The organism is Pseudarthrobacter sp. CC12 (genome assembly GCF_039907755.1).
Lineage (GTDB): Bacteria > Actinomycetota > Actinomycetes > Actinomycetales > Micrococcaceae > Arthrobacter > Arthrobacter niigatensis.
This window is the reverse complement of sequence record NZ_JARDJH010000003.1, coordinates 1-55,564: the sequence shown is the minus strand read 5'-3', so window position 1 is coordinate 55,564 and position 55,564 is coordinate 1. Positions and strand designations below refer to the sequence as shown.

56 protein-coding genes (1 of these 56 cut by a window edge) are annotated in these 55,564 nt (G+C 66.6%); 21 read left to right on the top strand and 35 right to left on the bottom strand.

Going from position 1 to position 55,564, the window contains the following annotated elements:
- Nucleotides 1–393, top strand: the 3' portion of a protein-coding gene (locus PV772_RS03270) for a trimeric intracellular cation channel family protein (RefSeq protein ID WP_141159652.1). The gene continues 261 nt to the left of window position 1, outside the view; 393 of the gene's 654 nt are visible here — the last part of the coding sequence; the start codon falls outside the window, past its left edge; it ends in the stop codon at nt 391–393.
- A 51-nt stretch (nt 394–444) separates the two neighbouring features.
- Complete coding sequence (locus PV772_RS03265; RefSeq protein WP_141159651.1) at nt 445–873, top strand: hypothetical protein; 429 nt, start codon at nt 445–447, stop codon at nt 871–873.
- Between the two features lie 120 nt (nt 874–993).
- Here the strand turns inward: PV772_RS03265 and PV772_RS03260 are convergent, their stop codons facing one another.
- The 4 genes from PV772_RS03260 to PV772_RS03245 form a co-directional block, all read right to left on the bottom strand.
- Nucleotides 994–1,815 (bottom strand): type IV toxin-antitoxin system AbiEi family antitoxin domain-containing protein, encoded by an 822-nt coding sequence (locus tag PV772_RS03260; protein WP_347885342.1) that lies wholly within the window; start codon nt 1,813–1,815, stop codon nt 994–996.
- A gap of 424 nt (nt 1,816–2,239) precedes the next feature.
- Nucleotides 2,240–3,340, bottom strand: coding sequence for a polyprenyl synthetase family protein (locus tag PV772_RS03255; protein WP_141159649.1), 1,101 nt, complete (start codon nt 3,338–3,340; stop codon nt 2,240–2,242).
- On the bottom strand, nt 3,337–4,668 hold the full coding sequence (locus tag PV772_RS03250) for a geranylgeranyl reductase family protein (RefSeq protein ID WP_347885341.1): 1,332 nt from the start codon (nt 4,666–4,668) through the stop codon (nt 3,337–3,339). Before PV772_RS03250 ends, PV772_RS03255 begins: the two co-directional genes overlap by 4 nt.
- Before the next feature lie 3 nt (nt 4,669–4,671).
- Nucleotides 4,672–5,448 carry a demethylmenaquinone methyltransferase gene (locus tag PV772_RS03245; protein WP_246839898.1) on the bottom strand — a complete coding sequence of 259 codons (777 nt, stop codon included), beginning with the start codon at nt 5,446–5,448 and terminating at the stop codon, nt 4,672–4,674.
- 114 nt (nt 5,449–5,562) lie between these two features.
- On the opposite strand from PV772_RS03245, the gene PV772_RS03240 reads away from it, so the two are divergent.
- The 4 genes from PV772_RS03240 to PV772_RS03225 all read left to right on the top strand — a co-directional run bounded on the left by PV772_RS03240 (nt 5,563) and on the right by PV772_RS03225 (nt 9,872).
- A complete protein-coding gene (locus PV772_RS03240) occupies nt 5,563–6,963 on the top strand; it encodes an isochorismate synthase (protein WP_347885340.1) in 1,401 nt (466 codons plus the stop codon).
- Between the two features lie 187 nt (nt 6,964–7,150).
- Nucleotides 7,151–8,104: an ABC transporter substrate-binding protein gene (locus PV772_RS03235; protein WP_347885339.1), complete on the top strand. Its 954-nt coding sequence runs from the start codon at nt 7,151–7,153 to the stop codon at nt 8,102–8,104.
- A gap of 35 nt (nt 8,105–8,139) precedes the next feature.
- A complete protein-coding gene (locus PV772_RS03230; protein ID WP_141159644.1) occupies nt 8,140–9,099 on the top strand; it encodes an amino acid ABC transporter permease in 960 nt (319 codons plus the stop codon).
- Complete coding sequence (locus PV772_RS03225; RefSeq protein ID WP_141182203.1) at nt 9,096–9,872, top strand: amino acid ABC transporter ATP-binding protein; 777 nt, start codon at nt 9,096–9,098, stop codon at nt 9,870–9,872. Before PV772_RS03230 ends, PV772_RS03225 begins: the two co-directional genes overlap by 4 nt.
- A 99-nt stretch (nt 9,873–9,971) precedes the next feature.
- Here PV772_RS03225 and menD read toward each other — a convergent pair whose 3' ends face one another.
- The gene (gene menD / locus PV772_RS03220) at nt 9,972–11,723 is read right to left on the bottom strand and encodes a 2-succinyl-5-enolpyruvyl-6-hydroxy-3-cyclohexene-1-carboxylic-acid synthase (RefSeq protein WP_347885464.1); all 1,752 of its coding nucleotides are present in this window, start codon (nt 11,721–11,723) and stop codon (nt 9,972–9,974) included.
- Between the two features lie 313 nt (nt 11,724–12,036).
- Here menD and PV772_RS03215 point away from each other — a divergent pair, with 313 nt between their 5' ends.
- Nucleotides 12,037–13,125 (top strand): LacI family DNA-binding transcriptional regulator, encoded by a 1,089-nt coding sequence (locus tag PV772_RS03215; RefSeq protein ID WP_347885338.1) that lies wholly within the window; start codon nt 12,037–12,039, stop codon nt 13,123–13,125.
- Between the two features lie 42 nt (nt 13,126–13,167).
- Here the strand turns inward: PV772_RS03215 and PV772_RS03210 are convergent, their stop codons facing one another.
- The 5 genes from PV772_RS03210 to PV772_RS03190 form a co-directional block, all read right to left on the bottom strand.
- On the bottom strand, nt 13,168–14,562 hold the full coding sequence (locus PV772_RS03210) for a glycoside hydrolase family 32 protein (protein ID WP_347885337.1): 1,395 nt from the start codon (nt 14,560–14,562) through the stop codon (nt 13,168–13,170).
- A gap of 32 nt (nt 14,563–14,594) precedes the next feature.
- Nucleotides 14,595–15,497 (bottom strand): carbohydrate ABC transporter permease, encoded by a 903-nt coding sequence (locus tag PV772_RS03205; protein ID WP_141159639.1) that lies wholly within the window; start codon nt 15,495–15,497, stop codon nt 14,595–14,597.
- 8 nt (nt 15,498–15,505) lie between these two features.
- Complete coding sequence (locus tag PV772_RS03200; protein WP_347885336.1) at nt 15,506–16,507, bottom strand: sugar ABC transporter permease; 1,002 nt, start codon at nt 16,505–16,507, stop codon at nt 15,506–15,508.
- Nucleotides 16,504–17,925, bottom strand: coding sequence for an extracellular solute-binding protein (locus tag PV772_RS03195; protein ID WP_347885335.1), 1,422 nt, complete (start codon nt 17,923–17,925; stop codon nt 16,504–16,506). The genes PV772_RS03200 and PV772_RS03195 overlap by 4 nt, the downstream gene beginning before the upstream one ends.
- A gap of 233 nt (nt 17,926–18,158) precedes the next feature.
- Nucleotides 18,159–20,225: a PhoX family phosphatase gene (locus PV772_RS03190; RefSeq protein ID WP_347885334.1), complete on the bottom strand. Its 2,067-nt coding sequence runs from the start codon at nt 20,223–20,225 to the stop codon at nt 18,159–18,161.
- 304 nt (nt 20,226–20,529) lie between these two features.
- Here PV772_RS03190 and PV772_RS03185 point away from each other — a divergent pair, with 304 nt between their 5' ends.
- Entirely contained in the window at nt 20,530–21,702 is a 1,173-nt protein-coding gene (locus tag PV772_RS03185) for a serine hydrolase domain-containing protein (protein WP_347885333.1), read from the top strand.
- 34 nt (nt 21,703–21,736) lie between these two features.
- Here the strand turns inward: PV772_RS03185 and PV772_RS03180 are convergent, their stop codons facing one another.
- From PV772_RS03180 to PV772_RS03155, 6 genes are all read right to left on the bottom strand, one after another.
- Nucleotides 21,737–21,976 carry a hypothetical protein gene (locus PV772_RS03180; RefSeq protein WP_347885332.1) on the bottom strand — a complete coding sequence of 80 codons (240 nt, stop codon included), beginning with the start codon at nt 21,974–21,976 and terminating at the stop codon, nt 21,737–21,739.
- Between the two features lie 201 nt (nt 21,977–22,177).
- The gene (locus tag PV772_RS03175; protein ID WP_347885331.1) at nt 22,178–23,218 is read right to left on the bottom strand and encodes an o-succinylbenzoate synthase; all 1,041 of its coding nucleotides are present in this window, start codon (nt 23,216–23,218) and stop codon (nt 22,178–22,180) included.
- Nucleotides 23,219–23,249: 31 nt separating this feature from the next.
- Complete coding sequence (gene corA, locus PV772_RS03170; RefSeq protein ID WP_141159633.1) at nt 23,250–24,266, bottom strand: magnesium/cobalt transporter CorA; 1,017 nt, start codon at nt 24,264–24,266, stop codon at nt 23,250–23,252.
- Nucleotides 24,263–24,790: a MarR family transcriptional regulator gene (locus PV772_RS03165; RefSeq protein ID WP_347885330.1), complete on the bottom strand. Its 528-nt coding sequence runs from the start codon at nt 24,788–24,790 to the stop codon at nt 24,263–24,265. The genes corA and PV772_RS03165 overlap by 4 nt, the downstream gene beginning before the upstream one ends.
- Nucleotides 24,787–26,409, bottom strand: coding sequence for an ABC transporter permease subunit (locus tag PV772_RS03160; protein ID WP_347885329.1), 1,623 nt, complete (start codon nt 26,407–26,409; stop codon nt 24,787–24,789). The genes PV772_RS03165 and PV772_RS03160 overlap by 4 nt, the downstream gene beginning before the upstream one ends.
- A 1-nt stretch (nt 26,410) precedes the next feature.
- Entirely contained in the window at nt 26,411–27,400 is a 990-nt protein-coding gene (locus tag PV772_RS03155; RefSeq protein ID WP_347885328.1) for an ABC transporter ATP-binding protein, read from the bottom strand.
- A 53-nt stretch (nt 27,401–27,453) separates the two neighbouring features.
- Here PV772_RS03155 and PV772_RS03150 point away from each other — a divergent pair, with 53 nt between their 5' ends.
- Nucleotides 27,454–28,638, top strand: a complete 1,185-nt coding sequence (locus tag PV772_RS03150; protein WP_347885327.1) for an MFS transporter — start codon at nt 27,454–27,456, stop codon at nt 28,636–28,638.
- Between the two features lie 36 nt (nt 28,639–28,674).
- Nucleotides 28,675–29,580, top strand: coding sequence for a phosphatase PAP2 family protein (locus tag PV772_RS03145; RefSeq protein WP_347885326.1), 906 nt, complete (start codon nt 28,675–28,677; stop codon nt 29,578–29,580).
- A gap of 194 nt (nt 29,581–29,774) precedes the next feature.
- Here PV772_RS03145 and PV772_RS03140 read toward each other — a convergent pair whose 3' ends face one another.
- The 6 genes from PV772_RS03140 to PV772_RS03115 all read right to left on the bottom strand — a co-directional run bounded on the left by PV772_RS03140 (nt 29,775) and on the right by PV772_RS03115 (nt 33,569).
- Complete coding sequence (locus PV772_RS03140; protein ID WP_347885325.1) at nt 29,775–30,149, bottom strand: VOC family protein; 375 nt, start codon at nt 30,147–30,149, stop codon at nt 29,775–29,777.
- Nucleotides 30,150–30,426: 277 nt separating this feature from the next.
- Entirely contained in the window at nt 30,427–30,915 is a 489-nt protein-coding gene (locus PV772_RS03135; protein ID WP_347885324.1) for a hypothetical protein, read from the bottom strand.
- On the bottom strand, nt 30,916–31,545 hold the full coding sequence (locus PV772_RS03130) for a signal peptidase I (RefSeq protein ID WP_347885323.1): 630 nt from the start codon (nt 31,543–31,545) through the stop codon (nt 30,916–30,918).
- Nucleotides 31,535–32,146: a hypothetical protein gene (locus PV772_RS03125; RefSeq protein ID WP_141159624.1), complete on the bottom strand. Its 612-nt coding sequence runs from the start codon at nt 32,144–32,146 to the stop codon at nt 31,535–31,537. Before PV772_RS03125 ends, PV772_RS03130 begins: the two co-directional genes overlap by 11 nt.
- A gap of 72 nt (nt 32,147–32,218) precedes the next feature.
- Nucleotides 32,219–32,770 (bottom strand): alternate-type signal peptide domain-containing protein, encoded by a 552-nt coding sequence (locus PV772_RS03120; RefSeq protein ID WP_347885322.1) that lies wholly within the window; start codon nt 32,768–32,770, stop codon nt 32,219–32,221.
- 193 nt (nt 32,771–32,963) lie between these two features.
- The gene (locus PV772_RS03115; protein ID WP_210411379.1) at nt 32,964–33,569 is read right to left on the bottom strand and encodes a TetR/AcrR family transcriptional regulator; all 606 of its coding nucleotides are present in this window, start codon (nt 33,567–33,569) and stop codon (nt 32,964–32,966) included.
- Nucleotides 33,570–33,637: 68 nt separating this feature from the next.
- Between PV772_RS03115 and PV772_RS03110 the strand changes: the two genes are divergently transcribed.
- Nucleotides 33,638–34,000: a cytoplasmic protein gene (locus PV772_RS03110; RefSeq protein ID WP_210411377.1), complete on the top strand. Its 363-nt coding sequence runs from the start codon at nt 33,638–33,640 to the stop codon at nt 33,998–34,000.
- Here the strand turns inward: PV772_RS03110 and PV772_RS03105 are convergent.
- Entirely contained in the window at nt 33,912–34,676 is a 765-nt protein-coding gene (locus PV772_RS03105) for a TetR/AcrR family transcriptional regulator (RefSeq protein ID WP_347885321.1), read from the bottom strand. The two genes, PV772_RS03110 and PV772_RS03105, sit on opposite strands and share 89 nt — an antisense overlap.
- A 133-nt stretch (nt 34,677–34,809) precedes the next feature.
- Between PV772_RS03105 and PV772_RS03100 the strand changes: the two genes are divergently transcribed.
- Nucleotides 34,810–35,940, top strand: coding sequence for an FAD-dependent oxidoreductase (locus tag PV772_RS03100; protein ID WP_347885320.1), 1,131 nt, complete (start codon nt 34,810–34,812; stop codon nt 35,938–35,940).
- Here PV772_RS03100 and PV772_RS03095 read toward each other — a convergent pair.
- From PV772_RS03095 to PV772_RS03080, 4 genes are all read right to left on the bottom strand, one after another.
- Nucleotides 35,909–36,610 (bottom strand): alpha/beta hydrolase, encoded by a 702-nt coding sequence (locus PV772_RS03095; RefSeq protein ID WP_141159619.1) that lies wholly within the window; start codon nt 36,608–36,610, stop codon nt 35,909–35,911. The genes PV772_RS03100 and PV772_RS03095 overlap by 32 nt on opposite strands.
- A 119-nt stretch (nt 36,611–36,729) precedes the next feature.
- The gene (locus tag PV772_RS03090) at nt 36,730–37,947 is read right to left on the bottom strand and encodes an MFS transporter (protein WP_347885319.1); all 1,218 of its coding nucleotides are present in this window, start codon (nt 37,945–37,947) and stop codon (nt 36,730–36,732) included.
- Nucleotides 37,948–38,046: 99 nt separating this feature from the next.
- The gene (locus tag PV772_RS03085; protein WP_347885318.1) at nt 38,047–38,478 is read right to left on the bottom strand and encodes a hypothetical protein; all 432 of its coding nucleotides are present in this window, start codon (nt 38,476–38,478) and stop codon (nt 38,047–38,049) included.
- A gap of 244 nt (nt 38,479–38,722) precedes the next feature.
- Entirely contained in the window at nt 38,723–39,268 is a 546-nt protein-coding gene (locus PV772_RS03080; protein WP_347885317.1) for a PAS and ANTAR domain-containing protein, read from the bottom strand.
- Between the two features lie 77 nt (nt 39,269–39,345).
- Here PV772_RS03080 and PV772_RS03075 point away from each other — a divergent pair, with 77 nt between their 5' ends.
- Complete coding sequence (locus PV772_RS03075; protein WP_141159616.1) at nt 39,346–39,687, top strand: hypothetical protein; 342 nt, start codon at nt 39,346–39,348, stop codon at nt 39,685–39,687.
- 48 nt (nt 39,688–39,735) lie between these two features.
- On the opposite strand, the gene trxB is transcribed toward PV772_RS03075, so the two are convergent.
- A complete protein-coding gene (gene trxB, locus PV772_RS03070; RefSeq protein WP_141159615.1) occupies nt 39,736–40,713 on the bottom strand; it encodes a thioredoxin-disulfide reductase in 978 nt (325 codons plus the stop codon).
- A gap of 204 nt (nt 40,714–40,917) precedes the next feature.
- Here trxB and PV772_RS03065 point away from each other — a divergent pair, with 204 nt between their 5' ends.
- Entirely contained in the window at nt 40,918–41,241 is a 324-nt protein-coding gene (locus PV772_RS03065; RefSeq protein WP_141182225.1) for a hypothetical protein, read from the top strand.
- A 152-nt stretch (nt 41,242–41,393) separates the two neighbouring features.
- Here the strand turns inward: PV772_RS03065 and PV772_RS03060 are convergent, their stop codons facing one another.
- Nucleotides 41,394–41,888, bottom strand: a complete 495-nt coding sequence (locus tag PV772_RS03060; RefSeq protein ID WP_347885316.1) for a hypothetical protein — start codon at nt 41,886–41,888, stop codon at nt 41,394–41,396.
- A 63-nt stretch (nt 41,889–41,951) separates the two neighbouring features.
- Complete coding sequence (locus PV772_RS03055) at nt 41,952–42,470, bottom strand: MarR family transcriptional regulator (protein ID WP_347885315.1); 519 nt, start codon at nt 42,468–42,470, stop codon at nt 41,952–41,954.
- A 223-nt stretch (nt 42,471–42,693) separates the two neighbouring features.
- Between PV772_RS03055 and PV772_RS03050 the strand changes: the two genes are divergently transcribed.
- The gene (locus tag PV772_RS03050) at nt 42,694–43,446 is read left to right on the top strand and encodes an ANTAR domain-containing protein (protein ID WP_347885314.1); all 753 of its coding nucleotides are present in this window, start codon (nt 42,694–42,696) and stop codon (nt 43,444–43,446) included.
- Between the two features lie 297 nt (nt 43,447–43,743).
- Entirely contained in the window at nt 43,744–43,890 is a 147-nt protein-coding gene (locus PV772_RS03045) for a hypothetical protein (protein WP_168223169.1), read from the top strand.
- On the opposite strand, the gene PV772_RS03040 is transcribed toward PV772_RS03045, so the two are convergent.
- The gene (locus PV772_RS03040) at nt 43,887–45,173 is read right to left on the bottom strand and encodes an MFS transporter (RefSeq protein WP_347885313.1); all 1,287 of its coding nucleotides are present in this window, start codon (nt 45,171–45,173) and stop codon (nt 43,887–43,889) included. The genes PV772_RS03045 and PV772_RS03040 overlap by 4 nt on opposite strands.
- Nucleotides 45,157–46,464, bottom strand: coding sequence for a putative lipid II flippase FtsW (gene ftsW, locus PV772_RS03035; RefSeq protein ID WP_347885312.1), 1,308 nt, complete (start codon nt 46,462–46,464; stop codon nt 45,157–45,159). The genes PV772_RS03040 and ftsW overlap by 17 nt, the downstream gene beginning before the upstream one ends.
- A gap of 202 nt (nt 46,465–46,666) precedes the next feature.
- On the opposite strand from ftsW, the gene PV772_RS03030 reads away from it, so the two are divergent.
- The 3 genes from PV772_RS03030 to PV772_RS03020 all read left to right on the top strand — a co-directional run bounded on the left by PV772_RS03030 (nt 46,667) and on the right by PV772_RS03020 (nt 49,401).
- Nucleotides 46,667–48,202, top strand: coding sequence for an LCP family protein (locus PV772_RS03030; protein ID WP_347885311.1), 1,536 nt, complete (start codon nt 46,667–46,669; stop codon nt 48,200–48,202).
- A 126-nt stretch (nt 48,203–48,328) separates the two neighbouring features.
- Nucleotides 48,329–48,655 (top strand): winged helix-turn-helix domain-containing protein, encoded by a 327-nt coding sequence (locus PV772_RS03025; protein ID WP_347885310.1) that lies wholly within the window; start codon nt 48,329–48,331, stop codon nt 48,653–48,655.
- Between the two features lie 38 nt (nt 48,656–48,693).
- The gene (locus PV772_RS03020; RefSeq protein ID WP_347885463.1) at nt 48,694–49,401 is read left to right on the top strand and encodes a cation transporter; all 708 of its coding nucleotides are present in this window, start codon (nt 48,694–48,696) and stop codon (nt 49,399–49,401) included.
- Nucleotides 49,402–49,433: 32 nt separating this feature from the next.
- Here the strand turns inward: PV772_RS03020 and PV772_RS03015 are convergent, their stop codons facing one another.
- Nucleotides 49,434–50,639 (bottom strand): acyltransferase, encoded by a 1,206-nt coding sequence (locus tag PV772_RS03015; protein WP_347885309.1) that lies wholly within the window; start codon nt 50,637–50,639, stop codon nt 49,434–49,436.
- Nucleotides 50,640–50,744: 105 nt separating this feature from the next.
- On the opposite strand from PV772_RS03015, the gene PV772_RS03010 reads away from it, so the two are divergent.
- On the top strand, nt 50,745–51,482 hold the full coding sequence (locus tag PV772_RS03010; protein ID WP_347885308.1) for a GAF and ANTAR domain-containing protein: 738 nt from the start codon (nt 50,745–50,747) through the stop codon (nt 51,480–51,482).
- Between the two features lie 326 nt (nt 51,483–51,808).
- Here the strand turns inward: PV772_RS03010 and PV772_RS03005 are convergent, their stop codons facing one another.
- Nucleotides 51,809–53,260, bottom strand: coding sequence for an FAD-dependent monooxygenase (locus PV772_RS03005; protein WP_347885307.1), 1,452 nt, complete (start codon nt 53,258–53,260; stop codon nt 51,809–51,811).
- 215 nt (nt 53,261–53,475) lie between these two features.
- Nucleotides 53,476–53,655 (bottom strand): hypothetical protein, encoded by a 180-nt coding sequence (locus PV772_RS03000; RefSeq protein ID WP_347885306.1) that lies wholly within the window; start codon nt 53,653–53,655, stop codon nt 53,476–53,478.
- 591 nt (nt 53,656–54,246) lie between these two features.
- On the opposite strand from PV772_RS03000, the gene PV772_RS02995 reads away from it, so the two are divergent.
- A complete protein-coding gene (locus tag PV772_RS02995; RefSeq protein ID WP_347885305.1) occupies nt 54,247–55,161 on the top strand; it encodes a hypothetical protein in 915 nt (304 codons plus the stop codon).
- Nucleotides 55,162–55,564: the final 403 nt, after the last annotated feature.

The following is a 55,564-nucleotide window of genomic DNA, read 5'->3' as shown; positions in this document are numbered from 1 at the left end:
CAGCGCTACACGTCGCTGCTGACGCTGTTCGACGCTGCCGGCCTGGCACTCTTCTGCATGACAGGGACGGTCAAGGCCCTCGCCACCGGCCTCAACCCGGTAGCTTCGGTTCTGCTCGGGGTGACGACGGCCGTGGGCGGCGGTTTGCTCCGCGACATCACCGCCAATGAGGTTCCGGAGCTTTTCAACCCCAAGGACATCTACGCGTTGCCTGCATTTGTGGGTGCCTCATGCACTGCCGTGCTGTGGGTGCTGGGCGTGTTCAACGTCCTGACCGCCGCCGGCATCGCGGCATTGGTTTTCACGTTCCGCGTCCTGGCCTGGCGGCGCTCCTGGCAGGCGCCGCTGGCGGTTCGCGGGTGGCACCGCCGGCCAACCGATTCGGGGCTGTGACGTTGGTTTCCATGTCATTTTGGGAGCCCTTGGATTGGCTAGGATATGAGCATGACTGACATGTTCCTCGAGAAGTTCCGTGCGCTTGTTCCGAAGTACCTCGAGGATGAATGGCAGGAAGCCGACGGCCTGACTCCCGAGGAGCTGGACAAGGCCCTGGCCGACCACCAGTTTGAGATTCCCCTGGTCCTGCGGGAGTTTTACCTGGCCCTTGGCGGCTGCGAGGACCTGATGGAGGCATACCACTACTTCTGGGACCCCGAAGAGCTCGAGGTCGACGACGAAGGCTTCCTCATGTTCCTCGAGGACGAAGAGGAAGCGTTCACCTGGGGCTTCCGCGTAGGCGACCTCAGCATCCCGGACCCCATCGTGTACCGCCGCAATAACGCCCGCGGCCAGTGGAAGTCCGAGGAAGGCACCTTCTCCGAGTTCGTCTTCGACATGTTCGAGTGGGCGTTCGAGGACGAAGAGGAAGAGTAAACCTCCCCGCCCCTGGGCTGGGCGCCCTCGCTGAATTTCCCCACCTTTGCAGGGTGTCGACGGCGTGTTCCCCGGTTCTGCCCGCGAGTCCCCGGCTTTGCGATTGACAGCCGGGGAATTTCAGCGGATTACCCTGCCCCTAAGCACCTGCCAAACCTCGGTAACCACTTTTTCGGGGTTGTAGACGACGTCGGCGTATCCGTACCGCAGGACGGCATAGCCAGTGAGGATACTGGCGTTATTCCGCAAGCGGTCCTTCTTGACTTGCCGCGGCTCCAGGTGGCTGCGGCCGTCGATCTCCACGATCAGGAATCCCTCGAGGAGGAAATCCACGAGGCCGATCCCTGGCAAGTCGACCTGGGTCTGGGTGTAAATTCCTGCAGCACGAAAGAGGAGGCGGGCCACAACCTCAATGGCCGAGTCAGCCGTGCCGTCAACCAGATCCAGCACCTTCCGGGCAGCTCCGTTCCGGTTTCCGGGCAGGCGCTGGCGCAAGTAGGGCAACGTAGTCACGCCCTGCCGCACCGCACTCTCCACCATTACCGCCGCTTCGACCTCCGGCAGGCAGCGCAACCCGTGAATGAGTATGTCCGTGATGCTTGCGACGGGCTCCGCGGTTCTGTGCGGAACCAGCGATTCGCGGTGCACCACAGTGTTTTGTGGTCCGACGTGCCGGCATAACAGGTGGACTTGATCCGGCTGGTGCAGCAACCAGAGCCCTTGGCGGGTAGCGCCCGACGCGCAGGTCAGCAGTCCATTACCAAGGACTGCAGTCACAAGGTCGGAGGGTGCGCCCGGCAGGGCCAACACTCCATGCCGGAGACGGCAAGCTTCACCTGAAGCGGCCGCATTGCGGATCTCCCGGTCTGAAAATCCAGCTCTCAGGATCGTTTGCGTGCGGGCCACAGAGCCGGCATTCTCCAAAAATCGGCGAAGGTCCATGCAGCCAGCACAGCGGATTGTCGCTTCCGCCAGAAGGCACGAGGCGGGCCATGTGCATAACGACCGCGGCCGGGATTTCCCGGGTTCGAGGAACCCACGGGGCGCGCCGCCGCAACATGCCGATGCTGGTCTACCTCCGCCGCTGAAACGCGGGCAGACCCAGCGGCAAAACTTTTTTGACAGATGCAGTTACACAGGACTTGCGTACTGTGACAAACCTGTCATAAGCTATTCACGGATCCGCTAAACGCCTCCGGCGGGTCTGATGCGAACGGAAAGATAGCCCCGGTTCACAGCAGCTTCGGTTGTTGCGGGCCGGGGCTATCCCGTTAAGCCCTGCTGCCACGGCCGGGCCGGCACACGAAGAAGCCCGGCACCTCGCGGCTGGATCATCCAGAGGTACCGGGCTCCTAACGAACAGTAATCAGCTGGCGCGGTCCACCACGGCCAGCGCGAAGTTGGACAGCGACTCCTTGACCACGCCCTCGGGCAGCGGAGCAAGGGCTTCGATGGCTTCCTTGGCCCACTGCCGTGCCACCACCCAGGACTCCGCGGTAACAGGGTGCTCCCGCAGCCCTGCAACGGCGGCGGCAAGGGCCTCGTCCGAGGACAGGTCGCCGTCAATCAGCTTCAGAAGGTCGACGGCGGACTGGTCACCATCAGTGGCAGCCTTGCGGAGGAGCAGCACCGGCAGGGTGGGTACCCCTTCGCGCAGGTCGGTTCCCGGAGACTTGCCGGACTTGACCTTGACGCCCGTCACGTCAATGACGTCATCCGCGAGCTGGAAGGCAACGCCCACCTTCTCGCCGTACTCCACCAGCACGTCCTCGTATGCCTCGTCGGCGCCGGAGAAAATGGCACCGAACTGGCCGGACGCAGCCACCAGCGAGCCGGTCTTGTCCGCGATCACGGACAGGTAATGCTCCACCGGATCCTCGTCGGGCCGCGGGCCCACGGTCTCGTGCAGCTGGCCCAGGCACAGCCGCTCGAACGTGCGGGCCTGGATGCCCAGCGCGCGGCCTCCTAGCTCGGACACCAGGATGGATGCCCGCGCGAAGATCAGGTCGCCGGTCAGGACCGCGACGGAGTTGCCCCAGACTTCGTGGGCCGTAGGAGCGCCGCGGCGGAAGGGGGCGGAATCCATGACGTCGTCGTGGTACAGGGTGGCCAGGTGCGTCAGCTCAACCACGACGGCGGCCTGGACCACGGCGGGCAGCGATGCGTCGCCGAGGTGGGCACAGAGCAGGGTCAGCAGGGGCCGGATCCGCTTGCCGCCGGCTTCCACCAGGTGCCGCGACGTCGCGTCGGCCAGCGGGTCTGAGTTGGCGATGGCTTCGCGGAGCTTCTTCTCCACCTTGGCGAGGTTGTTGGTGATGGCCGGGCCCAGCTCGGCGTCCCCCGCGATGGCCGCAAAGCCTGCAGGCAGCTGGAGGCCCGTGGCGATGGCGGTGGTGTTGAGGCTGGGTTCTGAGTCCGGCAGGCCGTGCCCGGCGTGCGTCCAGCTGTGGTCTGCGGAGTTGGTCACGGGTTAACCCTAACTTTTTGTTGCGGATACCGCTGGTTCGGAGCTGACGGGGTATTGGATGTGGCCGGAACCAGTGATTCCAGGACGCGGATCACCCGGTCCTCGAAGCCCTTCGCGGAGGGGTCCGTGAGGTTCGCAAGCAGCCGGACCACGAACCGCATCAGCACCGGAACAGGCATGCCGGTCCGGAGGGCAAGCTTCATGACGGCGGGCTTTCCGATCAGCGCGGCGAAGGCCCTGCCGAGGGTGAAGTGCGAGCCCCACTGGCCGCGCACGTAGTCCGCGTACCGCGAAAGGTGCGCATCGGCGTCGTACGCTCCGCCCGAAGCAGCCGTGCGTGAAGAGGCGTCGATGATGAACTCGGCGGCGAACCGGGCGGACTCCATGGCGTAGGAGATGCCCTCGCCGTTGAACGGGGACACCATGCCGCCGGCGTCGCCCAGGAGCAGGAGTCCCGGCGAGTAGTGCGGGGTGCGGTTGAAGCCCATGGGCAGGGCCGCGCCGCGGATTTCGCCCACCTGGTTCTCCGGGGTGAAGCCCCAGTCAGCAGGCATCCCGGCGGTCCATTCGCGCAGGACCTGCTTGTAGTCGAGCTTGCCGAATTCCTTGGAGGAGTTCAGGATGCCCAGGCCAACATTGGAGGTGCCGTCGCCGACGCCGAACACCCAGCCGTAGCCGGGGAGCAGTTTTCCGTCGCGGCCGGGGAGTTCCAGCCAGCCCTCCATCCAGTCATCATCGGTGCGCGGGGAGGTGAAATAGGTGCGCACGGCGACGCCCAGCGGGCGGTCGTCGCGCTTTTGGATGCCCAGGGAGACGGCGGTGCGGGTGGAGTTTCCGTCGGCGGCGAGGACGACGTCGGCAGTGAACTCGCGCGTCTCCCCCGTCTTGCGCCCGGACTCGTCCAGGAGCGCTGCGCGGACACCGGTCACGCGGCCGTCCTCGGAGCGCAGTGCCTCGGTGACGCTGTGCCGCTCCAGCAGCCTTGCCCCCGCGGACTCTGCATGCCGGGCCAGTTCCTCGTCAAAGCCAAGCCGGGTCCGGATCAGCCCGTACTGCGGGAAGTCGGACACCTCGGGCCAGGGCAGCTCGATGGTACGGCCGCCGGCGATCAGGCGCAGCCCCTTGTTCCGGCGCCAACCGTCGTTCTCCGGGTGCGGCAGGCCGAGCTTCTGGATCTCGCGGACGGCGCGGGGCGTCAGCCCGTCACCACAAACCTTCTCCCGCGGAAACGCCGTCTTTTCCAGGACCGTGACGTCAAGGCCGGCCTTGGCAAGGTAGTACGCGGCGGTGGATCCGGCCGGACCCGCGCCGACAATCAGTACCTTCACAGGTCAGCGGACGGTGTTGCGGCGCAGCTTGGCCACCGGGCCCTTGTGCGCGGCGATGGCGGCAGCAGCGCCGTCGGGCGAGGAATTGGCCGGCTTGAACGCGCGGTGCACCGCCACGATGCCGCCGGTGAGGTTGCGGTAGGTGACCTTTTCCCAGCCGCATTCCTGCAGCCATGCGGCCAGATGGTCCTGGTCCGGCCAGGCGCGGATGGATTCGGCGAGGTAGACGTACGCGTCCGGGTTGGAGGCGACCTTGACGGCGATGGCCGGCAGGGCGCGCATCAGGTATTCGGTGTACATGGTGCGCCACAGCGGAACCACCGGCTGCGAGAACTCGGCGATGACCAGGCGGCCGCCGGGCTTGGTGACGCGCAGCATCTCGGCCAGCGCCTTCTTCGGTTCGTTCACGTTCCGCAGGCCGAAGGAGATGGTGGTGGCGTCGAAGGTGTTGTCGGCAAACGGCAGGTTGGTGGCGTCACCGGCAATGAAGTCGATGTCCGGGCGGCGGCGCTTGCCCACCTTGAGCATGCCCAGGGAGAAATCGCAGGCCACTACGTCTATTCCGGCGTCGGCATACGGTTCGCTGGAGGTACCGGTTCCGGCCGCGAGGTCCAGGACCCGCTGGCCCTTGGAGACTTCCATCGCGTCCACCACGATCTTCCGCCAGCGGCGGGTCTGTCCCATGGAGAGGACATCGTTGACGACGTCGTACTTCGGGGCGACGTCGTCAAACATCGTGGCTACTTCGTCCGGACGCTTATCCAAGGATGCTCGGTTCACCATGACATTGTCTCAAATGTTCCTGACGGTGCTGACCAGCCCCGCCGCGCTCCTCCGGAGGGTGTCCCGGCGCCGGAAAGGCCGCGGCTTACGCGAGAGTAGTGTTGTCTCATCATGACGAGCACGTTCCGCACCCTGACAGTCCCCCTGGATGGCAAAGCATTCCCCGGGGGACTGCCGTCGTTTCTGGTCAGGGACGATGTCCTGTGCTGGACCCGCCGGGAAGCCGGGCTGGCAGGCTTCGGCGAGATTGCGCGCTTCACTGCCACCGGGCCGGACCGGTTCCTTGAAGCGGACATCTGGTGGCGGCACCTGGTCCTGGAGGCCGAGGTGTCGGACGCTGTCGAGTTGCCAGGCACCGGACCCGTCGCTTTCGGCTCTTTCGCTTTCTCCAAGACTTCGGCCCACGAGTCCCGGCTGATCGTGCCGGAGATCGTGGTGGGCGTGCGGGACAACCAGGCATGGCTTACCCAGTTGACGTTCGAGGGCGGCCCGCTTACCGAAGTGACAGCCCTCGCCGCGCTGGACCGCTGGCTGGGCGGCGGTCCGTCCGCTGCGCCGGCGACGGAAGGCACGACGCCGGCAGGAGACTCAGCCGGGGACGCTTCCGGCGGTGACGTGCCCGGCCAGGTGGGCGGCGCCGTCGTCCGCCCCCTCCCGCTGGCGGCCGGCGCAACGCTGCACACGGGTTCCCTTAGCGAGGAAGCCTGGATGGAGGCCGTGGCCGCCGGTGTTGCCGAAATCCGCACAGGCGCCCTGGAAAAGCTGGTGCTGGCCCGCGACGTCGTGGCAACTATTCCTTCCGGCGTACATGCCGCCGATGTACTGCGCGAGCTCGCCGCCAGATACCGCGAATGCTGGACCTATGGCGTGGACGGCCTGGTGGGGGCCACACCCGAGATGCTGATCCAGGTGGAGGGACGCACCGCCCAGGCCCGCGTGCTGGCCGGCACCCTGGACCGCCGCGACGCGCACGGCGAGGACGGCCCGCCAATGGACTACGCCACACGCGTCCTGGCTGGTTCCGAAAAGCAACGGCATGAGCATGAGATCGCCATCCAGTCGCTGACCAGGCAGCTGGCGCCGTTCTCCGAGGCGATGAACGCCCACGACGAACCCTTCATCCTGGAGCTGCCCAACGTGTGGCACCTGGCCTCCGACGTGAAGGCCGAGCTCACCGAGGTGGAAGGCCACGTGCCCACCTGCCTGGCCCTGATCAATGCGCTGCACCCCACCGCTGCTGTCTGCGGGACCCCCACGCTGGTTGCCGGGGAACTGATCCGCAAGCTGGAGCACCTGGACCGCGGGCCGTACGCCGGTCCGGTGGGCTGGCTGGATGCGGCCGGCAACGGCGAGTGGGGCATCGCCCTGCGCGGCGCGGTCATCGAGTCCCCCGAAACCGTGCGGCTGTATGCCGGCTGCGGGATCGTTGACGGCTCGCAGCCGGAGGCCGAACTGGCCGAGACGTGGGCCAAGTTCCGGCCGATGCTGGAGTCCCTGGGCATCGGCAGCTGACATTTTCCGCCCCCGAGCGGACAGGGAGTCTGGGATGACAGACGGCTCCTGCCCTGGAAGGCTTGATTTTGTCACCGCTACAGTTATCCAATAGTGAAACTTAGTTGCGTGTGACGTACCTCTCTTGTTGAGCGTTACACTATAAGCCGCGTTAGTACCTCATAGCCCCTGCAACAAAAGGTAAGAAATGCAGACTCCCCGTACCCTCCTGGGCACCTCCAAGCTGACCGCCGCCACTATGATCGCCATCAGCGCCCTGGCTCTCTCAGCATGCACCAACGCCTCGGAAACGGGTCCCTCGAGCGCGGCCACCTCCTCGGGCAGCGCCAGCGCCAGCTTTGATCCCACCACCGTCAAGAAGGACGACGCCCTGGCCGCCATGGTCCCGGACGCCATCAAGTCCAAGGGCACCATCACGGTTGGCTCCGACACCAGCTACGCCCCGGCCGAGTTCCTCGGTTCGGACGGCCAGACACCTGTCGGCTACGACGTGGACATCGCCAAGGCCATCGGCGCCACCCTCGGCCTCAAGGTCCAGGTCCAGACCGCGGAGTTCACCGGCATCCTTCCGGCCCTCGGCCCCAAGTACGATCTGGGCATCTCATCGTTCACCATCAACCCGGAGCGCCTGGGCGCCGTGAACATGGTCAGCTACTTCAACGCAGGGACCGCCTGGGCCGTGAAGAAGGGCAACCCCAGCAAGTTCTCCCTGGACGACGTGTGCGGCAAGTCCATCGGTGTGCAGACCGGCACCGTCCAGGAAGATCCGGACCTGGCCGACCGCAACAAGAAGTGCGTGGCTGACGGCAAGAAGCCCATTGACATCGTCACCCTGAAGAACCAGACCGATGTCACCACCCGCCTGGTGAACGGCAGCATCGATGCGATGGCTGCGGACTCCCCCATCATCGGCTACGCGCTGACCCAGACCAACGGCCAGCTGGAGAAGCTGGGCGACGTCTACGATTCCGCTCCGCAGGGCATCGCCGTGGCCAAGGCCGATACCGCCTGGGCAGAGGTCATCCAGAAGACCGTCACCAAGCTGATGCAAGACGGCTCCTACAAGAAGATCCTGGACGGCTGGGGCAACTCCGAAGGTGCCATCACCAAGTCCGAGGTCAACCCGGCGGTTAAGTCTTGAGTTTTCGCGTTACCGACGACAAGTCAGGTGCGCACATGGACGGCCAGCATAAGGACGACGCACCGGTACTGAACAAAGCGGTGCCGGTGCGGCACCCGGGCCGCTGGATCAGCGCTTTCATCATCCTGGCGCTGGTCGTTCTGTTCCTGCAGAGCCTGTTTACCAACCCCAACTTCCGCTGGGATGTGGTGGGCACCTACATCCTGGACGTCAAGGTGGTCCAGGGCGTGGGCTGGACGCTTCTGCTGACGGTCACTTCCATGGTCCTGGCCATCGTCCTGGCCATCCTGCTGGCGTTCATGCGCCAGTCCGACAATCCCGTATTCCGCTGGTCCAGCTGGGTGTGGGTGTGGTTCTTCCGTGGAACACCCGTCTACACCCAGCTGGTGCTGTGGGGCCTGATTTCGGTTCTGTACCCCAAGATCAGCGCGGGCGTGCCGTTCGGACCCGAGCTCTTCAGCCTGGACACCGCGGCAGTCATCAACGCCACCGTGGCAGCCATCCTGGGCCTTGGCCTGAACGAATCGGCCTACCTCGCGGAAATTTTCCGCGCCGGCCTGAAGTCCGTTGACCGCGGCCAAATGGAGGCGGCCGAGGCATTGGGCATGGGCAAGACAAAGATCATGTGGCGGATCATCCTGCCGCAGGCCATGCGCGTCATTGTTCCGCCCACGGGCAACGAAACCATCGGCATGCTGAAGACCACCTCGCTGGTCCTGGCCGTGCCGTTCACCCTGGACCTCACCTTCGCCACCAACGCCCTGGCCAACCGGACCTACCTTCCGGTTCCGTTGCTGATCGTGGCCGCCATTTGGTACCTGGTGATCACCAGCATCCTGATGGTGGGCCAGCACTACATTGAGGCGTACTACGGCAAGGGCGTCGACAATCTCGCGCCGGCGGGCAAGCCGGTGGCCAAGTCGGCCCGCGTGGCCTTGAGCCAGGACGGCGGACGGTCGATGGAAACGGACTTCCCCGAGGAGAGTGCACGATGACCGTCACAGCAGAAAAGCCGCTGGTCAAGATCGAGGGCCTCCACAAGTACTACGGGCACCACCATGTGCTCCGGGGCATCGACATGACCGTCAACCAGGGCGAAGTTTCGGTGGTGATCGGGCCCTCGGGTTCCGGCAAGTCCACCATGCTGCGCTGCGTGAACCTCCTTGAGAGCATCAGCGCCGGGCGGATTTCCGTAGGTGGCCAGCTGATTGGCTACCGTGAGGTCAACGGCAAGCTCCACGACCTCAAGACCAAGGAAATCGCCGCCCAGCGCCGCGAAATCGGCATGGTGTTCCAGCGGTTCAACCTGTTCCCGCACAAGACCGCGCTGCAGAACGTCATGGAAGCGCCGGTGCATGTCAAGGGCCAGTCCAAGGCTGCCGCCCAGAAGCGTGCGCTTGAGCTGCTGGACCGGGTGGGGCTGGCGGACCGCTCAGGCCACTACCCGTCGCAGCTCTCGGGCGGCCAGCAGCAGCGCGTTGCCATCGCCCGGGCCCTGGCCATGGACCCGGAACTCATGTTGTTCGACGAGCCCACCTCGGCGCTGGACCCGGAGCTGGTGGGCGATGTCCTGAACGTGATGAAGGACCTGGCCAAGTCCGGCATGACCATGATCGTGGTGACCCACGAGATCGGCTTCGCCCGCGAGGTGGGCGACACGCTGACCTTCATGGACGGCGGTGTGGTGGTGGAATCGGGCGATCCCCGCGAGATCATCGCCAACCCGCAGCACGCGCGCACCAAGGAGTTCCTGGGCCGCGTGCTCTGACTCAGTTCCTCACTTCCGACGCGCAAATGCCCTGTCGCTACCGGTATTCCGGCAGCGGCAGGGCATTTCCGTGCCACAGCGGATTGTGCGCGTCGAAAGCTACTGCCCCGCCAGCACAGCCTCAACGGCGGCGGAGACTGCTTCCTTGATCCGGGCGTGGAGCTCCCGCAGCGCCCGGCGGTCCGTGCGGACCTCCACGATGCTGCGCCCCTGCACTGGCCGGTCCAGCGCCTCGGCGAGTCCCGCCGTCGTACTCACCAGGGAATGCCCGACGCCGTACGCTGCGGCGAGTGCCGCGATGTCCACGGAGTGCGGGGTGCCGAAGAGGCGCTCTACGGCGTCTCCATAGCGGCCGGCCTCCTCCACTCCCCCGTGCTCGAGCAAGCTGAAGATGGCGCCGCCGGAATCGTTCAGGACCACGATCCGCAGGTCCGGCTGTTCTTCACCGGCGCCAAGGAGGAGCCCGCCCACGTCGTGCAGGAAGGTCACGTCGCCCAGCAGGACGGTGGTCTGCTGCCGTCCGCCGAGGGCGATGCCGGTGGCGGTGGAGATGGTGCCGTCGATGCCTGCCAGGCCCCGGTTGGCGTACACGGTGGCGGCTGGATCCGCGCCGGGAAGTCCGGCGAGGTCAACGTCGCGGATGCCGTTGGAGGAACCGAGCAGCAGCTGGCCGCGTGAGTGTTTCCAGACCAGCGCGGCCACGGACGGCCCGGTAGCGGCGGCCTCCGCGGACACCACCCGGTCCAGCGCGTGCTGCGCGGCCGATCCAGCCAGGAGCCACGTGTCCAGCCAATCGGAGGCACCGCGGCCGGCGAACGCGGCGAGGTCCGCGAGGTTCTCCAGTGGGAGCTCGGTGCGCCGTCCCGGCTCGTACCAGGCCACCGGGACGGGCTGGTACAGGGCGGATTCGACGTCGGCACTGGCCAGCAGCGCCGCCACGGGACGGGACAGCGTGGGCCGGCCGAACAGCACCACGCGCTCGACAGGCTGCGCGGAACCGGCCCGGAAATGTTCCAGCAGCAGCCGGTACGGGCCTACGGCGTTGGGCCCAAAGCGGGAGTTGGAGGAGGGCTCTGCGAGCAGCGGCAGGTTGTGGGCGCGGGCGAATGCTTCGGCAACCGGACCGGCGTCGTGCCCTGCGAGCACCACCGTTCGCCGCTCCGGCAGGGTGTCCGGGGCCGGCGGCAGGTTCATGACCAGCGGCTCGGATCCTACCCGATAACGCTGCCGCTCAACGGCCCCGGGGAGCCCCTCGTCAGGGGCGGGAACCAGCGGGTCGCGGAACGCGAGGTTGAGCTGGACCGGGCCCGGCGGAAAGTCCGGGAATGCGCCAGTTGCCGCTGAGAGTCCGGTCTGGATGGCCCGCTTGGGGTTGCTGCCGGCCCGAACGTCGGCGGCGAACCGGACGTGCTCGCCAAAGAGGTCCGGCTGCACGGTGGTCTGGTTGGCTCCGGTTCCGCGGAGCTCATCCGGCCGGTCTGCCGACAGGACAATCAGCGGGACGGCGGCGTGGTTGGCTTCCATCACGGCGGGCATCAGGTTTCCAACGGCGGTCCCGGACGTGGTGAGGACGGCCGCGGGCGAGCCGCTGGAAAGGGCCAGGCCAAGTGCGGTGAAGCCTGCCGAGCGCTCATCGATCCGGACCAGCAGGTCCACCCGGCCCGCGGCAGAGGCTTCGGCGAGGGCGTATGCCATGGGGGCCGACCGCGAACCCGGCGATACCACCACGTGCCGCACGCCGCCGTCGAGCAGGACGTCGACGGCGATCCTCGCCGCAGCGAGCGCGCTTAGCTCAGCGTCGGGGGCGTCAGGGCTGCCCAGCCCAGGGGTGTCCGGGGCTGGTTCGTTCAACGAAGTCACCAAACCAGTCTGCCACCCTCCAACGCCCCATCACCTCCTGCCCCAATCCACCACACGCCCCATCACCTCCTGCCCCAATCCACCACACGCCCCATCACCTCCTGCCCCAATCCACCACACGCCCCATCACCTCCTGCCTTCATAGGCCCGAAAGGTGATGGGGCGTTCCCAAAAAGGGGGCGGGAGGTGATGGGGCGTTGCCGAAAAGGGGGCGGGAGGTGATGGGGCGTTGGAGCGAGCGGAAGCTCACACGAGTTAGGTACACTGCACCCAAGCAACAGACCCCAGCACCCGAAGGACGCCAATGAAGCGCAAGGCCACCGCCCTCGACGTCGCCAAGCTGGCAGGCGTTTCGCGCAGTGCCGTGTCGCTGGTACTGAACGGCCGCGGCGACGGAAACGTGGCGCTCGAAAGCCAGCAGCGGATCCGGGAGGCAGCAGCGGCGCTCAACTACTCCCCCAACAAAATCGCCCTGAGCCTGCGCAACCAGCAGTCGCGCATCATCGGAATCGTGTCCGACCAGGTGGTCACCAGCCCGTTCGACGGCAACATCATTGCCGGCGCGGATGCGGTGGCCCGGGAACATGGCTTCGTGACGGTGGTCATGGATACCGAACTGGACGAGTCCCGCGACGAGAGCGCCGTGGAAACCCTGCTGGACCGCCAGGTGGACGGCCTCATGTACGTGACCGTGGGGCTGCGGCCGCTGCACGTGCCCGCAAACATGGCGCGTGTCCCGTCGATCCTTGCCAACTGCTTCGATGACCGGCCGGAGGCAGGGCTTCCGGCCGTGATTCCTGACGAAGTGCGCGGCGGACGGGAAGCCGCGGAGCACGTAATGTCCCTGGGCCACCGGGACATCGCGTTCCTCGCCGGCGATTCCCTGACCCCCGCGGCGCCCCGCCGGATCGAGGGTTTCCGCGACGCCTTCAGCGGCGCGGGGATGCCTGTCACCCAGGACCGCGTCATCCAGGTGGGCTGGGACATCGACGCCGGCTTCCATGGCGCCATGCAGCTCCTCGAAGGGGTGGAACCGGCCGCCCGGCCCACCGCCATCCTGTGCGCCAACGACCGCCTGGCCATCGGAGTGGTGCTGGCCTGCTACCGCCTGGGCCTGAGCGTCCCGCAGGACGTGTCCGTGATGGGATACGACGACGAATTCCGCATCGCCAAGGCCATGGTTCCGGCACTGAGCACCATGGCCCTGCCGCTCCGGGAAATGGGGGCGGCAGCCATGGCGTCGCTGCTCGCCGAGGTGGGGTCGGCGCCCGAAGGAACGTCCGACGACGGCGGCCCGGCTGCGGCGGCCGTCTCCGGCGCCGCGCGGGAGACGTTGGTCCCTTGCCGGCTGGTGGTCAGGGAGTCCACCGGCCCGGTCCCGGCCGGACGCTGAACGCGGCGCCGGCCGGGACCCACCGGACGGGTTCGGAGCGGGCTACGCGGGCCTGGCCAGGCTCCACACGTCCGCAGTCGCCCCAGCGGGAAGGCTCAGTTGCCACTCCTCCCCCGCTGCCGGGTAGGCACGCAGTGTGGTGGCCACCGAGCCTGTACGGTACACCTCCACCAGGGAGGCGTCCACGAACACCCGCAGTTCTTCCCCTGCGTCGACGCTGCCGCTGAAGACCACGTGCCGGCTTCCGTTCCCCACCAGGAGCAGTTCCACCAGGCCCTCTGCGCCTGCCCTCACCACAGCCTCGGCGAAGGCTGGCAACGACACCGTCCCGGATGCCCGGCCGGTGCGCAGCTCTCCGCGGTAGGCATCCACTTCCGGGGCGGGGCTGACCGCAAGGGAACCGTCCACTATCGTAAGCTCGCGCGGGAAGGTCAGGACCCCCGCCCACCCGGCGGCGTCGATCTCTTCCTGGCTGCGGCCGCGGCGCCCGTCCCGCCCCGGACCTTCGTTGGCCCAGCCCCACAACAGGGCCCGGTTCTCCAGGGACACCACTTGCGGGGCGTAGAAGTCGCGGCCCAGGTCGGACTTTCCGCCGGTCCGCGGCGTGAACACGGGCAGCCCTGTGGCAGGGTCTTCGGACAGCGATCCGATCAGGTGGCCCACCCCGTTGGCGTGTTCGTGGGAGTCGCCGGCGAGCCAGAGCGAGAACATCATCAGCCAGGTGCCCCCGCCAGGGGCGCCGGTGTCGGGCACCTGCACCAGCTGCGGGCATTCCCAGATCTCGGCCGGGGTGAATGTGCCGGCCACCGGGTTCTCGGAGGTCAGCCAGATGCCCTGGTACTTCCAGTCGGACAAATCATCCACGGTATAGAGCAGCAGCGCGGCGTGCCCGTTGGCCAGTCCGGCGCCCTGCATCGCGTAGCGCCTGCCGTTGAAGCGGAAAATGAAGGGGTCCCGCACTGCGATGACCAGTCCGTCGGCTGGCATGGTGGCGGCAACGTGGCCTGCCTGCTCCCAGCTGACAAGGTCCTCCGAGCCGCGGGCGATGACCACCTGGGAGTGGCCCCCGTCGCTGCGGACGCCGGAGTACGCAGCGGTGGGAACACCGTCGTCGTTTGTCACCACCCCTGTCCAGCAGCCGTACTCGTCCGGACCGCCGTCCTGCGGGCGGAGCGCCACCGGGTGCTCCTCCCAGCGGACCAGGTCCGCCGAGCTCACGTGTCCCCAGGCGATCCTGTGGTGCCGGGCCGAGTCCGGGTTGTACTGGAAGAACACGTGGTACCGGCCGTTGATGAAGCTGATGCCATTGGGATCGTTGATCCAGCCCTGCGCGGGGCGCGGGTGGAAACGGGGGAAAGCGGGATCGGGGTGGGCGGCGGCTGCGTCGTCGAAGGTGACGGTGCCGGGGTGGACGGCAGCGAGGTCCGGGGAGGTCATGGAACGGCCTTTCGGGCTTGAGGGAGGGAGGTTTACTTGCCGGTTCCGGCCGTGAGGCCGTCCTGCAGGGCGCGTTGGCCGAAGATAAAGACCACCAGCGCGGGAATCATGGACAGGACCACGCCCGCCAGGACCACCGAGATGCTTCCGGTGCCCAGGTTGCCCTGCAGTGAGACCAGGCCCAGCGGAAGGGTGAAGTTCTGTTCGGAAATGGTGAGGATCAGCGGGCGGAAGAACTCGTTCCAGTGGAAGTTGAATGCCAGGATTCCCACGATCGCCATGCCGGGCATCGCCAGCGGGGCGTACACGGAACGGAATGTCCGCCACGGGCTGGCGCCGTCGATCGAGGCGGCTTCGGCTAGTTCGGCCGGCAGCCCCATGAAGTACTGGCGCATCAGGAACGTGCCGAACGCCGTCGGGATGGCCGGCAGGATCAGAGCGAGCAGGGTATCGGACAGGCCCATGCCGCGGATCAGCATGAAGACGGGGACGATCGTCACCTGTACGGGCACCATCATTGTGGCCAGCACGATCGAGAACAGCGCCCCGCGCCCGCGGAATTTCAGGTGCGCGAACGCGTAGCCGGCCAAGGCGGCGGAGACCATCTGGCCTACCGCGATCACGCCGGTGACCAGGGCGCTGTTGAGGACCAGCAGGAAAATATTCAGCTGCTTGAACACTTCCCCGTAGGAGGTGAAATCCGGGTTCCAGGGTATGAACGACGGCGGCAGCTTGAAGGATTCCGACGGCGACCGCAGCGACGTGGACAGGGTCCAGAGCACCGGACCGAGCGTCAGCGCGGCGGCGAGCAGCAGCAGGAGGATCCGGACGGCGAAGCTCCAATTGAACTTCTTCCGGTTGGGCGTGGTGACGGGGAGGCCTTCGGAGAGCCGGGGGGAATGTCCGGCCAGGCCGTGGTCAGTTGTGGTTGTCATGGCTGGCCTCACTGGTAGAAGACGAATCGTTTGCTGAGCCGGAATTGCGCGGCCGTGATGGCCATGATGATCAGCGTGAGCAGCACGCCGATGGCGGACGCCTGGCCGAATTCGAGCCGCTGGAAGGCTGATTCGAAAATCACCATGACGGCGGTGCGGGTGGAGTCACCGGGGCCGCCTCGGGTCAGGACGTAGGGCTGGTCGAAGACCTGCAGGGCGCTGATGATGGCCATGACCGAGGCGACCAGGGTGGTGGGGCTCAGCAGCGGCAGCGTCACGTGGAGGTGCTTGCGCCAGCCGGTGGCGCCGTCAATCGCGGCTGCCTCGTATGTCTCGACCGGAATGGAGGCCAGTCCGCCGATGAACAGGAGGAAGCTGAAGCCGAAGTTCTGCCAGACGTACACCAGGATCACGACGGCGGCCGATCCGCCGGGGGTGGTCAGCCAGGGCACGGCGGGGATGCCCACCAGGGACAGGAACCAGTTGACCACGCCGAACTGTTCGTTGAAGAGGTACCGCATGAAGATGGACACCGAGGCGGCGGACAGGATCAGCGGAAAGAAGAACGCGGACCGGAAGAACACCCGCAGCCATGCCGGCATCTTCTCCTGCACCATGACCGCCAGTGCCAGGGCGAGTCCCAGCTGGAGTGCCACGGCCACCACCACGAACACGATGGTATTCAGGAAGGAAACCCGCACGGTGGGGTCCTGGACCACTTCCGAGAAGTTGTCGAAGCCCACGAAGGTTGGTGCCGAAATGATGTCCCAGCGGAAGAAGGCCAGGACAACCGAGGCCACGATGGGGATCAAAGTGAAGAGGCCCATGCCCAGGATGGTGGGTGCCAGGAAGATCCAGGCCAGCCAGCGCTGGTTGTGCCTGGCTGCGCTGCGGCCGCCGGTGGTGCTGACACCGCCGGTGCCGCTGGTGCCGGACGTGCGGGCCGTCGTCGTACTTGCCCGGCCGGCCGCCCGCTTGGGCCGTTCCCGGGGCGGGGTGGTGGTGCTCATGACTGCCTCCTCAGGGCAAGTTCAAGGTCGCGCTGCATGGATGCGAGGGCCTGCTTGAGCTGCTGCTCGTCCCCGCTGACGGCAAGGGAAACGTTCTTCATCAGGGCCGTTTCGACGGCGGCCTGCTGGGGCGGGGCCGGGATGGGGCCCGTGGTGGGGAACCGGTCCAGGGTGTCGTAGAAGACCTTCCAGTGGGCGGGACCCTTGCCGGCGTACAGCTGCTCGTTGACCATGGAACGGCGCGCCGGAGTGGTGATCGGGTTGGGGAAGATCAGTTCCATGGCCTCGCGGCTGGAGCTGAACTTGATCCATTCCCAGGCGGCGTCCTTGTCCTTGGCGGTCTTCATGATCGCGTAGCCGGCGGTGCCGAACTGGTGGCGCTGGGTCTTCCAGCGCGGGAAGAACTGGACGTCAAAGTCGTTGGCGCCCATGCCGGCTTCATGAAGTCCCTGCACCCAGTAGCCGCCGGCGGGAGTGGTGCCGATCCGGTTGGAGGCGAACAGGCCCACCAGGGAACTGCCGCCGCCTTCTTCCGGCCGGACGCCCAGGCCGTCTTTGACCAGGCCCCGGAGGTAGTCGAAGGACTCAAACACGCGGTCGTCGTTGGCGTTCGGTTCCAGCCACTGGTACCCGCCGGAGCGGAGGCTCCGGGAGGGATCGTTGGCGTAGAAGCCGTCCCACAGCCAGTCGCCGCCCGCGGACCTGGTTTCCTTGAGGAAGCTGGTGTCGTTGGCGTAAAGCCACGGCACCACCCCGCCGAAGAGCCGGTTGGTCCAGTAGTAGGGCGTGAAGTCAGAGGTCCGGGCCTTGCGCATCGCTGCGAGGCTGTTGCGGAAATCCATGTGGGTCCAGTCGTCCGCGGGCCGGTCCAGGCCTGCCTGCGCGAAGGCGGCGGTGTTGTAGTACATGTTGGCCGCGTTCCAGTCCATGGGGAGCTGGTACAGGCTGCCCTTGTACATGAAGGCTTCCACCAGGCTGGGGTGGACGTCCTCGAAGAACTCGCGCATGTCCACGGCGTCGCGGCGGATGTACTCGTCCAGCGGGTGGGCAAGCTTTTCGGCGAACAGCTGGGCGCCCTCGGTTGCCACGTACACCACGTCCGGCGGGGTTCCGGCGGCCACCATGGTGAGGATCTTGGTGAAGAAGTCTTTCCAGTCAACGGCCTGGATGGCCTGGACCTTGACCCGGATGTCCGGGTGGATGCGGGTGAATGCGTCGATGGCACGCTGGCGGGCGGCGGCGTCCGCGGCGGTGCCCATGATGGCGATGCTGAGGCTGTTGTCTCCGCGGCCCGGTATGTCCGTTCCGGAGAGCCGCGGCCACGACGCCACAGTTGCTCCGATGATTCCCGCGCCGAGGGCACCCAAGGCAGTACGGCGGGTGATGTCCCGCAGCTGCCCGTCTATGGCTCCGGTCATATCCTTTTCCTTCCTAACACGTGTTAGGAACTGTAAATGACCGACCTAACACGTGTCAAGCATCACATCAAGACGGCATCGTACTGCCCTTCCCTTAAACCCGGAACGCCCCATCACCTCCTGCCCCTAAAGCCGAAACGCCCCATCACCTCCTGCCGCAGCGGGCCGAAAGGTGATGGGGCGTCCGGGAAAAAGCGCCGAAAGGTGATGGCGCGTCCGTGGTGGGCAGACGGTTAGCCGCGGAACACCTGGACCACTGAGGGACGGGGCGCGCGCACCTGGCCGGGGGCCGGCGTCGTGCCTGCCGGGACGTAGTCCGGGAAGAAGGAGTGCGGCGCCTCGAAAGTGCCTTCCTCGCCCGGGTGCTGCACGGAAACGAACACGGTGCGCTCGTCGTCGTGGATGACCGGGCCGCAGGTTTCGGCGTCGCGGGGAACGGAAAGGAACTGCTCCACCTTGCCGCGCTCGGCGCCGTCCAGGGTGACCTTGAAGAGGCCGTCGTTGTAGCCAATGCCGGAGGGGGCGCCGTCGGTGGAAATCCAGAGGTTACCCACGGAGTCGAAAGCCACGTTGTCCGGGCAGGAGATGGGCGAGACCTTGTCCGCCGGGTAGCCGGAGAAGTAGGTGACATCGCCCTGCGCCGGATCGCCGCAGACCATCAGGAGGGTCCAGTTGAACAGGGTGGAGGTCTGGTCACCGGTCTCGGTGATTTCCACGATGTGGCCGTCGCGGTTCTGCGTGCGCGGGTTGACCTCCGTGGCGCCTTCCTTGGTGCCGGTCCCGCGGTCCGAGTTGTTGGTGCAGACCACGTACACCTTGCCGGTGTGCAGGCTGGGCTGGACGTCCTCGCAGCGGTCCATCTTGGTGGGGCCCACCTTGTCCGCGGCCAGGCGGGTGTAAACCAGGACCTCCTCGACGGACATGCCGGGGACTGCGGACTTGCCGCCGACCACCAGGGGCAGCCATTCGCCGGTGCCGTCGAATGCGCCGTCGGAGGGGACCACACCGGTGCCCGTGATTTCGGCGGCCGGCGAGTTTCCGGTGAACTTGGCGACGTAGAGGTCGCCTTCGGAGAGCAGGTTCATGTTGTTCCTGCGGTCGCCTTCGACGTACTTGCCCTTGGAGACAAACTTGTAGAGGTAGTCGAACTTCTCGTCGTCGCCCATGTAGGCAACTACATGGCCGGATTCGGCCACGATCACGTTGGCGCCCTCATGCTTGAAGCGGCCCATCGCGGAGCGCTTCTTCGGGGTGGAGGTGGGGTCGAACGGGTCGACTTCCACGATCCAGCCGAAGCGGTTGGCCTCGTTCTCGTAGCCGGCATTGCGGGTGTCGAAGCGGGGGTCGTCCAGTTCCCACTTGCGGGCGGTGGGCTTGGCGGTGAGGCCGTAGCGCTTGTCGCTGGCCGCCGTGCCGGCGGAGACGAAGTAGCCGTTGAAGTTTTCCTCGCCGGAAAGGATGGTGCCCCAGGGGGTGGTGCCGCCGGAGCAGTTGCCGAACGTGCCCTTAATGGCGCGGCCGGACGGGTCGGCCACGGTCTTCACCAGCGACGAGCCGGCAACGGGGCCGGTCAGTTCGTAGGTGGTGTCCGAAAGGTAGCGGCGGTTCAGCGGGGCGCCCTTGACGTAGCTCCACGGCTTGGTGGTGTTCTTGCGCTCGAGTTCCACCACGGCCAGGCCGTGCGCGGCGCGGCCGATAGCTCGGGTTTCCACCGGGTCGTAGCCGGCCGGGACCATGATGTTTTCGTTGGTGTACTCGTGGTTGGTGAACAGCACTGCGCGGCGGCCCTTGCTGCCCGGGATTTCCACGATGTCCGTGTAGTCGTTGTTGTAGCCGAACTGGCGGGCCTGGGCGGCAGCGGTCTGGTTGTTCAGGTCGAACTCGGGGGAATCGTTGAACAGCGGGTCGCCCCAGCGGATGATCGGCTGCCAGGTGAAGCCCTCCGGCACGGTGAAGGCGTCAACCGCTTTGTCCACGGGCTTGATGGCGGTGAACTGCAGCTTGGAGTTGCCGAAGCCTTCCTTGGCGGCCTTGGACAGGCCCGCGGCGGAGGCAGGCTCGGCGGAGCTTACGGCGGAACCGAGGGCGACGGCGAGCGCTCCGGCGGCGCCAAGGCCCAGGGCGGCGCGGCGGGACATCGTGGCGGAGGCGATGTCGCGGAAGTAGCTGTTGGAGCTGGTGTTGCAGACGTCGCCGGCACAGGCGTTGTCGCACTTGAGCGCACATGTGACCGGGCTGCGCTTGCCCTTGGTATGGCCGAGCATGGGCAGCAGGGTGAACTTGCGGGCAGTTTCAGACATGGGGAACCTTTCGAAGGAATGTCCTTGAGGTGCCCGATCACCCTTCCAGCCGCTTCCTAAGGAAACCCATCCATTTGATGAATCCAGGGTTAACCGCCCGTGACCTGCAGGAACGTTTCATCCGTCAATGCAGGTGGTACCGCCCCGTTCCGTGGGTTGGCTGAACATCCAACGGCTGCTTCCCGCTGGCGGTGGGCGGACTTAAAATTGGAGTGCTGGGCGGACGGCGCCATCAGAGGTCTGGCCGGACACGGCGCTGCAGGCGGCCCAAACACGTCACCCTGTCCAGAGCGGATGCCCCGGCATGAGCACGAACAGACCTGTGTGGCGGCGGGCGGTCTTCGCCGCCGTCCTCGCCGTGACCGGCTGCACCTACACCCCGGACGAGCCCGCCCCCTCCCCAAGCTCCCCCAACCCCTTCGGTTCCCTTGAAAACCAGGTGAAGCTGTTCATGAACGACGGCGCGGTGGCCACCGTCGTGCAGGTCAAATGGCCGGAAGGTGAGTGGTCCAAGGCCTTTGGCATGCGCGACCTTGAAACGAGGACCCCGGCACAGCCCACCGACCGGGTGCAGATCGCCAGCGTCACCAAAACGATGACGGCCGTGGCAGTACTCAAACTCGTCGACGACCACCTCATCGGCCTGGACGACCCCGTAAACGACGTCATCCCCGGCTTCACAGCACTCAAGCCTCCGGGCCCCATCACCGTGAGACAGCTGCTCAGCCACACGTCTGGCATGCCGGAGGCCAACGATGCGTTGCCGCGCGACGTCGACTTCCGCCCAAGTGTTTCCCGGACGATGACGATGGAGCGGGGTTTGCAGCTGGCCGGCACCCTCCCGTGGGATGGGTCCAGCGTCGGCTCCTTTAGGTACTCGAACACGAACTACCTCGCACTCGGCCTGCTCATCCAGGAACTGCGGCATAAGCCCTTCACCACCGTCATGCGTGAGGAGATCTTTGGTCCGCTTGGTTTGAAGAGCACCACCCTGCACCACCTCGACCCGCTCGAATCCGGGCTTCTCCACGGCTATGTGACCCTCCGGGGTGAGCGGATCGATACCACCGACAACATCTTCAGTGCGGGTTCGCCGGCCGTGGGCGCCGTGTCGACAGTGGAGGACATGAACCACTTCATGGCGGCCCTTTTCCAGGGCCGGGCAATCTCCGCCGCGTCGTTGGGCGCGATGACGGCGAAGACCGTCTTCTCGCCGTACGGGCTGGGCCTCTGGGAACACGCAGATGGCTGCTCGCCCCAGCCGCGCTACGCGGGCAGGGGGCTCTTCTGGGACTATCAGACTGTGGCGGTCAGCAGCAGCGACGGGCGCTACCAGGCCGCGATGACCGTCACCACCCCGCCGCTTCCGACAGAGCTGGAGGATGAGTCCACCCAGAACATGCGCGAACTCCTGGTCGGCCAAATCGAGTCAACCCTTAACGAGGCCCTCGACCGGCTGTGCGCGCCGGCCAAATGAGGAAACACCACTCCCCGATTGGTGGCCGTCTTCCTCAACCCACGGGATGCCCGTGCGAGCAGTGGTCCTCCCCCGGCAGGATCTCGTGCCCCTGGATGCAGGTCCGTTGCGGGGCAAGGGGCCGGTCATGGCTGCTGAGGAAGATACTGCTGGAGGCACGCTCGATGCCCTCGTCCTCCCGCCTCAGCCATTCCGCCAGGTGCAGCCGGTGATGCTCCCCGGAGTTTTCCCGCTTTTTCGATTCATCCGCCTGATGCCTGAAAGGTATCACCATGGCACTCGCGACCTTAAGTAACGTCCCTGTTCGGTGCAGGGAGGAACCGGTGGAACCATGATAGGAGCCCCGCAACCCTCCGGCAATCACCCGCAGGACGCCACCTGCAGCGACATCCAATGCCGGCTAACTGCCCTCTGGGCGTGAAAACGGCAGCTTACTCAGCAGTCGCTGGAGTGAGGAGGGCGTGAAAACGGCAGCTTACTCAGCAGTCGCCGGGGTGAGGAGGGCGTGGACACGGCGGAGCCTGTCCAGCCACCAGTCCCGCCGGTCCGCGGGAGCCGCAAACCTCTCCAGCAGCCCGGCGTCGGCGGCCACGTCGCGGAGGCGGATGGCGCCGTCGTCGGCCACCAGGGGATCCAGGATGACGTCGGATTCAAAAAGCGACACGGTGCCCAGGCCGCAGGCGTAGGGCAGGCCGGGCAGAGCGGCGGCCAGCGCCAGGCCGGCGCGGATGCCCACGGAGGTGTCAAGGGCGGAGCTGACGACGGCGGGGAGTCCGGCCTGTGCCACGATGTCCAGGGCGCGCCGCACTCCCCCAAGCGGCGCCACCTTGACCACGATCAGGTCCGCCGCGCCCGCCCGTGCCACCCGGAGGGGATCGGTTTCCTTCCGGACGCTCTCATCCGCCGCGATCAGCACCGGCGTCCCGGCCTCCTGCAGCCGCCTCCGGACCTCGGCAAGGCCCTCGATGGAAGGCACCGGCTGCTCGGCGTACTCCAGCCCAACGGGCGCAAGCCGGGTCAACGCCTCCACGGCGCCGGCAACGTCCCACCCGCCATTGGCATCCACGCGGATGGCCGCATCCGGCAAAGCGGCGCGCACGGCACGCAGCCGGGATACGTCGTCGTCCAGTGACTGCCCCCGCTCCGCCACCTTGACCTTGACGGCGTCCACCCGGCCGAACCGTGCCAGCACATCCGGTACCCGGTCCGCGGCGACGGCGGGCACCGTGGCGTTGACCGGCACCGACGTCCGCACCGGGTCCGGGAACCCCTGCCATCCCGCCTCGATGGCCGCGGCCAGCCAGCGCGAGGCCTCGGCGTCGCCGTACTCCGGGAAGGGACAGAACTCGCCCCAGCCCACGGGACCGCGCAGCAGGAGGGATTCGCGTTGCATGATGCCGCGGAACTTCACCCTCATGGGCAGGGTGACCACGTGGGCGTCAGCAAGCAATTCGTCGAGGGGCGGAACTGGCCGGGGCGTGCCATAGGGGGAAGGCGGAAAACCGGGGTTGGGCATGCCGCTTACTGTACGCGGCGGGCCGCGTGGTTCAGATCCATTTGTTGTGCTTGAACGCCAGGTAAAGGACCAGGCCCATGGCCACCATCAGGCCCAGCGCATAAGGGTAGCCGTAGGTCCAGGCCAGTTCGGGCATGTTGGTGAAGTTCATGCCGTAAATGGATGCCACCAGGGTGGGAGCGAACAGGATGGCAGCCCAGGAGGAGATGCGTTTGACCTGTTCGTTCTGTTCAAAGCTGGACTCGGTCATGCGCTGCATTTCATCGTTCTGGCGCTGGGCCACCAGGGCGGCGTTGACGGCCAGGGCGTTCTGCAGCAGGGCGCGGAAGGAGGCAACGCGTTCGTTGAGCCGGATGACATGGTCCAGGACATCCCGGTAGTGGTCCCGGAGTTCTGTTGCCTGGTCGCGGTCCGGAGTTCCGGCCATCAGGGCCTGCAGGATCCCGGCGAGCGGGCTGGTGGCCCGTTGGAAGGTGATGACCTGGCGGGACAGCTCGTAGATCCTGCGGGACACGTCGGGATCGGCCCCGAAGAGGTCGTCCTCGATTTCATCGATGTCGTTCTCCAGGCCGGCCACCACGGGCTCGTATTCGTCCACCACCTGGTCCAGGATTCCGTAGAGCACCGCGTCCGGGCCCAGGGCCAGGAACTCCGGCATGGCCTCCATGCGGCGGCGGACTTTGGCCAGGTCCGGGGACTCTGCGTGACGGACGGTGACAACGTACTCATCGCCCACGAAGACGTGGATTTCGCCGAAGTCGACCTTCTCCACGTCGTCCCGGTACCTTGCGGGCCGCAGTACCAGGAACAAGCACTCGCCGTAGTGCTCCAGCTTGGCCCGCTGGTGGCCGGCGAGCGCGTCCTCGACGGCCAGGGCGTTGAGGTCGAATTCCTCGCCTACGGACTGCAGTTCCTCAGGGTCGGGCCGGTACAGGCCGATCCAGGCCATCCCCTCGCGCTGCCGGAGCAGGAAGTACGTCTCGTCGAGGTCTTCGGGGTCCTCAGTGCGGAGCCCGTTCACATATACCGCGTTGTCGATAATGGTCACGGTGCCGCCTCCCGCTCATGCTCCCAGTCGTCCAGCAGGGCCGGCATCCGTGAGTTGAGGAACCGGTAGAACCGCGCCATGTCCGCCACGCGTGCCCGTGCCGGGGATCCGTCCGGGAGCGTTTCGGCGGTGGCATCCGTCAGTGCCGCAAGCTTGTCGTAAACCGGGCTGTTCCGCATGGACACCACGTACCACTCGTCTTCATGCAGCGCGTACAGGTCGCGGCGGCTGCCCGGCTGCGAGATCCGGTGCACGAAGCCCACCGTCTGCAGGTAGCGCACGGCGCCGGAGACTGCCGCCGCACTGGCCCCCAGCCGTTCCGACAGCTCTGCCGCGGTGAGGCTGCCCTGTTCCGAGGACACCAGCGCCAACAGCGTCCGGGCGGGCATCTTGGGGAACCCCGCAGCGGCGAACGCGGCGGCCGTCCGTTCGGCCGCCGCGGCGGTGGCGTCCACACCACGGGCACCCGCACCAGCGCCGCCCGTCAGCTCGTCCAGAGCGGCCACCTCGGCATCGGCGCTCATGCCGACCCCACCTCCCGCCGCCGCATCACCGCGACAGCCAGCGCCCCGGCCACCGCGGCAATGGCCAGCATCCACCACGCTCCGCTCCAATCAGTCGCGTCACCGCGCGGCACGGGCGTGTGGGTGAACGGGGACAGGTCGCGCAGGCTTTGGTCGATGCCCAGCATGCCGCCGAAAATACCCAGCATCACGCCCAGGGCCAGCAGCCCCCAACTGGCGGCGACGGTGGCGGAAGGCCACAGGACAAACACCAGGGCGGGCACCGCGAGGTAGATCATGGCCGCCGGCAGCTGGGCCACGGCGGTCTGCCAGAGGGCATCGGCCGGCATGGACCCGTCCCCGGTGCCGGTGAGCGTGGCCCATGCCCCGACCGCGGCGAGGCCCACCACCAGCACCACGGCCGCCGCGCCCAGCACCAGGTACCCGGCAAGCCACCGGACCCGCCCCACCGGAGCGGACAGCAGCAGTTCGGCGGTCCCGGCTGCTTCCTCCTGCCGCAGCCTGATCACCGCCTGCAGTGCGCATGCTGCCGCAAGGACCCCGGCCATCATGAACAGCACGGAGACCATGAGCTGGGTCAGTGAGGTCCCCTGCGACTGGAGCATGGCCCGCAGCACCGCGGTGATGTTCGTGTCAGGGGTGTCGACGGCGGCAATCGCCTTCCCCAGCGACCCCGCCAGCAGCCCCAGGGCCAGGCCGCTGAGCCCCCACCCGATGATCGATCCTGACTGCAGGCGGAGGGCCAGCGCCGCCGGGCTCCGCAGCGAGGCCCGGGCGCCGGGCCGTCCCGGCCGCGTATCCCAGACACTCGCGCCGGCGTCGCGCGCGCCCAGGATCAGCCACGCCGCGGCGAGGCAGGCCACGCCGAGTGCCACGACCAGCAGCAGCGGCCAGGTGCGGTTCCCTGAGTAGGCGAAGGTCTGCTGGCCCCAGCCGATGGGTGAGAACCAGCTGGCCGCGCCTTCGGTCATGGTGGTCCCGTCCGCCCCCGGCGTTCCGGTGGCGTCGCCAATCCCGCGCACCACGTAGGCCAGGACCACCAGCGCGGCCGAGGCGCCGTTGGCCCCGCGTGAGGTCCCCATGAACTGGGCCACGAGCAGGCCCACGCCCAGGAAGGCGAGGCCGACGGCGCCCGTTGCGGCTCCGGCGGTCAGGGAACCTTGTGGGTCCAGGCCCTGGGCGGCGAACCCGGCAAAGACTGCGAGCGCCACCAGGATGTTGGCCGTGATGCCGTGCAGCAGGGTGGCGGTGTAGGGCAGCAGCCGGCCTGCCGGCGTGGCGGCGATGAGTTCGGCGGCGCCGGTCTCCTCGTCCGCCCGTGTGTGGCGCACGGCGAGGAAGGTACTCATCAGGCCGGCCAGCAGGGCAAGGAAGGCGTAGATCAGGAAGAACGTGAAGGCTCCCTGGTCCGCTCCGCGGGGAAGGCCGCGCAGCATCAGGATGGCGGGCGTGGCGATCGCCACTTGCAGGATCTCGGTGCGGCTGGCTGCATTGCCGTAGGTCTGGGTGACGGCTGCGGCCGCGAACAGCGCGAATGCCCCGATGGCCACCACCCAGCTGACCAGTTGCCAGCGGTCCCGGCGCAGCCGCTGGCCCCAGAGGACCAGGAGGACGCCCATGTCAGCCCCGCCCCCTCGCGCCGAGCAGGTGCCGACGGGAACCGTGCTGGTCTTCGCCGGGGGCGCCGGCGTGGGTGCCTTCGTCCGCGGGGGCGTCGCCGTATTGCCGCAGGAACAGCTCTTCGAGCGACGGCGGAACGATCGTCAGCCCCTGTACGCCCAAGGCGCCCAGCGCGGGCAGTACCTCGGCGATCCGGTCCGAATCGGCGGTGAACCTGATCCGCCCGGCGTCGTATGCCAGGTCATGCACCGCACCCAGCCGGGCCAGGGCCTCAGCGTCCAGGCCGTCCGCGGCGAAGGAAACCTCTGACCTGGTGAGGTGCCGCAGGGAGTCCAGCGTGCCGCCGTCGACAATCCTGCCGGCGCGGATGATGCTCACACGTTGGCAGAGCACCTCCACCTCGGAGAGGATGTGGCTGGACAGGAGCACGGTGGCACCACGTTCGACGGCGGCCAGCAACTCCCGCCGGAACACTTCCTCCATGAGCGGGTCAAGGCCGCTGGTGGGCTCGTCCAGGAGGTAGAGCTCGGCTTCGGTCGCCAGTGCGGCGATCAGCGCGAATTTCTGCCGGTTGCCCTTGGAATACGCGCGTCCTTTCTTGGCCGGGTCGAAGTCGAAGACCTGGCACAGGCGGTCCTTCCGGCGGTGGTAGGCGGCAGCGTCGGCGGTGCCGCCGCGAAGCCGGGAGAGCAGGTCGATGGTTTCGCCGCCGGACAGGTTGGGCCAGAGCCGGACGTCACCGGGAACGTAGGCCAGGCGGCGGTGCAGTTCCACGGCCTGGGTCCACGGCTCAAGCCCCAGGACGGTGGCGGACCCGGAGGTGGCCTTGGCCAGGCCCAGGAGGACGCGGAGCGTGGTGGATTTCCCGGCGCCGTTCGGGCCGAGGAAGCCGTGGATTTCCCCCTGTTGGACGTCCAGGTCCAATCCATCGAGGGCCCGGACCTGGCCGAAGTGTTTGTGCAGGTTCACTGTCTGGACAACGGTCTTCATGGTTCAAGTCTTCGAAGTTTTCACAACTTTGTGAAGGTACTAAAGTCCCAGCTATGAGCTCCGACAGTTCCCCGCCAGGCGCGCAGGCCACCCGCCAGGCAACGGCGCCACTCTACGCTGCGGGATTCGTCTCGGCTTTCGGAGCCCACAGCATCGCAGCGGCTTTGGGCGCGGAGAGCGAAAACATCGGCCTGACCCTGCTTAACCTCGGCATCCTCCTGGCCCTCTACGACGTGGCCGAGGTCTTCCTGAAACCCGTGTTCGGCGCCCTGAGCGACCGCATTGGCGCCAAGCCCGTCATTGTCGGCGGCCTGTTCGCCTTCGCCGCGCTGTCCCTGATTGGCCTCGGCGCAGCTGACCCGCTGTTCCTTGCCCTCGCCCGGCTGGGACAAGGCGCGGCGGCCTCTGCGTTCTCCCCGTCGTCGTCCGCCATGGTGGCAAGGATGGCCCGCGGCGGAAAAGCCGGAACCTACTTTGGCCGGTACGGGTCCTGGAAGAGCCTGGGCTACATCATTGGGCCGCCGCTGGGCGCCGGGCTGATCCTGGCCGGCGGATTCCCCTTGCTCTTCGGCGCCCTGTCCGCGCTGGCGGCGGCCACGGCCGTGTGGGTGCTGCTCTCGGTGCCGCATCTGGCACCCCTGCCGCGGAAGCGGTATACGGTGATGGACCTGGCGCGGCAGGTGGGCGAGCGCCGTTTCCTGGTCCCCACCCTGGTGCTTGCCGCGTCGACCGGGGCGCTCGGCGCCGCCGTCGGCTTCCTCCCCGCGCTGGCCACCCGCCACGGGCTTGATGCGTTCGCCGGCACGGCCGCGGTGAGCGTGGTGGCACTGGGCTCGGTGCTGACGCAGCCGTGGATCGGAAGGCTGCGGGACCGGCACGCCGTCAGCGACAACAAGGGCACGACGGCGGGCCTGCTCCTGGTTGCCGTGGGCATCGCTTTGGTGGCGGCCGCCCCGGGAGTGGTCACCATCTTCCTCGCGGCGGCGCTGATCGGGTGCGGGATCGGCGTGGCCACCCCTCTGGGGTTCGCGCACCTGGCGGACACCACGCCGCCGGAGCGGATGGGCCGGACCATGGGCTCGGCAGAGCTGGGGCGCGAACTCGGGGATGCCGGCGGACCCCTGCTGGTGGGGGCCATCGCCACGGCAACGGCCCTGCCGTTCGGGCTTGGCGCGCTGGCACTGCTGGTGGCTGCCGCTGCCATTCCCCGGCTGGACCCGGTCAGGCCTTCCGACTGAGCGGCCTTCCAGCTTTTTGTGTCAGGGTTAAGGGCGATGACTTCTTCACGGCAACTCTCCACCAGGACTCCGGCTCGGCCTGCCCCGGGCTCGGCGTTCCTGTTCGTGCTGTCCACTGTGGCGTGCGTCGCCGGGCTGCTTGCCACCTACTGCTTCTTTGTCCAGACCACCACGGGCCAGTTCATTGATGAGTCCGCGCTGGTGGAAGCGGTACAGATCCACGGACCTGCCGGCAAGGCCGCTACCCAGTTCCTCGACTGGCTGCCCACCATTTCACTGGTGATGGCCGCCGTCGTGGTCCTGTTTGTCACCGTAATCCGGCGGCACTGGGTTGAAGCCGGGATTGCCGTGGCAGCGTGCATCGGGGCGAATGTTGCCACCCAGGTGCTGAAGGACCTGCTGCCGCCGCGCCCGGACAAGGGGGTACTGACTTTGGAGCTGAACTCGCTGCCCTCCGGCCACACCACCCTGGCCGCGTCCGCTGCGGCGGCGGTGTTCCTCATGGCCTCACCCCGCTGGCGCCCGATGGCCGGCTTCATTGGCGGCTCCTTCGCCATCGCGTCCGGGGTGTCCACGCTGATCAACCAGTGGCACCGGCCGGCCGACGTGGTGGCCGCGTTCCTGCTGGTGGGCGCCTTCATGATTCCGGCGGGCTGGCTGATCCTCCGGCGCGGGTCGTGGAACGAGTGGGACGGGTTCGGTGACCATATCGGTTCTGCGCGGATCTGGCTCACGCTGCCGGTGCTGATCGGACTGGCCTCAGCCGGGGTGGCGGTCTATTCGCTGATCCGGATCGCGCCGAGCCCTTGGCAGGAATCCAGCACCACCAACTACTTCTGGGCCGGCATCTCGCTGATCGTGATCGCGGGCTACCTGGCCACCGTGGCCACAACGTCGCTGTTTGCGTTTGCCGCACGCCGGCGGGACGTCCACAGGCGGTAGCCGCTCAGCCCGCGGTTTCCCCGAAGTCCCAAGTGAGCACGGCCGGGCTTACCGCCGGGAAGTCTTGAGCCAACCTTGAGGATTTGCGGTCCCCGGGCTTGATGGGGGCGATGGATAGTTGCTGGTGCCTGGGCGGCGTTTTGAAGTGGGCGCCACCAGGCATTCCTGCTTTTCCGGCGCGCGGCGGCCGTCGATCAGGGCTCGAGCCGCCTGCGCAGGAGGCAGAATTCGTTCCCTTCGGGGTCCTGCAGGACGTGCCACTGCTCGTCGCCGGCCTGCCCCACGTCCGCCGGCCGTGCGCCGAGGGCCAGCAGCCGTTCCAGCTCGGCGTCCTGGTCCCGGTCCACGGGGCTGACGTCGATGTGCAGCGGAAGCCTCCACACCCGCGGGTTGCTGCTGGGGCTCAGGATGATCGTGGGCTGCAGTCCGCCGAACCCGGCTTCCGGCCCGATCTCAATCGCCCCGTCCTCCCTGTCCAGCTCCACATAACCAAGGACTTCACTCCAGAACCGCGCGAGCAGTTCCGGGTTGGCGCAGTTCAGGACCAGTTCACTGATGCGGCATGACATGGTGCCAGTGTAAGGACCGTGTGGTGCTACGACGCGGATCTTCCTCCTCGACCCGCCTCTTCCCCGCCGCGGCCCACAGCCACCTTCGACCCGCTTCTCCTTCTTCGACTCGCTCATTCCCTTGCGCGGCCCACATTCCAGGAGCGTCGCGGACGATGTCGGTCGGAGAAGCATTTGCGCGTCGCCAGAATCCCGGGAACCAGCTCGGCGGGAGACGGTGCCACTGCATGGGGGGATGCAGCGGCACCTTCTTCCGCCGAGCTGGCAAGAGGAAAGCTCAGGCGCAATAGATCTTCTTGTTTCCCGTGCCGATCTCCAGGCCCACCTTCACATACGCGGTGGCCTGGGCACCGCCTGCGAATGCGGCCACAATCCTGACCGTCGCCGGGGTGGTGGTGACCTGGGTGAAAATCGTGGAGTCTCCGAAGAGCGATACGCTCCCGGAAGTACCGAACGGGCCGGCCAGGTCCGAACTTGCCCCGTAGACCCCGTTGGTTCCGGCTGCCGAGAAGGTGAGCTTCGTTGGAGGCTCGGAGAAACCCGAGTATGCCAGGGATACGTACTTGTTCGCGTTGTCTACGTTGCTGCACACGGGGGTGTTGAACACAGGTTGGGACCAGGTTCCGGATGCGGTGGCGGTCATGGTCGCGGTCGCGCTTTGCTGCCAGAGTGCGGACGCCGCGGCGGCGCCGGCACCGAGCAGCACCGTAAGTACGAAGGCCCCGACGGCGAGCGCCGCGCCTGGAAGGGTCCGGAACCGTGCCATCTACGCAGCCTCGGCAGCCGGCTCATCGCCCTTGCGGGTCTTGCGGAGGGACGTGTACACCGTGATGGCTCCATAGCCGATCAGCGCCACCGCTGCGATCACCGTCCATGTGCCACGGTCTGAGTTCCCCAGGAAGTTCGCCACGAAACCCACGTACGGGACGGCGTAGAACAGCTTGCCCTTGACCTGGATGGCGCGGACCGGTTCTGGATCGTTGGCTCCGTTGTTGTCGCCCTTGGTGATCAGGGTCTTTTCGCCCTGCTGGGTGGAACCGAAGCCGACAATCCGGTGCGTTTCCACGTCCGGCCGGCCGGAATAGAGCTGGAAGGTGACGACGTCGCCGTACTTGAGTTCGTCAAACGGCGCGGGCTTCATCACCATGAACGTTCCCGGCGGGTACTTCTGGACCATGGACTTGGTGAGGATTGTGTAGGACTGTGAACCCGTCGCCACCGGCACCACAATCAGTACCAGGGCGGCGAACAGTGCCACCAGCATGGCGGCCATGCTCAGGAAGCGTCCGACGGCGGTCCAGGCGGCTTTGCGCCCGCGTGCCGGCTTTGGCGCGGCTGCCGGAGATTCGGGTTCGGTGTCTCCGCCGAGAAGGCGTTCGGTCAAGTCAGCAGCCACTGGGCACCCCGCAGAGTTGACGTGCGGTGAGTGGAAGGGAGATCGTCACTGCTTGTCCTTTCACTGTTGACGGGGTGCCGGAGGCGAGGCTGACCTGGAAGCAGAAGATGGTGGACGCGCCTTTGCCCACCGTGGGCGAGACGAGGCCGCTGGTGCCGATCTGCGCGTAGCCGGTGCTGGAGCTGCATTCCGTCGAGGAAACGGCGGTCTTCGCGCTCACGATGATGTAGGTGGCAAGGACTCCGCCGTTGAGGTTCGCCAGGCTCGGCGCCCCTACGGTGATGGCGGTGTTGAACTGGCCGCCGGCGTTGGTGTTGTTGGTGACCACCACGCCGCCGTAGACCGAGGTTCCCGGCCCTAAGGTCCCTGCCGGAGACAAGGTCAGGGTCGCCGAGGTCTTCCCGTCCGCGAGCGTCATGTTGGTCGTCGTGCCGGTGTTGACCGCCTGCAGCGTCGTATCGAATGACGCCGACGTGATGGTGCCCGGAGTTGCCGATGCCACGGCATTCCAGAGTGCGTAGGTTCCCTGCACGGTGAACAGGCCCAGGACCACTGCGAAGGCGACCAAAGCTGCCGTCTGCAGCCTGCGCTTCGTGCGCATGGTCCCCTCCTGGTGTTGGTGCGTCTCCTGCTGTTTCTGGCCGGGCGCTTGAACCGCCCGGCCAGATCGAAATTAGGAAGCGGGCTTCGCAACCTGCTGCAGGGTATATGTCACTTTGCCTAGGTTGTACGCCGCGTTAACGTCTTCAAGATTGGGGGTAGTGCTCAAGAACTGGAAGGTGGTTGCTGCGTTCACCGTCTGCGTGTCACTTCCACTCACCGGATAAAGCACAGTGGTTGGAAGGACATCGCCCGCTGAATTCGTGAGTTTCAGGGGATCAATTTTCACGTTCTTGTCCGTGAAGTTACTGACGACAGACTTATCCAGGCCAATGGTGGCAGCCATATTGTTACCAACCAGCTTTACAGAGAGAGTCTGGGTATAGACCAGCGTGTCACCCGGCACTACATGGAAAGTACCGGCATTGATCTGGGAAGTGACATCGGTGGTACCTGCCATCCACTTGCCGGCCGGGGCTTTGACGTTCATGTCTCCGGCCACGATGGTTCCGGGGTTAGCGGTATCGGCCGTGTTCCAGTTGGCCAGGGTACCCCCGCCGCCCAGCAGCAATGCAGCGCCGACGGCGATAGCGGCAGTTCCCTTAACCAGAGTGCTGTTCTTCATGATGTCCCCTCAGACTTTGTCGTGTTCGTTCCTTTTGTCTAACTGGGGACCACTTTGCACGCCCAACCTCAGGAAGCGAGGGGGTAAAGAGTCAACAAATCCTCAAGGTATTTGAAAGTTCAACCGAGGCCTGACCTGCGCTTCTACCTCAAATGCCGCCCTTGGCGCCTCGCCTGCCGGGGCACCGCGGCAGCTACTGTTGCCGGCTCATTTCGGCGCCAAGAATGTCCAGTGCGTTGGCACGCATGGCACTGAACGCCTGGTCCGGCCGCAGACCTGCCACATCCCGCAGCCAGACGTAAGGTTCAATCCCGGCAACAGCCCTAAGCCGCACGGCCAGGGCGGCGGTGTCGATTCCGGATCCGTTGGATTCCAGCGGCGCCAGGGCGTCGCGGTACCAGCCCACGGCGCGGCCGCCGCGCAGGGCGGGCCGGGCAGCGCCGGGAGTCAGGGACAGCCGCAAGGACGCCCGCAGCTGCGGTTCCCAGGCGCGGATGAACTCGAAGTGCGCCTCCAGGGTGCGTTCCAGGCGGGCACGGATGTCCGACGGCGGATCCTCACCAAGCAGCGACCCCAGCCCGGTTTCGGGGAGGGCCGCGTGCAGGAGGGCCTCCTTGTCCGGGAAGTAGCGGTAGGCAGTGGTCCGGGATATACCGGCAATGGCGGCGACTTCCGCAACCGACGGATCCTGCCCGTCCTTCAGCAGGTCCCGGAGCGAAGACACCAGCTCTTCACGGGTGCGCGACTTCTGCCGGGTCCTTCCGGTCTCCAGATATTTTTCATTGTGGCGTACGGACACAAGACTTATGATACAGACGTACCGTTATGGTACGGATGTCCCATAAAAGACTCATCGAGGGGTTTCCCGTGGCCGATCCCATTGCAGTGAATCCGCAGCACTACCGGCTCGTCTTCGAAAACGACCGGGTCCGCGTCCTCGAGTACAGCGACGGCCCCGGAGACACCACCGGCACCCATTCCCACCCTGACAGCGTGATGGTGACGCTCAGTTCCTTCACCCGCCGCCTCCGTTCAGGAGACCGGGAAGCGGATGTGGACCTGCGGGCAGGGCAGGCCCGCTGGCTCGACGCGCAGGAACATTCCGGGACGAATACCGGCTCCACGCCTACACACTGCCTTTTTATCGAGCTGAAGGAGCCACGTCTGGAGAGCCCCGGCCGTGATAAGCCGGCCACCCAGGCCGCCCCCCTTGGCCCCGCCGATTCCTAGCTGCCGGACAGCCCCCGGGCCGGCCCCCTGCCAGCAGCAGCAGTCGGCACCACGCATCGGCCAGCCATTCGGCGAACTGCCCGGGCGCCCACCCGCGCTGGCCCACCAGCAGCACCCAGTACTCGGGACCGTTCATACTCCAGACAACATCGGCAAGTTCAGCGGCCGGGCGGTCCGTCCGCAGCTCGCCGGTGGCGGCAAGGTCCTCCACGAACTTAAGCATGTTGGCGGCCCGCCGTTCGGAGATCTCGGTCCAGAGCGCTGCGCAGTCCGGGTCATTGCCCGCGGCATCGCGAAGGGCCAGATAAACCGGCGCCAGGCGGGGCTGGATGCCGGCCAGCGCGTGCGCATAGATCGAAATTTTCCGGGCCGCCCCGCTCGCCTCCCGCAGGCGGATCACATAGTCCCGTTGTTCAGCGGGCACGGCCTGGCCGGTGCCCGAGATGGCCGTTTCCACCACTTCACGCATGAGGTCCGGCTTCCGCCCGATGGTGGCATAGATGGTGTCGACGGCCACTCCGGCCCGCCGCGCAATGCCCGCCACGGTGGTGGCCCGGTACCCCTCCCCCACAAAGAGTTCGCGGGCGGCAACCAGCACGGCCTCGCGGGTGGCGGCCGCCTGCTCCTTCCGCCGGGGCGAGTGGTAGCGGCGGGCGGGGACATTGACTTCACTCATCGCCGGGCCTAGCCTTATTTCATCCGAATACTATTCGGATGAATTGTAGCAGGAAGCCCCGGACCGCTGCGCAGGGCACTGACACAGCGCACCGCGTCAACGCAACGGAACAGGGACGGAAGGGCAGGGCAGCATGTCAGAGCACTTCGACACCGTGGTGATAGGCGGCGGCCAGGCAGGCCTGGCCATGGGCTACCACTTGTCCCGCGCCAGGCGTTCGTTCGTGATCCTCGATGAGAACCCACGGACCGGAGACAGCTGGCGCACCCGCTGGGACTCCCTCAGACTCTTCACCCCTGCCCGGTACGACGCCCTTCCCGGCAGCCGCTATCCCGCCGCGCCCTGGTCCTACCCGTCGCGTGAAGAATTCGCCGACTACCTCAGCAGCTATGCGCAGACGTTCCACCTGCCCGTCAGGAACAATCGCAGGGTCACCCGCCTCAGCCACAACGGAAACAGTTTCACCATCGAAACTGACGGCCAAAACCTGGCGGCAGACAACGTGGTGGTCGCCCCCGGCTGGGACCGCAAGCCAAAGGTGCCGGCCTTCGCTGACCAGCTCAGCCCGGATATCAGGCAGCTCACGGCGGGCACCTATAAGGGCCCAAGGGACCTGGCAGCAGGCCCCGTCCTGGTGGTCGGGGCAGGCAACTCCGGAGCCGACGTCGCGCTTGAACTCGCGTCCACCCACAAGGTTTATCTTTCGGGCCGGCACCCGGGCCAGATCCCCTGGCCGATCGACGCCGTGGCGGCCCGCCCGCTCACCCTCGCCGTCTTCTTCGCCTTCTCACACATCGTGAACCTCAACACGCCCGCCGGACGGAAAGCCCGGCCGCACATCCTCGCCCACAGCGGGCCGTTGGTCCGGGTGAAGGACCGTGATCTGGTGCGTGCCGGCGTCGAACGTGTCCCCAGGACGGAAGGCGCCATAGACGGCCGCCCACAGCTCGCGGACGGCAGAACGCTTGATATCACCAACGTCATTTGGTGCACAGGTTTCCGGCCGGACCTGGCGTGGATTGACCTGCCGGTGACCGGCCCGGACGGGGAGCCGGAGCAGGTCCGCGGCGTAGCCAAAACGCAGGGGCTGTATTTCCTGGGGGCCACCTTCCAGCAGTCGCTGGCGTCCTCGATGGTGAACGGCGTGGGCAGGGATGCGGCCTTCATCGCCCGGCACATCGCCGCAAGAGCGCCGCGGCCAGCAAATGCACTGGGCAACGCGGCCGGCACAGTCAGGCCGGAAGGTTCAGCTGCTCCACAATGATGCGGGCGGTGGCGGGGTCGCCAAGGATACGGAAATGCCCCGCCACCGGCAGCTCAATGTTGGTGGCCCCGGGCAGGACGCTCCCCTCCGGAATGTGTGGATCGAACGGCCCGTACAGGGAAGTGATGCGGCTGTTGACGGTCTGCTCGCGCGCCATCTGGAGGGTCAGGGCGTTCCGCGGCGAGAAGATCCGCAGGCTGGGAAGCAGCATGTAACGGGCGTAGCGCGAGCCGGAAAACGGCGAGCACACAGCGATCATCCGGTCGATCCGGTGTTCGGGATCCAGGGACAGCATGGTGTACTTGCCGATCAGGCCGCCCTTGCTGTGCGCCACCAGGATGGCATCGCGCAACCCCGCCTCCTCAAGGTGCTGCGCCACCAGCTTGGCGCCGTCCGGCACCTTCAGTTTGTTGCGCTGGAGCACCGTGACCACATGCACCGGGTGCCCGGCGTCGTGGATGGCCTGGATAAGCGGCATCATGAACTGCCAGTTTTCGTACACGCCGGGAATGATCACCACGGGTGCGCGGGTCCCGTTGCGGAAGGACGCCGGCTGCACGCGCGAGAAAAATCCGCGGACCTGCCAGACCGCGGCGTACACGTAGTCCTGCGCCCACCACACAGCCTTCTGCAGCGGACTGATGCGGGCAGCGGCGCCGGGATCACTCATGAGTCGAGAATAGCCGCGCCGCGCGCCCTACCCACCAACAGGCCGCGCCAACACGCCCTGTTGCCCTATCAGGTATAGCCGCCAAAGCCCCGGTTTAGGGACCATATCTGATGGAGCAACTAGTAGTTGCGGCGGTGCTTCAGGCGGGGAATCACGAGGGCGAACACGGCCGCCGCCGCGAACCCCAGGACACCCGTGGCGGCGATGCCCGGGCCCAGGGAGGCAAGCGCGGTCACCCCGGAGAGGAGGACCGGCCCCCCGGTGGACCCGGCGTCGGCCATGAACCGCCAGAGGCCCAGGAACTGCCCGCGGCCGCGGTCCGGCGAGAAATCGGCACCGAGGGTCATTACCAGCCCGGAGCTGATGCCGTTGCCAAACCCGATCAGCAGCGCGGCCAGCAGCAACCCCACGAAGGACCCTGTCAGCGGGATCAGGAGCAGGGCGGTCCCCATAAGCAGCGTGGAGGGTACGGCCACCCACTGCCGGCCTTTGCGGTCCATGAGCTTTCCGGCCGGGTAGAACACCAGCATGTCGATAGCGCCGGACAGCCCGTAGATCAGGGAGGCGGAGGTGGCGTCCATGCCCAGATGGTCGGACCAGAGTGGGATTACCACCTGCCGGGAGGACCGCAGCGCGCTGAGCAGCAGGATGCCCACCCCCAGCGAAAGGAACACGCCCGCATGGGACACCGCAACGCTGCGGAGCGTGGGCTGGGGCCCGGCGTCCGCACCCGTGCGTACCTCCGGCGTCGTTAGGTCCGGGATGGTGAGGGACAGCAGGGCGGCGGCCGCCATGGCCACCACGCCCACCCAGTAGGCGCCGGCGATGCCGAAGAACTGCATCACCGCCGCCCCCGCAAACGGGCCGATGAACACCCCGATCCGGTTCACGCCGCCCAGCGTGGACAGCGCGCGGGCACGGAACGCCACGGGTACCGCCTCGGTGAGGTATTTTTGCCGCGCCAGGCCAAACACTGCTCCGGACATCCCGACGACGGTCATCGCCACGGCGAGCAGCCACAGCCCGTTCGGTGCCAGTGAGGACGTGGCGGCGGCCGCCAGGGCCAGGCCGGCGGCGACGGCGGCCCCCACGATGGACCAGCGTTCACCGAATCGCAGGGTCACCAGGGACGCGGGCAGGTTGAAGAACCAGGACCCCAGCCCGATCAATGTGACGATCAGCGCTGCCACCGCCACCGAGGCACCAAGGTCGCGGGCGGACAACGCCACCACCGGCAGGATGGCACCTTGCCCGATTCCGAAAAGCAAGGTGGGGCCGAAGGCGGCCACTGCAATGCTGCGCAGGTTGAAGGGCTCGGGGTCGTCCGGGGAAGTCATTAGATTTATCCTATGGCCGCCCGATCCGGACCTCCCGCATTGGCAGGGGTGCCAGGAGTTTCCGGGGCCGCCCTGATGGTCCTGCGGTTCGGCCGGCCCTCAGCGTGCCCGCGGCTCCAGCCCGGCAAGGGCGCGGAACAGGTTCCCCAGTTCCACGACGGCACCGATGATCGAGCCCACGATTCCGAGGACCAGGAAGACACGCACCAGGATGGGCCAGCCGGACCAGGCAGTGCCGAAGTCGAAAGGGAAGACTTCCCAGAGACGCAGCATGGCGGCCACCCCGATGCCTATGACCACAAGGTTTCCCAGTGCCAGCAGCGCCCTGGAGCGGATCAGCACGCACACGAGGTTCACTACGATGCCGGCGATCAACGAGGCATTGATCAGGCCCAGGGCCCTTGCCATGTCCGCCGTCAGGAACGGCAGCACCTGCCACCCGGGCCAGATGTTGATCCCGTACAGCAGCAGGGCGTTGATGATCGCGGAGCCTATGTTGCCGCTGCGGCCAGCACTGGTCCTGTTTGCCATCGCCACCCTCCTCACCGGTTGCCTGGCCCCCCCGCCGCAGCGCCCCTAATCCGGCATCGGTTGCTTCGTACCGGTCGTTTTTACAGCGCTCAAAACGGCAGATACCCAGCAATCGATGCAGGGAGGGGGCTGCTGGGCGCCAGCGGACGTGCAACCAGAGTCGCGCAGGGCGTGCGACGGCGGGAAGTGCCGAAGGTCCCACGGGCGCCGGCGGGAGCCGGGCCGGGAGAATGCTGCCGGGGAATCAGTAGCCCGCCAGCAGTTCATCGGCCTTGCCGTCCGCCGCGGCGTTCACCAGTTCTTCTGCAACAAAACGCAGCTTGGTGTTGGTGTGCTGGCTCCTGGTGGCCAGGACCTGGAACGCCGCCGGCCCGTCCACACCCCGCAGCGCCATGACAACGCCCTTGGCCTGCTCGATCAGGGCCTTGTGTCCGTAGGCCCCCCCAATGGCCTCCTCTGCCGCATGCTGGGACTCGATCCGCAGGCTCTGGGTCACGTCCACCATGAACCCGCGGACGTACCCGACGTGGCCCGAAGGATCGGCAATGGCCTGGACTGCGGAAAAAACGCGCCGCTCCTTGCCGCGCACGTCAATGACCCGTTGGAGGAGCGCGCCTTGGCCGCCGCCGTCCAGCAACTTTTCCCAGAGGGCGCGGACAGGCTCCCGGTCCAGCGGATGCTTGTGGGCCATGAAGAGTTCCAGGGTGGGCACCACCTCTCCTGGCTTGAGGCCGTGGATGCCGAACACCGGCTTTTGGCGCGGCAGGCCCCGTAAAACTGCGGGGGTCACAAGTTGCCCGCGAAGGAGTAGCGTTCGCCTTATGGGGCGCCGATGATCTGCGCCCACAGCCAAGGGGAGGTCATTTCATGGGTGAAGTGTGGATCCGCACGCTGGGCAACGGGTTGGTCCGGGCAGACCGGGTCACGGAAATTTCATCCACCCGGGGGTCCCTTCACGAGGACAGCGGGTATTCATTGAAAGTCATCGTGGACGGCAAGGGCCACGTGCTGATCGACGACGGCGGTCTGGAGGGTTCGCTGCCCGAGCGGCTGGAATACGCCAGGCACATGGAAGACGCCCTGCTGCTGGCCATCGACGAGGCGCGCGAGAGCGACCCGTCCATGGTGATCTCATACGAGCCGGAACGCGAGCGCTGGTCCTCAGCACCGGTTTCGGTCTTAACGGGAAGGCTCCCCGAAGTCGTCTGACCTGGGGAGCCATCGCGCTGCACAGCATTAAGTCGCGCTGCACAGCCTCTAGTTGTGTGTCGGCTCCTCCACCAGGGCTGTGGCGATGCTGGCGGCGTCCTCCAGAGCGGCCAGGAAGCGCTCGGCGTCAAGGGCCGCCGCGCAGCCGGTGCCTGCTGCGGTGATGGCCTGCCGGTAGCGGTGGTCCACGGCATCGCCGCAGGCGAAGACGCCGGGCAGGTTGGTGCACGTAGTGGGCGCGTCCACCTTGATGTAGCCTTCGTCGTCCAGGTCCACCTGGCCGGCCACCAGGTCGGTGCGGGGCAGGTGGCCGATGGCCACGAAGATGCCGGTGGCGTCCTGGTGCCGGGTTTCGCCGGTACGGGTGTCCGTCAGGGTCACGCCGCTGACCTTGCCGTCGCCGTGGATGGCCGTCACGGCGGAGTTCCAGGCGAAGCGGATCTTGGGATTGTCCTTGGCTCGCTGGGCCATGATCCGGGAGGCGCGGAGCTCGCCCTTGCGGACCACGACGGTGACAGACTTTCCGAAGCGGGTCAGGAAGGTTGCTTCCTCCATGGCGGAGTCGCCGCCGCCCACCACGATGATGTCCTGCTCGCGGAAGAAGAACCCGTCGCAGGTGGCGCACCAGGAGACGCCGTGGCCGCTGAACTTTTTCTCCTCAGGCAGGCCGAGTTCCTTGTAGGCGGAGCCGGTGGCCAGGATGACGGCCTGGGCCTCGTACGTCTCCCCCGCTCCGGTGACCACGCGCTTGACCGGACCTTTCAGGTCGACGGACGTGGCGTCGTCGTACTCTATGCGCGCGCCGAACTTTTCCGCCTGCTGCTGCAGCCCGTCCATCAGCTCCGGGCCCTGGACGCCGCCGGGGAAGCCCGGGAAGTTTTCCACCTCGGTGGTGTTCATCAGGGCGCCGCCGGCGGTCACGGATCCTGCCAGCACCAGGGGGTTCAATCCGGCGCGGGCGGCGTAGATGGCGGCGGTGTAGCCGGAGGGGCCTGAGCCGATAATGATCAGCTGTTCTTTGCTCATTGCGTGTCCTTCGGGGGCGGTGCGGAAGAGGCGTGCCTTGATCTCATCACGGAATGGCACGGCAGGGCCAACGCCGGCGTCGATGTAACAAACGTCACTGTGTTGCGCACATCACATTGGTTGCCTAATCTGGTTGAGGCTTAAGCAAATAGGTCATGCAAGAAGCTGCAGCGTCGCAGCCAATGCCGGGGAAGGCTTTACATCTTGAACTCTAAGCTGAACATCGTGGTCCGGGTCGATCTGGACCACAGCAAGGCCCAGGTGATTGCAAAGGGGCATATCACCATCCACAGCGTCAACGCCCTCTATGTAGTTGCAAAACGTGCCAACTCCCTAAGGGGAGGCCTGGACCTGGAGCTTGATATCTCTGGCGCCTGGGTGGATGCGGAGGCGCTGGAAATGCTCCACGCCTCGTCCGAAACGAGGCAGCTGCCCGCGAGGATCGATCCCGACCAGGCACCCTGCACCATCAGCGTGCTCGCTGGCCGCCGGCATCCGCGCACCGCGCCGGTGCGGCTGGCTGCCTAAAACTCCCGGCCGCTCGCCGCGCCCACAATTCGGGCCAGAGCAGGCCGCCACCGCTTTTCTTCCGCTTCCAACAGCCCGAAGTGCAGCTGCATCTGAACATACGGATGGCTGCACTTCGGTCTGTCAGGAGCTTTCCGGACTTTGCCCGGGACTTACAGCAACCCAGTGCCGCCGGCGAGGACGTCCTGGAGTTCCGCCGCGCTCAGGCCGGCGGCCCTGCCCAGGGCTTCCCCTTCGGCACCTCGCTTCGAAGCGCTCCTGACGGCGTTCTCGAACTGTTCTTGGGCCGTGTCAAGTTCCCACTGAAGGCTCTCCACCCTGGCCGATGCCAGCCGGACGGATTCCAGCGGGTCACCGGCTGGCGCACTGTCCATGGTGTAGCCGCAGGTGCAGGACCATTCGGATGAGGCGAGCTCGAGGGGCGCCCATCCCAGGGATGCGATGGGGACGGGTCCGGCGGTCATGGCCACGCCGCAGTGGAAAGGCGCGGCCGGCTCATCAAGGTCCACAGGCCCGCCAGGCTCGTCCGGCAGCGCGGGGGCTGCGGGCTCCCCCGGCTCCATCAGTGCCAGCTGGAGCTGGAAGTCGTCGTGGGCCTGGACAGGGATCGGTTGTTCCGCTGCCTGAGGTTCAAGTACTGCAGTCATGCGATCCCGCCATCCGATAGTTATCAAACAATGTAGCTAGTCTAACTAGGATTACCGTCTTGTCTACCGGAGTCCGGCAATCGGGCTCGATTCCACGGCATCCACCGCTTCACGGATGCGCAGCAGGAAGTTCATGACGGCAGTGATTTCCTCCGGCGTGAGCGACTCGGCGGCCTCCAGCATGCGCTTGTGCAGCTGGTTGAGGTTGTGCCGCACCTCATCGTCGGCTCCCGGGGTGGGCCGAAGGATGACGGCACGCCGGTCGGAGGGGTGGGGTTCGCGGATCACGTGGCCGGCAGCGACCAGGCGGTCCACGAGGCCGGTCATCGACGCGGAGGTAATACCCAGGCGGGCAGCGAGCTGCGAGGGCCGAATGCCAACACCCGCCGCTTCCGCATCGATCAGGTACCGAAGTGCCAGGAGGTCGGTCTCCCCCATCGCGGCCGAGGAGCGGGTGCGCCGTCTCATGGCGCTCTCCGACGTCCGGAACTCCCGCAAAGCATTGATCACGTCGACGGCTCCGGGCCGGTCACCCCCGGCAGGTGGGTACCAGTAGCTTTCGCCTGCACCATGCGGGTTCATGCGAATTCCTTCGATATCCTACTTGCTTGGCCGTCTAACAAACCCATGGTAGCCCACTTGCCGCCCGCCCACCTCCCCGCAAAAGAAACGAACAGGTATCTCCGAGGGCTCCGGGGGAAAAGTAGAGTACCGGCTACTCGTGCCGCGCCCCGGCCCGGACCAATAGGTTTTTGTGCAATCCCCGGCAGCAAGGCCTTGGGGTAATGGCAGATGGGGGTGCGGGGTGGCTGATGGCCCGGCGAACAATGAGGGGCCCGATCGGCAGGGGTTCCTGCTGGACCTGATGACCGGGGCTGACGACGAGGCGGCATCCCTGCAAAAGCTTGCGTACGCCTCCGCCCGCTGGCTCAGCAGCACGGCAGGAACCGGGGTTGAGTGTGCTGCGGTGCTGTACCGGCAGCGGGGCAGCACCGCCACAGCGGGAAGCACCACGGAGGCGGCAGCCGTTGCAGCCTCCGAAGACGAGTACTCGGACGGCCCGGCCGCGCTGGGCTCCACCCTGGCCGCGCCCACGGTGGTCAGCCAGGCAGGCTCACGCTGGCAGGCCTACCGGAGGCGCTTGCTGGAGCAGGGCTTTGGCGCAGCACTGGTCCTGCCCCTGGAGCTGCATCCGGGGGTCTCGGCCGCCTTGGTGTTCCTGGGCCCGCCCAATCACGCATTCACCCCCAGGGTTACCAGTGAGGCGGCGTGGTTCGGCGAGGTGGCATCGCGCAGCCTGAAACTGGCCCTGGACGTCCACGGCGTGATCCGCGCCGGCGACAACCTGAAGCAGGTCCTGGAGAGCCGCACCAGCATCGACGTTGCCTGCGGCGTGCTCATGGCGCAGAACCGGTGCTCCTACGCGGAGGCGTTCAGCAGGCTGGCGGGAACGTCGAGGAACCGCAACCTCAAAGTACGCAGCGTGGCGGACAGCATCCTGAAGGCCATGCCCAGCGGCGCACCCCGAACGCGCTTCGAACCCCCGGCGATCGCGTAGCCGGCCGGCCGGGCTACGCCTGGTGCCGCGCCCCTGCCTTGATGAAGCCGGCGGCTACGAGTCCTGCACATCCGAGTGAAGCCAGCATGCCGCCGAGAGCCACGATGTAATCGGTGATGGTCATTGTCCTGCGCTCCTTCCGTACTGCGTGATGGGGCCAAGCTACGCGGCGAAACTCAGTGTTCCCTGAAGAATCGCCAGCAGGTTTGGTCAAGATCCGGTCACGGGGAATGCGGGGATCCACATACTTTTGGTCCTTGATCTTTCGTTTGCGGCGGCTTTCCGTATTATTCATGCATGTGGACTAAACAAAGCCAGAGCTTCTGCCCCACCTGCGGCAGGACCACCAATCACGTCACCCACTTCCAAAAGGACGACGCCGGTTCCCTGGTTGCGGACGTCCGCTGCATTGAGTGCCCGGAGGTCGCCGGAGCGGTTGCCTAGGAGGATTCGGTTCCCGGAGACTGCGGTCCAGGGCGTCCGGCATGGGGACGGACGACGACGAAGATCACCATGGCGGCAGCCTGCACAGCCGTGACGGTAACGGCGAGGGCAAGAGTTGAGTACTCGTAAAGCCACCCGATGAGGATACTTCCCGCCAGCCACGCGAGGCCGTAGCACGCGGTGAACATCCCGTAGGCGCTCCCCCGGCGGGCAACCGGAGCCAGCCCGGCGACGCCGGCCCGCATGGTGCTTTCCTGGACGCCCATGGCCGCTCCCCACACCAGTACGCCGGCCACGGCCAGCGCCGTGTTGTTGCTGAAACCCAGCCACGGCACCGCAGCCGCCAGGACGGGAAGGACCAGGAGGACTTTCAACCCCACCCGGTCGAAGAGCCAGCCGGAAACCAGTGCGGCGACGGCGTCCACTCCCATGGCTGCCGCATAGAGGACAGGCACCATGGCGGGCGGCAGGAGCCCGGCGGCCACCAGATGGAATGAGAGCAGCCCGAACGTGGCGTAGCCGAACATGGTCAGGCTGCTGAATGCGGCATAGAGCCAGTACTGCCGGGGCATGGCGGCGGCTTTGCCGGACACGGCGCCGGCATCGCCGTGGACAGGGCCGCTTTCGCCGGGAACAGGACCGACGGCCCGGGCGTCGGCCGGCTCGAAGAGGCCAGGGTCAGGGACCCTCCGCCGCAGCCAGAAGAGGATCATCATGGCCACCAGTCCGGGGACAGCCAGCAACAGGAACCCCGGACCGTAGCTGCCCGAAAGGGCCAGTGCCGCCCCCACCAGCAGCGGCCCCAGCAATGCCCCCACCTGGTCCAGGGCCTCATGCAGCGCGAACGCCTTCCCCTGGCCCATCGCGGATCCTGCCTCTGCCAGCATGGTGTCCTTGGCGGGGCTCCGAACCGCCTTGCCCAGCCGCTCCGCCAGGACCAGGAGGCAGGCGATCCACAGCGCGTCCGTGAGTCCAAGCAGCGGAACGGAAACGGCCGTCAGGGCGTATCCGCCGATCGCCAGCGCCCACCGCAGCCCGGGATTGTCCGCAAGCCGGCCGAACACCAGGCGGAGAACCAGGGCGACTGCCTCGCCGGCGCCGGTGACAACGCTGACCAGGAGCGCTGACGCGCCCAGCGCGCCCAGGTACGGACCGGTGACACTGCGGGCGCCCTCGTACACCATGTCCATCAGTGCGCTGATGATCCCGAAGGCCAGGATGAAGCGGATGGCGGTCATGGGCGCCGCGGGACCCCTCCCGGCGGCGCTAGCGCTGATGGGCATGCTCCCGGACCTGATTCGCGGTACGGCCGGCCAACGCACCACTTGGCGTGGCCTCCTTCGGCCCGGCACTGCGGAAGCCGCGGCCCCGGCGGCTTGCGACGCGGCCAGGGGGAACAGTTCCTTCGGGGCGCGTCACGGCCAGGATCACCCCGATTCCGGCGAGGGAGGAGACCATGGCCGAGCCGCCGTAGGAGATGAACGGCAACGGCACGCCAATCACCGGCAGCAGCCCGCTGACCATGGCGATGTTGATGACCGCCTGGCCCAGGATCCAGGTGATGATGCTGCACGCGACGGTCCTGGAGAACGTGTCCGTGGTGCGGGCGATGGTCTTGAACACGGCAATGGCCAGGATGGCGAACAGGCCCAGCACCAGGAGCGACCCGGCAAAGCCGAGTTCCTCGCCCAGGATGGAGAAGATGAAGTCGTTGTGGGCTTCCGGGATCCAGTTCCATTTCTGCCGGCTCTGGCCCAGCCCCACGCCGAACCAGCTGCCGGAGGCCAGCGCGTAGGCCCCGTGCTGCGCCTGGTAACCCATGCCCTGGGCGTCCTCGTCGGAGCCCATACCCAGCCAGGAGGAGATCCGCCCCATCCTGTTGCCGCTGGTGGCCGCAAGTATCAGGGCCGCCGCCACACAGATGAGCCCGGCCACGGAAAACACCTTCATCCGCACGCCGCCATAGAACATGGTGGCGGCGAGGATCAGCATGATGATCATGGTGGTCCCCAGGTCATGCCCCAGCGCCACGACGCCCATGATCAGCGCTCCGGCCGGCGCCAGCGGGATGACCGCGTGTTTCCACTGCCCCAGCAGGGCCTGCTTCCGGTCCAGGATGCAGGCGCCCCACACAATCAGCGACAGTTTGGCGAACTCCGAGGGCTGGGCGGTGAAGCCGCCCACGCTCAGCCAGTTCCGGTTGCCGTTCACGGACATGCCCAGCGGCGTGAACACCAGCACCAGGGCGAACAGGGAACCGATCAGCAGCGGCCAGCCCAGCCACCGGATCCGCCGCACGGATGTGCGGGCCAGCGCCAGCATGATCACCACGCCGGCCACGGTCCACATGGCCTGCTTGAGCGGAAGGTCATACGGGTTGTTTCCTGCGGCCACGGATTCCACCGACGACGCCGATGCCACCTCCACGAGTCCGATCGCCGAGAGCGTGAGGACCACCGCCAGGATCAGCGGGCGGAGGCGTCCCGGGGAGTCGTCCTCCAGCCACACCGCCAGTTTGCCCAGCCCGCGGCGGCCAGGCCGGCCCGTTCCGCCCTGTTTTTGTCCTGTATCCATTTGTCCGTTCCTCAGCCTGCACACCCGGGCTTTCCCACGGCCGGGCCCATCTCCGGGGGCGGGTCCCGCCGAGAAGAAAGAGTACGCCCCCGCGCCCCGGCCGGGGCGCCGGGACACCCGTCACCGCCACGGTTCTGGGCGAATTGCCAGCTTCGGCGTGTACCGTAGCGGAAACCTGTCCCCTCCCGAAGGTCATTTTTTCGTGTTCGGTTCCAAAAAATCCCGCGGCCCGGAACAGGACGCCGCCAACTCCCCCGCCTACCCCGGCCAGGGTGAGCTGTACGCCGCCAGTTCGCGCCGCCGTCGGCCTTTCCGCCGCGCTCCCCGCTGGGTCAAAGCCGTCACCGCCGTGGTGTCGGTGCTGCTCCTGGGCGTCCTGGCGTTCGGCGGCTACTGGGCCTGGCGCCTGCAGTCCAATATCAGCACCTCCGAGCTGACCGCCGGCGGCCAGCGGACCGAAGGTGCCGTCAATGACAGCACGGACCGGCTGCAGATCCTGGTTTTGGGCTCGGACACCCGGAGCGGAAACAACAGCCAGTACGGCACCGCGGACCAGTCCTCCGGCTACGGCCAGTCTGATGTGATGATGCTGCTGGACATCTCGGCGGACAACAAGCACGTCAACGTGGTCAGCTTCCCGCGCGACCTGATGGTGGACGTTCCGGCGTGCACGGATTCCAAGACCAACCAGGCATATCCCGAGCAGAAGAGCGCGATGATCAACAGCGCCATGGCCCAGGCCGGCATCGGCTGCGCGGTGGATACGGTGAACAAGCTCACGGGCCTGGAAGTGGACCACTTCATGATGGCGGACTTCAACGCGGTCAAGGAGCTCTCCAACGCTGTCGGCGGCGTGGAGGTCTGCGTCACCGCTGCCGTCAACGATCCCGATTCGCATCTGGACCTGCCGGCCGGCAAGTCGCAGGTGCAGGGCGACCAGGCGCTGGCGTTCCTGCGCACTCGGCACGCCTTCGCCAATGGTGGGGACCTGGGCCGCATCCAGGCACAGCAGGCCTTCCTGGCCTCGCTGAGCCGCAAGCTCAAGTCCGAAGGAACCCTGGGCAACCCCCAGAAGACGCTGACCATCGCCGACACGATCACCAAGAACCTCACGGTGGATTCGGGTTTGTCCTCCATCCCGTCGCTGCTCACCATCGCCAACCGGCTGAAGAACATCGATCCCGCCAACATCAACTTCATCACCACCCCCACGGTGCCGTCCCCGCAGGACCCCAACCGGCTGACCCTCGATGAACCGGCGGCGTCCAACTTCTTCGCTGCCCTCCGCAACAGCCCGGACCTGAGCCAGCCCGCCCCCGCGGCGCCCACGGAGGCGCCCGCAACCCCCGCGGCACCGGCCTACGACAAGTCGCTGCAGCCGATCTCCATCGCCAACGGCACCGGGGTGGCTGGCCGGAGCACCGCGATTGCCGGACTGCTCTCCGACGCCGGCTTCACCAAGGTGACCAAGCTGCAGGCCCAGGCGCAAAGCCAGACCATGGTGTACTACTCCGCCGGGTTCGAGGACGTGGCAGCCGATGTCGCGGCACTGTTCGGCCTGCCGGCCACGAGCGTCCAGCAGGTGGCGAACATCCAGGGCGTGCAACTGTACGCAGGCACGGACTTTGCCACCGGCACCAAGCCCGCCGCACCGCCGTCCGCAGACTCCACCGGCAGCGTGGTGGCACAGACCGGCAGCGACCAGACCTGCCAGTCGGCCAACCCGGTCGGCTACTAGCCCCACGCCCCTCGCGGGATGGCAGTTGACGGCAATCGCGGCTGCCGCCGGGACTGCCACTAAGTGCCATCTCGCGGGCACAATCCAGCTTTGCCTGAATACAGGCACCGCTGTACTTTTGGGAGCATGGAGACTCTGACTCACGCTCCCGTGCTGGCCCGCTTCGGTTATGCCGTTTCGGACCCCACCCGTGCGCGGGTGCTGCTGGCCCTTGCGGAAGCCCCGTCCTACCCGTCCGACCTGGCGGACAGCCTGGCCGTGTCCCGCCAAAGCATGTCCAACCACCTGACCTGCCTGCGCGGCTGTGGCCTGGTGGTTGCCGTGCCGGACGGGCGGCGGAGCCGGTACGAACTGGCGGACGCGCGGATCGGGCATGGCATCAAGGACCTGCTGAACGTTGTCCTGGCCGTTGACCCTGCGTGCTGCGCGCCTGACGGGGAGTGCCTGGCGTGACCGGGGCACTTACTGAACCCGGCACTGACCGCCGGCGCATGCTAAGCCGGCGGATCAGGCTCTTCGCAGCAGCCACCATCACCTACAACGTGCTCGAGGCCATCGTGGCGCTCTGGGCCGGCGGCGCTGCGGATTCATCCGCGCTGATCGGCTTTGGCTTGGACTCGGTAATCGAGGTGGCCTCAGCGCTGGCGCTCTCGTGGCAGTTCTCCGCCAAGGATCCCGAACGCCGCGAACACCTGACCCTGCGGATCATCGCCATATCGTTTTTCGCACTGGCAGCGTTCGTCGCCGCGGACTCCCTCCGGTCCCTGGCCGGGGGCGGCGAAGCGCAGCATTCCCTGCCGGGCATCATTATCGCGGCGCTGAGCCTGGCCATCATGCCCGTGCTCTCCTGGGCACAGCGCCGCGCCGGGCGGGAGCTCGGGTCCAGGACGGCCGTCGCTGACTCCAAGCAGACGCTCCTGTGCACGTACCTCTCCGCGGTGCTGTTGGTCGGGCTCGTCCTGAACAGCACCCTGGGCTGGTGGTGGGCAGACGCCGGAGCAGCGCTTGTCATCGCCGCCATCGCCGTCCGCGAGGGCATCAACGCCTGGCGCGGGGACGCCTGCTGCGCTGTGCCGCAGCAGGCGGATGCCGCTGGTGACCGGCAGGAGGCTTGTTGCACGGACTGTTCGGCCTCCAGCCCGGAGCATGGATCAGAGGGCAGGCCGCAGCTGGGACTGCCGCCCATCAGGAAGAGCTGAACTGCGGACCGGTGGACGGAGGGGGCGTGGGCCTAGCCGGCTGAGGCCGTCACGGGTTCCTTGGCTGGTTCCCGGGTGGAACGGACGACGACGGGTTCCAGCTTTTGGTTCGCCCAGAGCCGGAGCGGCCGTTCCACCCTGCGGAACGATCCGTACGCCAGCAGCACCGTCAGCACCGCCGTCAGCGCGATGCGGAGGGGCAGCGCCGGGACCAGCGGCATCAGCAACAGGTAGACCGGCAGGTGCCAAAGGTACATGGCGTAGGACAGGTCGCGGCCCGGACGTGCCAGCCACGGATGGCTGAAGATGCGGGACAAGAACCCGGCCGGCTGGAGGACAAGCGAGCCGATGAGTACGGCCGAAACCAGGGCGAGCGCCGTGGGTCCCACGGTCCAGAAGGTGTTGAACCAGGCTCCGGGGGCATCGGGTTCCTTCAGCAGGAACAGGGCCGCCACCAAGGTGGCTCCGGCCAGCGGAGCGCCCCAGCGGGCAGCCGATGCCAAGGCGCGGTGCAACCTGGAGCCCTCTCGGACCGCGGTGAACAGCAGGGCAAGGGCGCAGCCGATCAGCAGTTCGTCGGCCCGGGTGTCCGGTCCGTTGTAGATTCGGTCCAGAGGCTGGCCGGCATTGACCAGCAGGAAGCGGTTCAGCACGAAAGCGGCAGCCATGCCCATGGTGGCGAAGGCTGCTGTGCGGACTTTCCAAAACCGGAGCATCCCCAGCAGGAGCAGCGGCCACACCAGGTAGAACTGTTCCTCGACGGCGAGGGTCCAGGTGGGACCCAGGGTTTCGCCGGCAATGGAGTCGCCGAACACGCCGAAGTGGGCCAGGTTCATCACATAGGCGGCGGCGGGAAGGACGAATCCCGCCTGGCCGCCCCAGCCGGAGGCGGGGAACAGAAGGCCCGCGGTGACAATCACTGCGCAGAGCGCCAGGAGCGCGGGCCAAAGCCGCGCCAGGCGCTTGGCGTAGAAGATGCCAAGGTGCAGCCGTCCGGTGGCGATCCACTCCTTCATGATCAGGAGTGTGATCACAAAGCCGCTGAGGGTGAAGAACACGTCCACGCCGATGGATCCGCCCGGCATTGAGTCGGTGGCCGTGTGGAAGAAGAAGACACCGGCCACGGCGATGATCCGGAGCCCATCCAGGGCATGCTTGCGCCCGGCCAGGAGCCCCGCGGGGGGTGCTGCCGGTCCGGCTGATACTGACAGATTTACGCTGCTTGACCTCAAAACCACTAAGCAAGCATATATAACGTTTCCATAACTGCGCTGACCCGCGGCTGGGCGGAAGCTGGGAGCGGGGCCCTTGTGGGGGCTGGCCGCCCCTCCTACATTGAAGACATGGTGGAACAGGACAAGGCAGAAGACCTGGAAGAGCTCGTGGACCTCATCGCCGGCATGGAGGACATCAAATCCGTGCTCGACGATCTCACCGGGTTTGCGGCAGCCACCATGACCAAAAGCACGGGACAGCCCATCGAGTGCGCGGTAACGCTCCACCGCCGCAAGCGCACGGTCACCATCGGCGGCAGCAGCGGCCGGGCGGTTGTGCTGGACCGGATTGAACAATCACTGGGAGACGGGCCTTGCATCGAGGCCCTGGACACCGGCGTTCCGGTCCTGCTGGGAGACGTACCGGTGGACCAGCGGTGGCCCGAATACGGCAAGGCCCTTTCAGCCGCGGGCGTCGCCAGTTCCCTGGGTATCCCGATGAAGCTGGAGGACGACGGCGGCGCGGTCCTGGACTTCTTCGCTCCCGTCAGCGGGCTCTTCGATGAGCCGGCCGTGGCCGACGCCATGAGGTTCGGCGAGATGGCGGGCAAGGCGCTGCGGCTCGCGGTGCGGATTGCCTCGGCAGACCAGCGCGCAGAAAATTTGAAGGCGGCGATGGATACGAGGACGGTCATAGACGTTGCCTGCGGAATCATCATGGCCCAAAACAATTGCAGAAAAGACCAGGCTTTTGAGCTTCTCCGCAGCGCGTCAAGCACCCGGAATCGGAAGCTCAACGAGATTGCAGAAGCACTGGTCAGCGGCTTTTCCGGCCCAGTGTCCGTCAAGGCGCACTTCGACGACTGAAGGTTGCGGGATGCCCGGGAGCCAGCCACGCTGCTGGCCCCCGGAACGAACGACGGGATGTGGCCCACCCCCGAAAAATGGATACCCTGGGCCACATCCGCGTCAGCTTTGCGGACGGTTGCTTGCCCAAGAATAGTTTCTCGATCCCGCACCGAATGGCGGGCGGCGGTAGAAAGGGTTTCCCTAGGCGGCAACAGTGAGGCCACCTGCCTGACCCGGACCTCAGCCTAACAAACCGTGACTGCCGGCAATAGAGGGTGCTCCCGCAGATTTTGCTCAATTTCCCCCAATTAATGCATCCGTGGCGCGGGACGGACTTTGGGCCCTCACGGGCCTGCCGGGCCGAACCACTTGGGCAGGGCCTCGGTGAGCCCGTCCGCTGAGCCCTGCCCCACCCACGCGACGTAGCCGTCGGGCCGGACCAGGACTGCCGTGGGCGCAGCAACGGCCCCCAGGACGGGAAGCTGCCACGCGGCGTCGTACGTTGCGCGGGTGTGCACCACACGCCCGGCCCAGGAGCCGGGCTCCAGCGCCGGGCCGCCGACTTCCAGCAGCAGGGGCCGGGCACTGTGCAGCAGCGAATACACGGTGGCGGGCCCGGCCGCGGTGGCCAGGTCCAGGTCCGGCATCCGGCGGCCCAGGAGCGGGTGGCCCGGGCCAGGGTGGTAGGCGACGTCGAGTCCGGTGATAAGCGCCGCGATGGGCGTGCCGGCGCCATCGACGCTGAGCACCTCGCCGAGCAGGTCCCGGAGGGCTTCCTGCCGGGGATCGGCCTTCTGGAAGAGGGACTGCGCCATGGTGTACTTAAGGGCCCGCTCCCCCGCCGGGTGCCGCTCAGCGTGGTACGTGTCCAGCAGATCCTCGCTGGAGACGCCGCGCACCACGTGCCCCAGTTTCCAGCCGAGGTTTACCGCGTCCTGCAGCCCCAGGCCGATGCCGAGCCCGCCCGTCGGTGAGTGGACATGGGCGGCATCCCCGGCCAGCAGCACCCTGCCCTTCCGGTACGCCCCCGCCTGCCGGGTGGCGTCCGTGAAGCGTGAGAGCCAGGTGGGGCTGTGCACGCCGAAATCGGTGCCGAAGACCTCTGTCAGGGCCTCCCGCAGGTCTGCCAAGGTGGGCTCGGTGGCCGGCCCCAGGGAGGCTTCGGTGACCACCACCCGGACCATTCCGCCGCCCATCGGGTACAGCCCGTGGATGCCGCGCGCATCCACCTTCCCCTGCTGGCCCGGTTCCCCGGCCACCTTCACCTCGGCGATCAGGCTGCTCCGGGTAGCGTCCGGGCCCACCATGGGAATGCCGGCGGACCGCCGCACCACGCTGCGCCCGCCGTCGGTGCCCACAACGTAGCGGCCCCGCACGGGCCCACTACCGGCCAGCTGGACCTCTGCGCCGTCGTCGTCCGGCGATACTCCGGTGACCTCAACGCCGCGCCGGATCTCCACGCCCAGACCCTGCACCCACTCGAGCAGCAGCTGCTCAATGTGGTTCTGGAACAGCGCCAGCGTGTACGGGTGGCGGGTGGGCAGGCCGCCCAAATCCAGCTGGGTATTGCCGAAGGATGCAGTCTGGACCGTCTTGCCCGCGGCGAGGAACCGGTCCGCAATGCCGCGCTGGTCCAGCAGTTCGATGGTGCGCGAATGGATTCCCCCGCCGCGGGAACCGGCCAGTTCCTGGGACGCGCGCCGCTCCAGCACCACTGCGTCCACCCCCGCCAGCCGCAGTTCCCCCGCCAGCATCAGCCCCGTGGGCCCGCACCCCACAATCACTACGTCGTGCATGTTGCCCCCTGTCCACGTTTCCGACCGCCAGTATGCGGCACCCCCGGGGCCTTGCGGCAAGGCCCCCATAACGGGGTACTTTGGAAATGGAAAGAGTTATGGCGCTGGGTCCGCCGGTGCGTGTCAGCCCGGCAGGAAGTACCCGGCCAAGTCGGCGGTCAGCACCGGGACCCACGCAGGGCTGCAGTGCCAAATCCTTGGCAGAATCTATGCTGCTACTGGATCAGGTAATGGCTGTCGTCGACGTCGCCCGCAGCCCTGGGAAGCACTGTGCTGGACAATGCCTTGACTCCAATTGCCGGGAGCAATAGCGCAGCGGCGGCGATGGACAGGGCTGTCCAGCCCAGGTTCTCGAACGGACCAAGCTTGGGTGCCTGAGAGACTGTGGTTGTCAATTTTCTGACCCTTTATGAGACCGAGGGAGGCACGTTCCTGGCAGGCCGCCGGGCAGGGCCTCCCAGGTGTCCGCCCGAACAACAGGATTATCCCCATAAGGGTACGGCATTGGCGTCATTGCCCGAGCACTGGCCCTGACGCCGCAAAGTCCCCCCTAATTTGCCGGGCATCCGCATCTTCAGGGGCCGCCGCTGTGGCGGCATGCCGGTTCAAGGGGCAATATCGACAGTGTCGGAACTTACAGTACTGGGACTGATACGTACGGCAATGTTTGTTGTCATCGCATGACCCTTGAGCGGCGCCAGGGGTCTGCAGCCCGGGCATTCGATCCATAGTCTCCTGCCCGGGTCCCAGGAGGATGGATCATCATGGACCATATACGGCGCTGGAGATATCTCCCCCACGATCCATCCCACGGTGGACCGCGCGTTGAGTCAATCGCACTGTCCTGGCGTTTGCTCACGGTGCTAGTTGCCGCAGGCCTCTTCCTTTCAGGGTGCATTCCGTCGCCACCGGCGCCCAGTCCCTCCAAGACCCCTGCGTCCCCCGGCAATCAGTCAAAGCACGTTCATGGCGGTTTTCTTTTTGGTGTGGGTTCGCAGGCCTATGGCGCCCTCGACAAGCCGATCGTCCGGGAAGTGCCTGTCAACATGATTACCAGTTGGTACAACTACCGCACGGACATGGCGTTCTTCGATAAATTCCGCACGGCCGTGACCCCACAGATCTATGCCGCCGGGAAGGCAATGCACCTGGTTATCTGGGACGGCTACACAACTGATACCTGGGGTCCGAAGGGATGGCCCGACTCGGGAATGGTGCAGACAAAGTACGGAGCGGTCTGCGGAGCCAGTTATCCTCTCTCCAACGAGTTCCAGGCCGACATGGTGCGGCTGGCGAAGAATACGGGCGGCGCGGCAGACGGCCCTCCCTTGTATGTCTCCATGTTCACCGAATTTCAGACCTACCCCTGCCGGGAGGACGGTAACTACTGGGACACCGGCCAGGACTATTACAAGGCCCTGAAGGATGCCTACCGCGAGGCCAAAGCCAGTTTCCATAAGTACGCCCCGAATTCAAAGGTCGCGCTATCTTGGGGAGGGTGGGCCGCAACCTTTGATGACCCTTCCCGTGGGGGCGGAAGGTCAATGCTTCCCTACTTTAAGGACGTCATGGACGAATCCGACTTCCAGTCGTTCCAAGCCATGGGGAACACCGGGAACGTTGAGCAGTCCACTTGGATGGTGAAGGCCTTGCATGGTTACGGGAACGGCTTTTCTCTCTTGGCGCACTACAAGCCCGACAACAATTCCCTGGCCGTTTATGATGCCGACATGGCAGGGTTCTTCAATGACGCCAAGATGGCGGAACTCAAGGTTAATGGACTGTTTGGATTCAGCTTCATGGAGCAGGACATGCTCATGTCCAGCGACTCCCGGCACGAGCAGGCCAAAGCCGCCATCACCAAGTATGCGGAGCCCGCACCGCCCTGGCCCCTGACGTAACCACAGTCCTCAGTGACACGGGCTCGGCACGGCGGTTCCTCCGTCTCTGGCTGATGGAACTGGTCCGGTAAGCTCCATGCCGCCGCCGGCAAAGGGAAGGCCCCTCCTAGGAGGGGCCTTGAACGTAGTGGTCACTTGTCTTCTGGTATCGGTCAGCGGTGATGCGCAATCCCCCTTCCCGGACGCCCAAGCGCCCATCCGGACTATGACCCGTCCCACTTTAATAACGTGTGGCCAGGGCGTAAAGACCCCGCGTTGACTCATTGAAAACCTCCGCGTTGCCGGATTCGTTGCCTCATTTGAAACCTCCGTTTAGCGGCGTGGTGAAGGGTGATGGCAGCGGGTGCAGGTTATGCCCGTTTTCATGGAGCTAACGATGGCCCAGCGGCAAGCTGTGACGAAG

Bases quoted from the DNA above. Each gene is read 5' to 3' on its own strand.
- PV772_RS03265 (WP_141159651.1), top strand. From the start codon at position 445: ATGACTGACATGTTCCTCGAGAAGTTCCGTGCGCTTGTTCCGAAGTAC.
- PV772_RS03260 (WP_347885342.1), bottom strand. From the start codon at position 1,815: ATGGACCTTCGCCGATTTTTGGAGAATGCCGGCTCTGTGGCCCGCACG.
- PV772_RS03240 (WP_347885340.1), top strand. From the start codon at position 5,563: ATGACGAGCACGTTCCGCACCCTGACAGTCCCCCTGGATGGCAAAGCA.
- PV772_RS03235 (WP_347885339.1), top strand. From the start codon at position 7,151: ATGCAGACTCCCCGTACCCTCCTGGGCACCTCCAAGCTGACCGCCGCC.
- PV772_RS03230 (WP_141159644.1), top strand. From the start codon at position 8,140: ATGGACGGCCAGCATAAGGACGACGCACCGGTACTGAACAAAGCGGTG.
- PV772_RS03225 (WP_141182203.1), top strand. From the start codon at position 9,096: ATGACCGTCACAGCAGAAAAGCCGCTGGTCAAGATCGAGGGCCTCCAC.
- PV772_RS03215 (WP_347885338.1), top strand. From the start codon at position 12,037: ATGAAGCGCAAGGCCACCGCCCTCGACGTCGCCAAGCTGGCAGGCGTT.
- PV772_RS03210 (WP_347885337.1), bottom strand. From the start codon at position 14,562: ATGACCTCCCCGGACCTCGCTGCCGTCCACCCCGGCACCGTCACCTTC.
- PV772_RS03205 (WP_141159639.1), bottom strand. From the start codon at position 15,497: ATGACAACCACAACTGACCACGGCCTGGCCGGACATTCCCCCCGGCTC.
- PV772_RS03200 (WP_347885336.1), bottom strand. From the start codon at position 16,507: ATGAGCACCACCACCCCGCCCCGGGAACGGCCCAAGCGGGCGGCCGGC.
- PV772_RS03195 (WP_347885335.1), bottom strand. From the start codon at position 17,925: ATGACCGGAGCCATAGACGGGCAGCTGCGGGACATCACCCGCCGTACT.
- PV772_RS03190 (WP_347885334.1), bottom strand. From the start codon at position 20,225: ATGTCTGAAACTGCCCGCAAGTTCACCCTGCTGCCCATGCTCGGCCAT.
- PV772_RS03185 (WP_347885333.1), top strand. From the start codon at position 20,530: ATGAGCACGAACAGACCTGTGTGGCGGCGGGCGGTCTTCGCCGCCGTC.
- PV772_RS03180 (WP_347885332.1), bottom strand. From the start codon at position 21,976: ATGGTGATACCTTTCAGGCATCAGGCGGATGAATCGAAAAAGCGGGAA.
- PV772_RS03175 (WP_347885331.1), bottom strand. From the start codon at position 23,218: ATGCCCAACCCCGGTTTTCCGCCTTCCCCCTATGGCACGCCCCGGCCA.
- PV772_RS03165 (WP_347885330.1), bottom strand. From the start codon at position 24,790: ATGAGCGCCGATGCCGAGGTGGCCGCTCTGGACGAGCTGACGGGCGGC.
- PV772_RS03160 (WP_347885329.1), bottom strand. From the start codon at position 26,409: ATGGGCGTCCTCCTGGTCCTCTGGGGCCAGCGGCTGCGCCGGGACCGC.
- PV772_RS03155 (WP_347885328.1), bottom strand. From the start codon at position 27,400: ATGAAGACCGTTGTCCAGACAGTGAACCTGCACAAACACTTCGGCCAG.
- PV772_RS03150 (WP_347885327.1), top strand. From the start codon at position 27,454: ATGAGCTCCGACAGTTCCCCGCCAGGCGCGCAGGCCACCCGCCAGGCA.
- PV772_RS03145 (WP_347885326.1), top strand. From the start codon at position 28,675: ATGACTTCTTCACGGCAACTCTCCACCAGGACTCCGGCTCGGCCTGCC.
- PV772_RS03140 (WP_347885325.1), bottom strand. From the start codon at position 30,149: ATGTCATGCCGCATCAGTGAACTGGTCCTGAACTGCGCCAACCCGGAA.
- PV772_RS03135 (WP_347885324.1), bottom strand. From the start codon at position 30,915: ATGGCACGGTTCCGGACCCTTCCAGGCGCGGCGCTCGCCGTCGGGGCC.
- PV772_RS03125 (WP_141159624.1), bottom strand. From the start codon at position 32,146: ATGCGCACGAAGCGCAGGCTGCAGACGGCAGCTTTGGTCGCCTTCGCA.
- PV772_RS03120 (WP_347885322.1), bottom strand. From the start codon at position 32,770: ATGAAGAACAGCACTCTGGTTAAGGGAACTGCCGCTATCGCCGTCGGC.
- PV772_RS03105 (WP_347885321.1), bottom strand. From the start codon at position 34,676: ATGAGTGAAGTCAATGTCCCCGCCCGCCGCTACCACTCGCCCCGGCGG.
- PV772_RS03100 (WP_347885320.1), top strand. From the start codon at position 34,810: ATGTCAGAGCACTTCGACACCGTGGTGATAGGCGGCGGCCAGGCAGGC.
- PV772_RS03095 (WP_141159619.1), bottom strand. From the start codon at position 36,610: ATGAGTGATCCCGGCGCCGCTGCCCGCATCAGTCCGCTGCAGAAGGCT.
- PV772_RS03090 (WP_347885319.1), bottom strand. From the start codon at position 37,947: ATGACTTCCCCGGACGACCCCGAGCCCTTCAACCTGCGCAGCATTGCA.
- PV772_RS03085 (WP_347885318.1), bottom strand. From the start codon at position 38,478: ATGGCAAACAGGACCAGTGCTGGCCGCAGCGGCAACATAGGCTCCGCG.
- PV772_RS03075 (WP_141159616.1), top strand. From the start codon at position 39,346: ATGGGTGAAGTGTGGATCCGCACGCTGGGCAACGGGTTGGTCCGGGCA.
- trxB (WP_141159615.1), bottom strand. From the start codon at position 40,713: ATGAGCAAAGAACAGCTGATCATTATCGGCTCAGGCCCCTCCGGCTAC.
- PV772_RS03060 (WP_347885316.1), bottom strand. From the start codon at position 41,888: ATGACTGCAGTACTTGAACCTCAGGCAGCGGAACAACCGATCCCTGTC.
- PV772_RS03055 (WP_347885315.1), bottom strand. From the start codon at position 42,470: ATGAACCCGCATGGTGCAGGCGAAAGCTACTGGTACCCACCTGCCGGG.
- PV772_RS03045 (WP_168223169.1), top strand. From the start codon at position 43,744: ATGTGGACTAAACAAAGCCAGAGCTTCTGCCCCACCTGCGGCAGGACC.
- PV772_RS03040 (WP_347885313.1), bottom strand. From the start codon at position 45,173: ATGCCCATCAGCGCTAGCGCCGCCGGGAGGGGTCCCGCGGCGCCCATG.
- ftsW (WP_347885312.1), bottom strand. From the start codon at position 46,464: ATGGATACAGGACAAAAACAGGGCGGAACGGGCCGGCCTGGCCGCCGC.
- PV772_RS03025 (WP_347885310.1), top strand. From the start codon at position 48,329: ATGGAGACTCTGACTCACGCTCCCGTGCTGGCCCGCTTCGGTTATGCC.
- PV772_RS03020 (WP_347885463.1), top strand. From the start codon at position 48,694: ATGCTAAGCCGGCGGATCAGGCTCTTCGCAGCAGCCACCATCACCTAC.
- PV772_RS03010 (WP_347885308.1), top strand. From the start codon at position 50,745: ATGGTGGAACAGGACAAGGCAGAAGACCTGGAAGAGCTCGTGGACCTC.
- PV772_RS03005 (WP_347885307.1), bottom strand. From the start codon at position 53,260: ATGCACGACGTAGTGATTGTGGGGTGCGGGCCCACGGGGCTGATGCTG.